The sequence below is a fragment of the Pedobacter soli genome, from assembly GCF_900101435.1.
Classification (GTDB): Bacteria; Bacteroidota; Bacteroidia; order Sphingobacteriales; family Sphingobacteriaceae; genus Pedobacter; species Pedobacter soli.
On sequence record NZ_FMZH01000003.1, the window covers coordinates 288,358 to 346,028 of the forward strand.

At 39.9% G+C, this 57,671-nt stretch carries 51 protein-coding genes (2 of these 51 only partly in view); 24 read left to right on the forward strand and 27 right to left on the reverse strand.

Annotation, left to right across the window (positions count from 1 at the left end; translation table 11 throughout):
• The 6 genes from BLR37_RS08580 to BLR37_RS08605 form a co-directional block, all read right to left on the reverse strand.
• Positions 1-1,701, reverse strand: the 5' portion of a protein-coding gene (locus BLR37_RS08580; RefSeq protein WP_244154624.1) for a SusC/RagA family TonB-linked outer membrane protein. It extends 1,446 nt beyond the left edge of the window; the window shows 1,701 of its 3,147 coding nt (coding positions 1-1,701); its start codon is at positions 1,699-1,701; its stop codon lies beyond the left edge, outside the window.
• Positions 1,702-2,044: 343 nt separating this feature from the next.
• A complete protein-coding gene (locus tag BLR37_RS08585) occupies positions 2,045-2,530 on the reverse strand; it encodes a lipid-binding protein (RefSeq protein WP_090767194.1) in 486 nt (161 codons plus the stop codon).
• 11 nt (positions 2,531-2,541) lie between these two features.
• Entirely contained in the window at positions 2,542-3,195 is a 654-nt protein-coding gene (locus BLR37_RS08590; protein ID WP_090767198.1) for an immunoglobulin-like domain-containing protein, read from the reverse strand.
• Between the two features lie 20 nt (positions 3,196-3,215).
• Complete coding sequence (locus BLR37_RS08595; protein ID WP_090767201.1) at positions 3,216-4,685, reverse strand: SusD/RagB family nutrient-binding outer membrane lipoprotein; 1,470 nt, start codon at positions 4,683-4,685, stop codon at positions 3,216-3,218.
• A gap of 11 nt (positions 4,686-4,696) precedes the next feature.
• On the reverse strand, positions 4,697-7,867 hold the full coding sequence (locus BLR37_RS08600; RefSeq protein ID WP_090767204.1) for a SusC/RagA family TonB-linked outer membrane protein: 3,171 nt from the start codon (positions 7,865-7,867) through the stop codon (positions 4,697-4,699).
• 186 nt (positions 7,868-8,053) lie between these two features.
• Positions 8,054-10,549: a M14 family metallopeptidase gene (locus BLR37_RS08605; protein WP_090767207.1), complete on the reverse strand. Its 2,496-nt coding sequence runs from the start codon at positions 10,547-10,549 to the stop codon at positions 8,054-8,056.
• 84 nt (positions 10,550-10,633) lie between these two features.
• On the opposite strand from BLR37_RS08605, the gene BLR37_RS08610 reads away from it, so the two are divergent.
• A complete protein-coding gene (locus BLR37_RS08610) occupies positions 10,634-11,935 on the forward strand; it encodes a UDP-N-acetylmuramoyl-tripeptide--D-alanyl-D-alanine ligase (protein WP_208599619.1) in 1,302 nt (433 codons plus the stop codon).
• Between the two features lie 120 nt (positions 11,936-12,055).
• Here BLR37_RS08610 and BLR37_RS08615 read toward each other — a convergent pair whose 3' ends face one another.
• Genes BLR37_RS08615 through BLR37_RS08625 form a run of 3 tightly spaced genes read right to left on the reverse strand, consistent with a single transcriptional unit; the run spans position 12,056 to position 15,213 of the window.
• The gene (locus tag BLR37_RS08615) at positions 12,056-12,550 is read right to left on the reverse strand and encodes a gliding motility lipoprotein GldH (RefSeq protein WP_039474214.1); all 495 of its coding nucleotides are present in this window, start codon (positions 12,548-12,550) and stop codon (positions 12,056-12,058) included.
• Entirely contained in the window at positions 12,519-14,063 is a 1,545-nt protein-coding gene (locus tag BLR37_RS08620; protein WP_090767210.1) for a PSP1 domain-containing protein, read from the reverse strand. Before BLR37_RS08620 ends, BLR37_RS08615 begins: the two co-directional genes overlap by 32 nt.
• Before the next feature lies 1 nt (position 14,064).
• Complete coding sequence (locus BLR37_RS08625; RefSeq protein WP_090767213.1) at positions 14,065-15,213, reverse strand: DNA polymerase III subunit; 1,149 nt, start codon at positions 15,211-15,213, stop codon at positions 14,065-14,067.
• Positions 15,214-15,374: 161 nt separating this feature from the next.
• Here BLR37_RS08625 and ruvX point away from each other — a divergent pair, with 161 nt between their 5' ends.
• The 7 genes from ruvX to BLR37_RS08660 all read left to right on the forward strand — a co-directional run bounded on the left by ruvX (position 15,375) and on the right by BLR37_RS08660 (position 20,409).
• Entirely contained in the window at positions 15,375-15,791 is a 417-nt protein-coding gene (gene ruvX / locus BLR37_RS08630; protein ID WP_090767216.1) for a Holliday junction resolvase RuvX, read from the forward strand.
• Between the two features lie 7 nt (positions 15,792-15,798).
• A complete protein-coding gene (locus BLR37_RS08635; RefSeq protein WP_090767220.1) occupies positions 15,799-16,437 on the forward strand; it encodes an O-methyltransferase in 639 nt (212 codons plus the stop codon).
• Between the two features lie 84 nt (positions 16,438-16,521).
• Positions 16,522-17,196, forward strand: coding sequence for a glucosaminidase domain and LysM peptidoglycan-binding domain-containing protein (locus BLR37_RS08640; protein WP_090767224.1), 675 nt, complete (start codon positions 16,522-16,524; stop codon positions 17,194-17,196).
• A 150-nt stretch (positions 17,197-17,346) separates the two neighbouring features.
• Positions 17,347-18,189, forward strand: a complete 843-nt coding sequence (locus BLR37_RS08645) for a glucosaminidase domain-containing protein (RefSeq protein ID WP_039474196.1) — start codon at positions 17,347-17,349, stop codon at positions 18,187-18,189.
• A gap of 48 nt (positions 18,190-18,237) precedes the next feature.
• Positions 18,238-18,990, forward strand: coding sequence for a hypothetical protein (locus BLR37_RS08650; RefSeq protein WP_090767227.1), 753 nt, complete (start codon positions 18,238-18,240; stop codon positions 18,988-18,990).
• On the forward strand, positions 18,987-19,310 hold the full coding sequence (locus tag BLR37_RS08655) for a hypothetical protein (protein ID WP_244154625.1): 324 nt from the start codon (positions 18,987-18,989) through the stop codon (positions 19,308-19,310). The genes BLR37_RS08650 and BLR37_RS08655 overlap by 4 nt, the downstream gene beginning before the upstream one ends.
• Positions 19,311-19,404: 94 nt before the next feature.
• The gene (locus BLR37_RS08660) at positions 19,405-20,409 is read left to right on the forward strand and encodes a DUF3078 domain-containing protein (protein ID WP_090767230.1); all 1,005 of its coding nucleotides are present in this window, start codon (positions 19,405-19,407) and stop codon (positions 20,407-20,409) included.
• Positions 20,410-20,474: 65 nt separating this feature from the next.
• On the opposite strand, the gene BLR37_RS08665 is transcribed toward BLR37_RS08660, so the two are convergent.
• A complete protein-coding gene (locus tag BLR37_RS08665) occupies positions 20,475-21,209 on the reverse strand; it encodes a siderophore-interacting protein (protein WP_090767233.1) in 735 nt (244 codons plus the stop codon).
• 96 nt (positions 21,210-21,305) lie between these two features.
• On the opposite strand from BLR37_RS08665, the gene BLR37_RS08670 reads away from it, so the two are divergent.
• Complete coding sequence (locus BLR37_RS08670) at positions 21,306-22,298, forward strand: helix-turn-helix transcriptional regulator (RefSeq protein WP_090767236.1); 993 nt, start codon at positions 21,306-21,308, stop codon at positions 22,296-22,298.
• 29 nt (positions 22,299-22,327) lie between these two features.
• Here BLR37_RS08670 and BLR37_RS08675 read toward each other — a convergent pair whose 3' ends face one another.
• Entirely contained in the window at positions 22,328-24,745 is a 2,418-nt protein-coding gene (locus tag BLR37_RS08675; RefSeq protein WP_090767239.1) for a DUF5916 domain-containing protein, read from the reverse strand.
• 190 nt (positions 24,746-24,935) lie between these two features.
• On the opposite strand from BLR37_RS08675, the gene ffh reads away from it, so the two are divergent.
• From ffh to BLR37_RS08705, 6 genes are all read left to right on the forward strand, one after another.
• The gene (gene ffh, locus BLR37_RS08680; protein ID WP_090767241.1) at positions 24,936-26,273 is read left to right on the forward strand and encodes a signal recognition particle protein; all 1,338 of its coding nucleotides are present in this window, start codon (positions 24,936-24,938) and stop codon (positions 26,271-26,273) included.
• Between the two features lie 179 nt (positions 26,274-26,452).
• Positions 26,453-27,991: a YifB family Mg chelatase-like AAA ATPase gene (locus BLR37_RS08685; RefSeq protein WP_090767243.1), complete on the forward strand. Its 1,539-nt coding sequence runs from the start codon at positions 26,453-26,455 to the stop codon at positions 27,989-27,991.
• A gap of 230 nt (positions 27,992-28,221) precedes the next feature.
• Positions 28,222-28,836, forward strand: coding sequence for an XAC2610-related protein (locus BLR37_RS08690; protein ID WP_090767246.1), 615 nt, complete (start codon positions 28,222-28,224; stop codon positions 28,834-28,836).
• A gap of 229 nt (positions 28,837-29,065) precedes the next feature.
• Complete coding sequence (locus BLR37_RS08695; protein WP_090767249.1) at positions 29,066-29,440, forward strand: hypothetical protein; 375 nt, start codon at positions 29,066-29,068, stop codon at positions 29,438-29,440.
• A 110-nt stretch (positions 29,441-29,550) separates the two neighbouring features.
• A complete protein-coding gene (locus BLR37_RS08700; RefSeq protein WP_090767255.1) occupies positions 29,551-30,120 on the forward strand; it encodes a Crp/Fnr family transcriptional regulator in 570 nt (189 codons plus the stop codon).
• 85 nt (positions 30,121-30,205) lie between these two features.
• Entirely contained in the window at positions 30,206-30,883 is a 678-nt protein-coding gene (locus BLR37_RS08705; RefSeq protein WP_090767259.1) for a type 1 glutamine amidotransferase domain-containing protein, read from the forward strand.
• 49 nt (positions 30,884-30,932) lie between these two features.
• Here BLR37_RS08705 and BLR37_RS08710 read toward each other — a convergent pair whose 3' ends face one another.
• On the reverse strand, positions 30,933-31,274 hold the full coding sequence (locus BLR37_RS08710; protein ID WP_244154626.1) for a hypothetical protein: 342 nt from the start codon (positions 31,272-31,274) through the stop codon (positions 30,933-30,935).
• A 94-nt stretch (positions 31,275-31,368) separates the two neighbouring features.
• Here BLR37_RS08710 and BLR37_RS08715 point away from each other — a divergent pair, with 94 nt between their 5' ends.
• Entirely contained in the window at positions 31,369-32,751 is a 1,383-nt protein-coding gene (locus BLR37_RS08715) for an MBL fold metallo-hydrolase RNA specificity domain-containing protein (RefSeq protein ID WP_090767262.1), read from the forward strand.
• A 115-nt stretch (positions 32,752-32,866) separates the two neighbouring features.
• On the opposite strand, the gene BLR37_RS08720 is transcribed toward BLR37_RS08715, so the two are convergent.
• Both BLR37_RS08720 and proB read right to left on the reverse strand, forming a co-directional pair.
• Positions 32,867-34,114 (reverse strand): glutamate-5-semialdehyde dehydrogenase, encoded by a 1,248-nt coding sequence (locus BLR37_RS08720; RefSeq protein WP_090767265.1) that lies wholly within the window; start codon positions 34,112-34,114, stop codon positions 32,867-32,869.
• 115 nt (positions 34,115-34,229) lie between these two features.
• Positions 34,230-35,309, reverse strand: a complete 1,080-nt coding sequence (proB, locus tag BLR37_RS08725; protein WP_090767268.1) for a glutamate 5-kinase — start codon at positions 35,307-35,309, stop codon at positions 34,230-34,232.
• A gap of 356 nt (positions 35,310-35,665) precedes the next feature.
• On the opposite strand from proB, the gene BLR37_RS08730 reads away from it, so the two are divergent.
• The 4 genes from BLR37_RS08730 to def all read left to right on the forward strand — a co-directional run bounded on the left by BLR37_RS08730 (position 35,666) and on the right by def (position 40,291).
• Positions 35,666-37,816, forward strand: a complete 2,151-nt coding sequence (locus BLR37_RS08730) for a S9 family peptidase (RefSeq protein WP_090767271.1) — start codon at positions 35,666-35,668, stop codon at positions 37,814-37,816.
• A gap of 99 nt (positions 37,817-37,915) precedes the next feature.
• Positions 37,916-38,368: a hypothetical protein gene (locus BLR37_RS08735; RefSeq protein ID WP_090767274.1), complete on the forward strand. Its 453-nt coding sequence runs from the start codon at positions 37,916-37,918 to the stop codon at positions 38,366-38,368.
• A 26-nt stretch (positions 38,369-38,394) separates the two neighbouring features.
• Positions 38,395-39,627 (forward strand): M16 family metallopeptidase, encoded by a 1,233-nt coding sequence (locus tag BLR37_RS08740; RefSeq protein ID WP_090767277.1) that lies wholly within the window; start codon positions 38,395-38,397, stop codon positions 39,625-39,627.
• 103 nt (positions 39,628-39,730) lie between these two features.
• A complete protein-coding gene (gene def, locus BLR37_RS08745) occupies positions 39,731-40,291 on the forward strand; it encodes a peptide deformylase (RefSeq protein WP_090767280.1) in 561 nt (186 codons plus the stop codon).
• A 234-nt stretch (positions 40,292-40,525) separates the two neighbouring features.
• Here the strand turns inward: def and BLR37_RS08750 are convergent, their stop codons facing one another.
• Genes BLR37_RS08750 through BLR37_RS08760 form a run of 3 tightly spaced genes read right to left on the reverse strand, consistent with a single transcriptional unit; the run spans position 40,526 to position 42,570 of the window.
• Positions 40,526-41,161, reverse strand: a complete 636-nt coding sequence (locus BLR37_RS08750) for a peptidase associated/transthyretin-like domain-containing protein (protein ID WP_090767283.1) — start codon at positions 41,159-41,161, stop codon at positions 40,526-40,528.
• A 52-nt stretch (positions 41,162-41,213) separates the two neighbouring features.
• Complete coding sequence (locus BLR37_RS08755; RefSeq protein WP_039474126.1) at positions 41,214-41,459, reverse strand: NifU family protein; 246 nt, start codon at positions 41,457-41,459, stop codon at positions 41,214-41,216.
• A 34-nt stretch (positions 41,460-41,493) separates the two neighbouring features.
• Positions 41,494-42,570 (reverse strand): Mrp/NBP35 family ATP-binding protein, encoded by a 1,077-nt coding sequence (locus tag BLR37_RS08760; RefSeq protein ID WP_090767286.1) that lies wholly within the window; start codon positions 42,568-42,570, stop codon positions 41,494-41,496.
• 131 nt (positions 42,571-42,701) lie between these two features.
• Here BLR37_RS08760 and BLR37_RS08765 point away from each other — a divergent pair, with 131 nt between their 5' ends.
• The 3 genes from BLR37_RS08765 to BLR37_RS08775 all read left to right on the forward strand — a co-directional run bounded on the left by BLR37_RS08765 (position 42,702) and on the right by BLR37_RS08775 (position 46,266).
• Positions 42,702-44,861, forward strand: a complete 2,160-nt coding sequence (locus BLR37_RS08765) for a transglycosylase domain-containing protein (RefSeq protein ID WP_090767289.1) — start codon at positions 42,702-42,704, stop codon at positions 44,859-44,861.
• Between the two features lie 148 nt (positions 44,862-45,009).
• On the forward strand, positions 45,010-45,552 hold the full coding sequence (hpt, locus tag BLR37_RS08770; protein ID WP_090767292.1) for a hypoxanthine phosphoribosyltransferase: 543 nt from the start codon (positions 45,010-45,012) through the stop codon (positions 45,550-45,552).
• Between the two features lie 54 nt (positions 45,553-45,606).
• Entirely contained in the window at positions 45,607-46,266 is a 660-nt protein-coding gene (locus BLR37_RS08775) for a phosphatidylserine decarboxylase family protein (RefSeq protein ID WP_090767296.1), read from the forward strand.
• Between the two features lie 324 nt (positions 46,267-46,590).
• Here BLR37_RS08775 and BLR37_RS08780 read toward each other — a convergent pair whose 3' ends face one another.
• The 9 genes from BLR37_RS08780 to BLR37_RS08820 form a co-directional block, all read right to left on the reverse strand.
• Positions 46,591-47,766 carry a mechanosensitive ion channel family protein gene (locus BLR37_RS08780; protein ID WP_090767299.1) on the reverse strand — a complete coding sequence of 392 codons (1,176 nt, stop codon included), beginning with the start codon at positions 47,764-47,766 and terminating at the stop codon, positions 46,591-46,593.
• 70 nt (positions 47,767-47,836) lie between these two features.
• The gene (gene rplS / locus BLR37_RS08785) at positions 47,837-48,184 is read right to left on the reverse strand and encodes a 50S ribosomal protein L19 (RefSeq protein ID WP_039474107.1); all 348 of its coding nucleotides are present in this window, start codon (positions 48,182-48,184) and stop codon (positions 47,837-47,839) included.
• Between the two features lie 261 nt (positions 48,185-48,445).
• On the reverse strand, positions 48,446-50,221 hold the full coding sequence (locus BLR37_RS08790) for a sensor histidine kinase (protein ID WP_090767302.1): 1,776 nt from the start codon (positions 50,219-50,221) through the stop codon (positions 48,446-48,448).
• The gene (locus tag BLR37_RS08795) at positions 50,199-50,834 is read right to left on the reverse strand and encodes a response regulator transcription factor (RefSeq protein WP_090767305.1); all 636 of its coding nucleotides are present in this window, start codon (positions 50,832-50,834) and stop codon (positions 50,199-50,201) included. The genes BLR37_RS08790 and BLR37_RS08795 overlap by 23 nt, the downstream gene beginning before the upstream one ends.
• 153 nt (positions 50,835-50,987) lie before the next feature.
• The gene (trmD, locus tag BLR37_RS08800) at positions 50,988-51,662 is read right to left on the reverse strand and encodes a tRNA (guanosine(37)-N1)-methyltransferase TrmD (protein WP_090767307.1); all 675 of its coding nucleotides are present in this window, start codon (positions 51,660-51,662) and stop codon (positions 50,988-50,990) included.
• 56 nt (positions 51,663-51,718) lie between these two features.
• Positions 51,719-53,050 carry a DUF4419 domain-containing protein gene (locus BLR37_RS08805; protein ID WP_090767309.1) on the reverse strand — a complete coding sequence of 444 codons (1,332 nt, stop codon included), beginning with the start codon at positions 53,048-53,050 and terminating at the stop codon, positions 51,719-51,721.
• A gap of 69 nt (positions 53,051-53,119) precedes the next feature.
• Positions 53,120-53,722 (reverse strand): hypothetical protein, encoded by a 603-nt coding sequence (locus tag BLR37_RS08810; protein WP_090767312.1) that lies wholly within the window; start codon positions 53,720-53,722, stop codon positions 53,120-53,122.
• 43 nt (positions 53,723-53,765) lie between these two features.
• Complete coding sequence (gene rimM, locus BLR37_RS08815) at positions 53,766-54,293, reverse strand: ribosome maturation factor RimM (protein ID WP_090767879.1); 528 nt, start codon at positions 54,291-54,293, stop codon at positions 53,766-53,768.
• 187 nt (positions 54,294-54,480) lie between these two features.
• Positions 54,481-55,041 carry a 30S ribosomal protein S16 gene (locus BLR37_RS08820; RefSeq protein ID WP_090767314.1) on the reverse strand — a complete coding sequence of 187 codons (561 nt, stop codon included), beginning with the start codon at positions 55,039-55,041 and terminating at the stop codon, positions 54,481-54,483.
• Between the two features lie 147 nt (positions 55,042-55,188).
• Here BLR37_RS08820 and BLR37_RS08825 point away from each other — a divergent pair, with 147 nt between their 5' ends.
• Positions 55,189-55,707, forward strand: a complete 519-nt coding sequence (locus BLR37_RS08825) for a 5' nucleotidase, NT5C type (protein WP_167356569.1) — start codon at positions 55,189-55,191, stop codon at positions 55,705-55,707.
• Between the two features lie 59 nt (positions 55,708-55,766).
• On the opposite strand, the gene BLR37_RS08830 is transcribed toward BLR37_RS08825, so the two are convergent.
• Positions 55,767-57,671: the 3' portion of a VIT domain-containing protein gene (locus tag BLR37_RS08830; protein ID WP_090767317.1), read on the reverse strand. Its footprint extends 1,155 nt past the window's final position; 1,905 of the gene's 3,060 nt are visible here — the last part of the coding sequence; its start codon lies beyond the right edge, outside the window — the gene reads right to left on this strand; the stop codon is at positions 55,767-55,769.

Consider the following 57,671-nt stretch of genomic DNA (forward strand, 5'->3'; position numbering starts at 1 on the left):
GTTAATGTTAAAGAAGCCGCCTTGAGCCAAACCTCCATTAGTATTAACATTCACAGTTTTATATGTATTCTGTCTGATTGTACCACCAGCAATTACATTTAATGTAAAATCTTTAGATAGTTTTTTAATGTATTGAGCAATGAACTCGGGGTTAATTTGAGTATTAAAACCTGAAGACTCACTTACCGAACCAACAACATTTGAGAAGTTTGGTGTTTCTGCTAATCTGTAATCCGAGTAAGTAAATTTATCGGTTGTAGATTTGTTGGCGAAACTACGGTTTGATAAACTCGCTCTAACCAATAAAGACAATTCTTTAATTGGGTACCACTTTAACTGCACGTTACCGGTTAAATAATCGTTACGGCTTAGACTTCTGTTATTGCCTAATGCAAAGTAAGGGTTTTGGTAGTATTCGTTATAATATCCATCAGGAGTAGAGAATGGATCGTTTTTATAATCACTATATCTGGTTAAAGGAATCTGACCAGGTGATTGTAAAACGTTATCAAAAACCGTAGCAATGGCGCTTGATTGGTTGTAACGGTTTTGAACGTAGTTGGCATTGAAACTAAAAGTAACATTGTTACCTAAATTGCGCTCACCATTAACACGCATAGTAAACCTGTTATATTTATCGCCTGGCACGGTACTTTTTTGATCAAAATACTGACCAGAAAAATAATAAGTTCCTTTATCGTCGCCAGAAGAAACATTAAAATCAGTTTGATTTGAATAACCTGTCTCCCAGAAAGCATTTTTGTTTTCATCTGCATTAAATGAATAAGGTACAGATTGAATCGAACCATCAGCTAAAGGCTTACCAATCGGGCGAACAACACCATCAAAAGCCGGACCATATTGCTGATTTTCGAACGGTGTATAGCTTGGCACATCATCGTTACCTGTACCAGAACCAAAACGCTCTTGTAATTGAGGTAAGAAGCTTACCTGCTCAACGTTTGTAGTGTGGCTCACATTAATTGTAGAAGATCCTCTTTTACCTTTTTTGGTTTGGATAATTAATGCACCGTTAGACGCGTCTGATCCGTAAAGAGCAGCAGCACCAGCACCATTTAATACCTCGATGTTTTCAATATCCTCTGGGTTTAAGTTCCCTAAGATATCACTAGGTACAATTACGTTATCAACAACAACCAAAGCCTGGTTGTTACCTAATAATGAGCGGTTACCACGTAAAACTAAACGTACACTTGGGTTAACACCACTACTTACAGCGTTTACCTGTAAACCAGCAACTTTACCGGTTAAGGCACTCGCTACGTTAAAAGCTTTACCCTGAGTTAACTCTTCAGCTTTTACCGTAGTAGATTGGTTACCTTGCTGACGACGCTGAATAGTAATACCCCCTGCTGTAACCACAACTTCATTTAAAGAAGTTACATCCGATTGTAAAACAGCATTTACAACATTACTTGCCGGGATAACGAACTCTTTCGATCCGTAACCTAAAAAGGTTACCACAATTGTTTTTCCATTAGCAGGAACTTTTAGCGAGAATTTTCCGCTTGCGCCGGTTTGAGCGCCTAAATTAGGGATTTCTTTTACCCTTACTGATGCTCCTGGTATGGGAAGTCCATCTTCTTGAGATGTCACTGTACCAGTTACTGTTCTTTCTTGAGCAAACGCAGAAAATGCGCAAAGCACAAGAATGAACAAACTTTGTAGAAGTTTTTTCATAATTTGAAAATAGGTTAGTTAATGATTATTTAATCGCTAAAATAGAGTTAGTTACGGTTAACACCAAATTTATTTTAACAATTTTTAACACTTTAAACAAAATAATGCTATAAAGTGGCTAAATGGCGTTTAAACGCACATAATAAACTATAAACTAGTGGTTTAGTTTGAAAAATTCGCATGATTAAGCATACATAATTTATAGTTATTGTTAAATAATACCTCTGTATTCTGCCCATTCTTCAATCTGCTTAACATCCTCTTTACAATGGTTTTTATCTTAAAACAAAACAGCCTCCTGAAAATAAATTCAGAAGGCTGTCTATTTAAATTACCGACCAGCTTAATGATCGTCATCTACAAATTTGGTTCTGTGATATCCTTTAAGGTGATAAACGGTTCCTGGATCATCAGAAAATTCAACATCCAGTGTAATTGCATCTGTTGGTGCCTTTGAAACCGGACCAGTAGTGCCATTAGGTGTTATTTTACCATTAGTTACCGTAAAAGTTATCCCTCCGGGATAGGTACCTGCATTGGCTATATTTTGCCCAGTAAGGGTCTTGTTATCTACATTTACGTTTACCTTTCCAAAAACAGTCTGGGTAGCCGAAGTAGACCAAAAATTAGTAAGATTCAACCACATTTGAGATGAAGAATTATCAGCAGTGTTATAGGTCGAAATCCCATAATAAGCACCAGTCCCATCAATCTGTACCCACCATTCACCAGATAGGTCCTGTACCGCAGTACCACCAACCGGCTCTTCTTTTTTACAAGCAGAGATGCTTAGTACAAAAAGTGTTAGTATATAAAAATATTTTTTCATCGTTTTATTATTTATTGTTTAACAAAGGTTCTTACTGCTGTACCATAACCAGGATTTTCAACTGCCCAAGAATAATTGCCAGTAATCAGATCTTTACTTTCCGTATTTGATCCCCATGGCCCGCTGTCTGTGTTCTGCTGAGGAATATCAATGGTACTACCTGTAGGGTTTATTGCAATAACGTTTACTGTAGTACCCGTTGCTGCACCGCCAGGATTATTAACCAAATAAGCGCCGGGAGCCAATTTTGTCCATTTAGTGATTGTTCCGGTAGCAGCCCGAAGGTAGTTGCCAGAAAAATCGTTAGCTACAGCATCAGCTTTGGTATCATAAACTACAACTGATCTGGTAGCAGTTGCAGAAAAGCCATCTGTATTAGTAGCCGAGTAGGTGATTAAATAAACACCTGCAGTTGCCGTATTGGGTAAACCTGTAGTTTTTACTTCGATAGTACTTGTTCCTGCTACTGCAGTAGCTCCGGCATCAGTATAAGTTGCACCTTTAGCTACTGCTACATACTTATCACCTTTCATTGTTAATGTCGGGAAAACAGTTATTTTAGAAATACCCACGTAGCCTTCCGGATAATCAAACGACTGCTTTTTGCAAGAGCTGTAAACTAAGCTTACAGCCCCCAATATGATTATTGTTAAATATCTTTTCATCTCTTTATCATTTATAAATGTTATTTACCCCACCAAACTTTAGTTGTAATTGGCACCTCTGCAGGCGTATTACTATTTCTATCCCTTGACGACGCCGGGTATACCAAACGCTTAGGAAACAAACCAGCAGTAACGCCATTTTTTGAGTAAACCCATTGTCCGGGTATATAACTTGCATCAGTTGAGTAAACTGTACTTGTTTTAGGGTATCCGGTACGCTCCTGCTCAAAAAAGCCCTCCAAACTATGTGAACCGGCAAATGAAGCCCATTTTTGAACGATAATCTTCTCTAATTTCTGATCAAAGGTTCCACTATACAGCAAATAAGCTGCAGGAACTGAAGTTGTAGCCAATCCAACTTGTGTAAAGGCTGCACGAACGCCATTTTGATACATGGCCAAAGCGCCTGTTCCACCATAATAACGCTCAAGTGCTTCTGCCTGCATCAGGTAAGATTCTGCTGCAGAAATGAACCATACCGGATCTTTTGCGGTTTGTGCAAAAACTGTAGCACTGGCATAAGTTGGCTGCTGTGTAGCTGTAGCTGTATAATCGCCCTGATTCATTGGGGTTGGATTAGCAGTTCCAAAGTAATAATTAACCCTTGGGTCGTTATTCGTGGTTAACCATGAAGTAAATGTTTTACTAGCCCTTAAATTGGTAGTTGTATTTAAACGACGGATATTATATTCGTAAAATGGATTGCTATTATCAGGCGTTCCGTCAAATGTAGCCAATCCAGCATTCGTAGTCAGAAAATTTGCTCCATCTGTATACAATTTTGTAATACCAGCCTGAGCTTCTGCAGGTTTTGCATTTACCATCCTTAAATACATTTTTAACTTTAACGTGTTGGCAAACTTGGTCCACAAGCTCATATCGCCACCGAAAAGAAAATCGGTTTTTTTCTGATCACTGCTCAATGCAATGCTGGTATAATCTTTAGCTAAAGCTGCATCAATTTCGGCAAGTAAGCCTACATAAATGGTATAACCATCATCAAATTTTGGTTGTAAATTGTCTACACCTTTCAAAGCTTCAGTATAAGGAACCTGGTCGTACAAATCAACCAACACCTGATAGGTGTAAGCTTTCATAACCGTAGCCATTAAATTATAGCGCCAGTCGCTTTTAGCCTGAGCAAGTTTTATTGCCAATTGATAATCAGCAAGGGCACCAGAAAAAAGCTCGTTATAACTGCCATTAAAATCATTACGGGTTAATGCATACGAATCAATTGTTTTATATTGATTTGAAGCATTTGCCTGGGTATAATATTGAGACCAAATTCCGCCCAGAATAGTTAAATCTCCACCAACGCGCCCTGCAGTAGAAGCTACAGCCGAAGGAAATAATACCTCAGGTGTAGTGGTTTCTATTAGGGGGTTATTTGGACTTATGTTTATATCTAGTGTTTTCTTACATCCAAAAGCAAGAAACACTACTGCTGAAAACATCAGCGCTTTATATTTTATATGATTATTTTTCATTGTGAGATAGATTAAAATGAAACTTTTAATGATGCACCAAAGAACCTTACCGGAGGCGCAGTTCTGAACTCACCAAATTCACTTCCTAAATCATTTCCGAAGTTAGAAACCTCAGGATCGATTGTATTGTTGTTTTTTGCCAGCCAGGTAACAAGATTTCTTCCAAAAACAGAAACACTTGCACGTTGTGCACCTATTTTACCAACAATAGATTTTGGCAGGTTATAACTTAAAGTAGCTTCTCTTAATTTTAAGAAAGATCTATCTAAAATACGGTTAGCATAAGCATCGGCCTTGTTTGAGGTGTGATAATAAAAATCATCAGTATTGGCTTCAGTAATTGGCGTAGTATTTTCTACATACGTACCGTTGGCCAGTTTTTGTACCGAGTTAGGAACAATAAATGGACGGCGATCATTATAAGTTGTTTTAGCATCAGCACCAACGAAGTTTAACAAATCGGCAGTTCCTGAATAAAACACCCCACCTTTATGCCAATCTAGGGTAAACGAAAGTGAAAAATCTTTGTAACGGAACTGGTTGGCTAAACCCATTACAAAATCCGGAACTGTAGAACCAAAGCTTACATTTTCAGAAGAATATACCGGATATCCGTTAGCATCAACAATAACCTGACCGCTTGGGCTATAGGTACGTGTTGGTGCTTCGATAATACCTAAGGGTTGGCCCACACGCGCAACAAACTGAGCATCGTATGCAGTGTTTAGGACTACCTTATCTAACCCTGCCGGCAATTCAGTAACCTTACTGTTTTCTTTAGTGAAGGTATAATTCAGGTTCCAGTCAATATCTGTAGTTTTAATTGGCTTTATGTTTACTGCAAGCTCCACTCCCTTATTACGAACAGAACCGAAGTTAACAATGTACGATGAGTAACCTGTAGATGGATCGATAGGCAAAGGAATAATCTGATCTTTTCTTAACTTATTGTAATAAGTTGCATCGATACCAATACGATCTTGTAAAAATCTGATCTCAGCACCTAACTCTACCTCTTTAACACGCTCTGGTTTAAAGTTGTTACTGTTTAACTGGTTAGAAATCGAATAACCCGGAACGCCAAAAATAGGGAAGGTTAATGTTCCGAAACCTAGTGGAACTGATGTTCTGGTTGCGCTGTTAAACACCCGATAAGGATCAGTATCACTACCTGTTTCACCATAACTTGCTCTGATTTTTAAGAAGCTGATCGGTGTTTTACTAAAATCGATTGCTTGTGAAGCAATGAAAGCTAAACTTGAAGCCGGATAAAAATAACTGTTGTTATCCTGAGGAAGCGTTGATGACCAATCATTTCTACCGGTAACAGTTAAATACAGGTATTTGTTATAACCAAAGGTTGCTGAGGCATAGGCACCAAATAAACGGCGGTGCGATTCTGCACTGGTTGAAGTTGGCTTGTTTGCAGAGTTATTGATCTGATAAAAGCCTGGTATAGCTAAATCTTCAATACCTGTAGTTAATACTCTTGAACCACGATCGTTATAGTTAACCCCAATTAAACCATCTAAATCAAAATGACTATTTAGTTCTTTGTTAAAAAGTGCATTTAATTTCGAATCATACTCAAAGGTTTTTACTGACCCGTCAATTACATCACCTGCATCGGCTGCTCTTGAAGATCCTTCGATGTTTCCTCCGGCATTATAACTGCCTGGGCTAGGTGCGTTTTTATTGTGCCAGATTTTACTAATCGCGTTGTCAATATCAGCTCCTTGCTGGAATTGGAAACTTAACCAGCCAGTTGCTTTATAGTTTAAATTAATATTTCCATACACACGATCACTTTTATACCGACTTCCATTTTCATAAATAGAATAATAAGGGTTTTCGGCATAAGGTGTAAAATAATTATCTACGTTAAAGAACTTGTTTTTATAATCCTGAAGGTCCTTAATCGGAATATCTCCCGGAATCTGAAGGATATCCTCATAAAACGACGAACCAATACCCGAATTTGCACCACCCTGATTGATAAACTTGGTTGTTTTACCCACATAGTTTAAAGAGGCGTCAGCAGAAAACTTTCCGTACTTGGTAGATCCTTTTAAGGTAAAGTTATTTCTTTTGTAAGAATCATTGTCGGATGGCAGATAACCATTGCTGTAAATATTACCGTAAGAAAAATAAGCAGTGCTATTTTCATTTCCACCACTTAAAGCTATGTTATTGTTTAACTCTATACCGGTAGTTAAAGCATCTCTAACATTGTTTTTAATGAAAGAGTAAGGCTTTAGTAATTGGGAATTGTCTACAATAGCACCCCATGGCCGTAATTGACCATCGTATTTTGGGCCCCAGTTACCATTTTCTGAAGGAATGTAAGTACCATCCCAACCTTGGCCAAACTGATCCTGAAGCTTATAAACAGAAGCAACGTTGGTTAATGTGGTAGCTGTAGAAAGATCTACCTTTAGTTTTCCAGCAGCACCTTTTTTAGTGGTAACGATTAAAACACCATTCGAACCACGCGAACCATATAAGGCTGTTGCTGCCGATCCTTTTAAAATACTGATACTTTCGATATTGTTTGGATCGATGTCGTTTGCATTGTTACCAAAGTCATAGTTGTTATCAGACCCTGCGGTTGAGTTATCCAAAGGCACACCATCAACAACGTACAGGGGCTGATTGCTACCTGTTATTGATGAATAACCCCTTAAAATAACTTTAGTTGAACCACCTGGCGCACCAGAAGTATTGGAAATGTTTACCCCGGCAACCTTTCCTTGCAAACCACCAAATAAACTTGCGGGCGCAGAAGCATTAACCTCCGCCGACTTTAAGGTACTTTGAGAGTAACCCAATGTTTTCGTAGCCTTGTTAACACCCAATGCTGTTACCACAACCTCGCCTAAAGCCTTCGAATCGGTATTTAAAACAACATTAATTACATTTGAGCTGCTGATTGGCCTTGTTTGAGCGGCAAATCCAATTGAAGAGAACTCAAGTACTTTGGCTGATGAGGAGACTTTGATGGAGAATTTTCCATTCGAATCGGTAGAGGTACCACCAGCGGCACCCTGGATTTTTACGCTTACTCCAGGAATTGGCAGTTTATCGTCAGCAGACGTAACTGTCCCTGTGATTGTTCGATCCTGTGCCATTGCGTTTACCGCAAAAAACAGGACAATGAACAAACTCTGTAGAAGTTTTTTCATAGTAGAAATAGGTTAGTTAATGTGTAAAATAATACTCTAAATTAGAGTTAGTTAGCTCCACAAGCAAATTAATTTTAACTTTTTTTAACTAATCCTGTCCTAAATACACCCCAAGGCCTATTTTATAAGCGTAACTTTTTTGTTAACTAACAATTTAGGAATTTCTTTTGAAGAAATAACCGTAGGTTAATAACTACAGAAAATGATGTTACCGTAAAGGGTTTTGCCTCCTTCCCAAAAGTTCCTGAAAAGTGGGTCGTTTGCCAGGTAAACAACCTGCCCCCGGCCAAAATCCTGCACCCCAATCAGCAAACCTGTTTTCAGTTCTTCTCTTGCTTTTTTGCCAACAATCCCCGCCATTAAACTTTTTTCGTTAACCAGACCTACATTCCAGCCTTTAGCAAAGGGTTCGTATATTTTCCGGTCTGTTTTTAAGCTGTAATATGTTTTTCCGATACCGTACGAAAAAGGGTGAGAAGCATCGAGGTTAATTTTATAAATGGCACCCGGTATGGTGGTTTCAAAATCATCGCGGTCTTTATCCTTAAAAAGCAGTTTATTGGCATCTGGTTTTTCATCTTTCTTCACTGCAGCTTCTTTCTTTTTAATGTCAAAACCTTTTTTATCGAAAACACTTTCGATAGCATCTTCCATCAAAATCAATTTTCCTCCCTTGTTTAACCATGCCGTTAAGCCATCACCTATAAAAGGTGCGTAGCTACCATCTGGTAGAATCAGTATATTAACCTTGTTGATATCTAGATTGTTGATATCTCTGGCATTAATAATACTGGGCGAGAGATTTAAATCATGCTCCAGGTAGAACCAGGCTTCACCAAATGCGAGAGAGGAAACCTCCATACCCGATACTATAGCAATTTTAGGTTGTCTTAATAATGGATAAACATTGGAACCAAAATCTTTGCCTTTCTCTACAAAGCCACTCGAAACCGCCTGGATGGGCTTATCTAATTTCTTTGCAATTGCAGCTATCTTATCTTTTACCCCTCTGGCCAGTTTTTCATTCTCAGCCCTGAGTACAATCAGCGTACCGGCAGGGTAATCTTTTCCGTTTACCGAAAAGGGCTGATCGGCCTGCCTCACTTTAATATTTTCCTTTTGCAAAGCAATCAACACCTGCGCATCCTCGCTTGTTCCCCAGTTAAACAGCCAGGCCAATGGCTTATCTACCTCGTTACTGGCTATTTTAGGTTCTTCGAGGGTAGCAAATTTACCTTTTATGTTTTCTTTACTGGCGTAAGCTTTTAATCCATAGATATAAGGAAGCGCCCAGGCGGTAATATCGTAGGTATTAGAGTCGGTTACAACGGTATGCGGCTCTAACAGTACATTCGCCAAAACGGCCCGCGATTGCAGCACACTCACAATTAAATCATTCCGCCCAACTGAAAAATTTTCCTCCTTTTGGCTGTCGTAATCGTAACCACGACCTTGTTTATCTCCTCCAAAAGCAAATTCGATCTTGTTTTTACTTAGCAATTCGGCTAGCTTTTTTAAGCGCGACAAGTTGCTTGCCTTTATAATATAGCTTTTATAAATACCTGGCGCATTGCTCAACCCTTGCTGAAAATATTTTTTATACTCTTCCAAAAGTTTATTGTGGCTTAAAGCGGTTACTTCGAGAGTTGAAATACCCGTTGTAAAGTGATGGGCAATACGATCTTTTAAGGTTAATGTATCACCATCGTTGGTTACCACCGATAAACCTGCCCTGATACCCCCTTGCTCATACGTCATCCCGATTGATCCATTATACAGCGGATAGGTATCACCGTAAGAAGGGTAGAGCAGATCGAAACGCTCTTTAGTAAAATATTGCCAGCCTTCGGCGTCGAAATATTTAGCATTATTTTTCCCTACAACCACCTGAAAACTTTTTTGCCAGGGTGTAATATCCTGATGTACAGGCTCTGCTGCCGGCGCAAAATAATAAGGTTCGTTATAGCTTTGCTCGTGAAAGTCGACGTGCACCTGAGGCATCCATTGGCTGTATAAAGCCAGCCTTTGCTGACTTTCTATCTGTGTTTGCCAGGCCCAATCGCGGTTTAAATCAAAATAATAATGATTGGGTCGACCGCCTGGCCAGGGCTCCATGTGCTCGCGTGATGAAGGATCGGAATTAGGTGTTTTGCCCACTACGCTATTAAAATAATTCACATAGCGGTCGCGCCCATCAGGATTTAAGCAGGGATCAATCACTACCACAGTATTTTTTAGCCACTCATTAGCAGGCTTATAAGTATCTGATGCCAAGGTGTACAGCATCTTCAAAGCTGTTTCGGTAGAGCTGGCCTCGTTTCCATGCACATTATAACTCAGCCAAAGGATTGCTGGTTGCCGGGCTAAATCAACATTGGTATTGGTTCCGGTACTCAGTTTAAGGTTATTATTTCTAATTTGTTCTAACTGGCTGATATTTTCAGGTGCCGAAACAATGGCTACCAGTAATGGCCTGCCTTCGTTAGTTTTGCCATATTCAATTAATTTTACATTTTTTGGAGAAGCCGCAGCAATCTGCCTGAAATAATCGGCCACTTTGTGGTGCGGGGTAAAGCGTGTGCCAAGTTCGTAGCCCAGAAAATCATCAGGAGTTTTCAGCTGGGCCTGTACTAAAAAAATAGAGCTCAGCAAGATCAGGCAGAACGTTAGCAGTCTTTTCATGCGAAAATAATTTTACCTAATGTACTAATTTTGTTTTTTGTTGTTGCTAAAGCTTAATTTTACATCACATTTTTTTACGACCACATGATTACAACCGAAAAACTATACGACCACTATCTGCAAAATCCCGTTATTTCTACCGATACAAGAAACATTACACCCGGTTGTATATTTTTTGCGTTGAAAGGTGATCTTTTTAATGCGAACGAATTTGCCCATCAGGCCATTGAAAAAGGAGCAGCTTACGCGGTAATTGATGAAGAAAAGTATGCAGAAAATACACAATGCTTACTGGTAGATGATGTATTAGCCACTTTGCAGGATCTGGCTCGCTACCACCGCAAACAGTTAAATATTCCAGTTATAGGTTTAACTGGCAGCAACGGCAAAACCACCAGTAAAGAATTGGTAAACGCTGTACTGGCCGAACGTTACAAAACCTTTGCCACTTTTGGCAACCTGAATAACCACATTGGTGTTCCTTTATCCATATTAGCCATTACCGCTGATGTGCAGATTGCAGTGATAGAGATGGGAGCCAACCACCAGAAAGAAATTGAACTGCTTTGCACTATTGCCCAGCCTACACATGGTATTATTACCAATGTTGGTATGGCCCATTTAGATGGTTTTGGTGGCTTTGAAGGGGTAAAAAAAGGAAAAGCAGAGCTTTATGCTTACCTGAAAGCAACCAATGGCTATACTTTTATTAACCGGAACAATGCTTATCTGCTCGAAATGAGTGCTAACGCAGGCTTAAATAAACTGATATATTACGGAACAGAAAATGGCAACACCATTAAAGGCACGCTAAAGAGCAGCGATCCTTTTATTGAGGTAACATGGACTAACCATGAGGCTGAATCGACTGTTAAAACCAATTTAACAGGCAGTTACAATTTCGAAAACATACTTGCAGCCATCTGCATTGGCGATTTCTTCGACATGAATCCCGAAGAAATTAATGCCGGTTTAGCCAACTATCAACCCAAAAATAACCGGTCGCAATTAACCAAAACCGAAAAAAACACGGTAATCTGCGATTTTTACAATGCCAATCCCAGCAGTATGACTGCCGCTTTAAACAATATTTCAGTTTTATCGGCCGGAAAAAAGACAGCTATTTTGGGTGACATGTTTGAGCTTGGCCCCGAATCGCCAACCCAGCACGAGCTGATTGTTAACCAGGCACAGGAAAGCGGATTAGATCAACTGATTTTTATCGGCAAATATTTCTATGCCTTTAAAGACCAGGTTAATGGTCTGTTTTTTGAAACACCTGCTGAAGCGGCAGATTACTTGCAACAAAATCCAATTCAGGATCATCTGGTATTGTTAAAAGGATCGAGGGGGATGAAGCTGGAGAATTTGTTGCAGTATATTTAGCCGTGAATATGAATAGCGAACATATAACTTAGAGAGCTAACCGATGGCTGTTTCATTAAGTACTTAAAAGAGGTGCTGAAATAAATTCAGCATGACGAAAAAATTAGCCTATACCTCGCGTTATTGCACCTGCTCAATCGCAAGCCCTACATCGCTCACTTCTAACAACGGGTTATCGCGCATATTCTGCTCAATTTCGATGTCAAACTTCCCGTTGCGGGGAAAATGGTAATTGGTGAGCATAGGTAAGGTATAGCTGAATATATTGCCTGAACCACTTCCCAGCCATTCGCCATCATTTTTGGCCAGTTTGTATTGGTAACGCTTGGTTACCACCTGTTTCCCGTCTTTAAAGTGCGCCAAAATGAAAATATTGGCATACTTGTAATCGGCAGTATGCCTTAGTTTGAAATAAATATTATAACCTTTGGTGTAATCCTTAATTTCAAACGGTGTTGAAATATGGTTACGATAGGTCCAGCGTCGGTCCGCCAGCTCAACATTGCTATCGATAACAGTACCGCTGGTACAACTCGCCAATAACGATACCATTGCACAAAAACCGAATACCAGGAAGTTTATTTTATTCGGCAGCAGGTTTATTTTCTGAACCATTGTTATTGTTTCGGCGGTTATTGTTTTTCCTACGATTATTTCTGTTCTTGTTTTTGCTCGCTTCAGGCTTTTCTCCCTGCACTGCATTTCCTTCTGCTTTAACAACTGGTTTTTGCCCCTGGGGCTGTTGCTGCTGTTGCTTAGGTTTGTTGTTTTGAGGCTTTGGTCCGTTAACATGTGCTGGTTTTGGCACAGCCTGCTGTGGGCTTTGACCTTTTGGTGCAGCATTTTGTTGCTGTTTCTGGTTTTGCTGCTGCTTTCCGCCTTGTTGCTGCTTTTGTCCACCTTGCTGTTGAGGCCTGTTATTATTAGGCTGAGGGCTTTTCTCGCCAGCAGGTACTCTATCGCGATTATTCTTTTGGTTGTTACGGTTGTTCTTCTGATTATTGTTGCGATTGTTTTTACCACGCGAACGTTCATCCAAGCGCGTTAAACTATCCTGACCAACCACGTTTTCGTAGTCGAACGATTTTTCTACCACAACCGGAGCTGCAATCTGGATGGCATCCTCTTTCAGATTCGGCACCTTTTTACCAGCTTTGTTTAAAGCCATGATTTCTTTTACGCGCGCCGCCTTAACCGGAATCCAGTTTTCATCGCCCTGGTAGCTAAACCACATTATTTTTTTAAAAATATCGGTTTTCTGGTGGCGTGCATAACCGGCTTCGGTATCTAAATTTTCGATTTTATCCGGAATATCTTTCAAGGCATCCAGATAGGTATCGAGCTCGTAGTTTAAGCAACATTTTAATTTACCACACTGGCCCGCCAGTTTTAAGGTATTAAGCGACAGATTTTGATAACGTGCCGCTGCTGTAGAAACGGTTTTAAAATTGGTTAACCAGGTAGAGCAGCACAATTCGCGGCCGCAAGACCCAATCCCACCTAAACGGCCGGCTTCCTGGCGCATCCCAATCTGGCGCATTTCAATCCTGATCCGGAAACTTTCAGCCATTTTTTTAATCAGCTCACGAAAATCCACACGGCCATCGGCAGTATAAAAAAACGTAGCTTTGGTTTTATCGGCCTGATAGTCTACATCGCTTATTTTCATCTGCAAACGGAGGTCGAGCGCCAGTTTACGGGCCTTGTGCATGGTTTCCCATTCCATCCCTTTTGCAGCATTCCATTTTTCTACATCGGCATCGGTAGCTTTTCGGTAAATTTTCTTTACTACCTGATCAACGCTGGTTTTACGGCGCTTCATTTGTATGCGCACCAATTCGCCTGTAAGCGAAACATGGCCTACATCAAAGCCTCCTGTTGGGCCTTCAACGGCTACCAATTCGCCTATTTCGAGGTAAATGTTATCGCTGTTTAAGAAAAACTCTTTACGTGAACCTTTAAATTTGATTTCGGTAACCTGAAAAGGTTTATAATTAGCTGGCATATCCAGGTTGGATAGCCAATCGTGTACTTCCATTGTCTGGCAACCACCGGTGCCGCATGAGCCATTACTCTTGCATCCATTAGGGGTGCAACCACCACCTGTTGAACAACTTCCACATCCCATATTAATTGTATATATATTGAGTCCCCGCAGGGAGCGTTTTAAACTTGATAATTTTTACCAGTTGTAAAGATACATCTAAAAACAGAATTTTCGGATTTGCGTTTCTTTCAATGTGGTAATGTGCTTTTTCCAGCTCGCCAATTATGGCCTCAGCCATCGGTAGCGTAAGCACGTGCATACTTAATTTTTTAGCCGTTTCGAAGGTTAATGGCGGTAATTTTACCAGTTCTTCGGCTCCGCTTAAAATCAAACAGCATTCGCGCAAATAATTTACGCCATACTTTAAAAAATTCTTTTGGTTTTCCCGTCCCCACTTGGCCGCCTCATCGGTAAAGTTAATCAGGTCGGGCACTTTATTGCCAAATCCCATTCTTAACCAGGCCGTAAATGTACCTGAGCTATCGTTTTGGGTATCGGCCGCCAGTGCCTTGGCTTCAATTAAATTACCATCCGCCAGAAAAGCATAATCGGTGGCCTGGTGTTCGGTTAAACCACTGCTATGTAATAAATATCCGGTAACCTCTTCTGCAGTAAGTTTCGGTATTTTAACAATCTGTGTTCTGGATAAAATGGTAGTTAAAATCTGATCCTGACTTTGAGCAATGAGAATAAAAAGTGTATTGGCTGGTGGTTCTTCAATCAGTTTTAACAAAGCGTTGCCAGCCTTATCCAAATATTCGGGCAGCCACATAATTAAAACTTTGGTTTCGGCCTCGAAGGCTTTAAAGCTTAGTTTTTTAATAATATCGTGGCATTCGGCAATGTTGATATTGGCCTGTTTATTGGCTGCATCCAGCTTAGAGCGCCAGATATCCATATCGAAATAAGGATCGCCCAATACCATATTGCGCCATTCATCCAGCACATCAACAGCTGTTTTTACACTAGCAGAAGCAAAGAAAGGATAAGAAAAATGCAGATCGGGGTGAATTAACCGCTCGTACTTCCTACAGCTTGAGCATTCGCCACAGCTATCTGTTTCGCCTCTATCCAAACAATTAATGTATTGCGCATAGGCAATGGCCAGAGGCACAGCACCAGAACCCGCAGGCGACAAAAACAACTGCGCATGGCTAATGCGGTTTTCCTTAACCGTTTGCACCAATTGTTGCTTCACTCTTTCCTGTCCTATGATTTCTTTAAACTGCATTTGGTGCAAAATAAGAAATAGATATGAGATTCGCACATTCGTAATTACGATCTTACCTTAGAAGTACATACTTTGCCCAAAAACCACGCGATTATCGATTATTTCAAAAACCTTACCTTTGGACTTTATTTTTTTAAACGGCGCAAAACGCATAACAACTTATGGCCCGAATTTTAGCTTTTGATTATGGTACCAAGCGCATCGGCATAGCCGTAACAGATCCTTTGCAGATTATTGCAACCGGTTTGGATACCGTTCACCCCAAAGATGTGATTGAATACCTCAAAAAATACCTGCTTACTGAACAGGTAGAAGCTTTTGTAATCGGCGACCCTAAGCAAATGGATGGCACGCCTTCTGATTCGGCACAATATGTAAAAGGCTTTGCCACGCTTTTGAAAAAGTCGTTCCCAGATATTCCAAGGCACTGGGTTGATGAACGTTTTACCTCTAAAATGGCGCACCAGGCCATTATGCAAAGTGGGCTAAAAAAACAAGACCGCCGCGACAAAGAAAGGGTAGATACCATTGCCGCTACTATTATTTTACAATATTTTATGGAAACCAACCGTTTATAACCAACACATGAGCCTGATAAACGACGATTTACAAGATTTACTATTGGCCTATTGCGAGCCTGAAAACGAGTTGCTACAGCATATAGACCGTGAAACCAATTTGAAAGTTTTAATGCCACGAATGATTTCCGGCCACTACCAGGGCAGGGTTTTGAGTATGCTCAGTAAAATGGTTTCGCCAAGAAGGATTTTGGAAATCGGCACATTTACCGGCTACGCCACCCTTTGTCTGGCTGAAGGTTTAACCCCCGACGGAATTTTATACACATTGGATATTAATCTGGAACTGGAGGATATGGTGCGCAGCAATTTTGCGAAATCGAAATATAACGATCAGATTAACTACATTTTGGGCGATGCCAATGCCACTATAAATGATTTAGACGAAGTTTTCGACATTGTTTTTATCGATGCCGATAAGAAAAATAATGGCACCTACTACGACCTTATTTTTGACCGCGTACGCCCTGGCGGAATAATCATTGTGGATAACGTGCTGTGGAGTGGAAAAGTACTTCAGGAGAAACAAGACAAGGACACCAGAAATATTACTAGTTTTAATGATAAAATAGCTGATGATAAGCGGGTTGAGAAATTAATATTACCCGTTAGAGATGGTTTGTTTGTGATCAGGAAATTAGTTTAATTGTATAAACTGTTTAAATCGGTTAATTGATTTGGCAACTCCGGTTAACCAATTAAACGATTAACCGCTTAACCAAAAAAGAAAATGAAAAGAGTTTTTACTTTCTGTTTGCTTCTTTTAATAGCAATTATTTCCAGGGCTCAAGATACAGACGAGTATATTGCAGAGCATGTAGAATATGCACAGGATTTAATGCGCGACCATAAAATTCCGGCCAGCATTATCTTAGCAGTTGCCATACACGAATCGGCTTCGGGGAACAGTAAAATTGCACAACACCTCAACAATCACTTTGGTGTAAAAGGCCCTAACAACAATGCCGAAATCCGTTCTTCATACCGCGATTATTTAAATGCCGATGAATCTTACAGTCATTTTGTTGAGATTATGGAAACCCGGGAGCCTTTTAACAACCTTTTTGCCAAATACGATCAGTACGATTACAAAGGCTGGGCATACGGAATCAGAAGCTGTGGTTATGCCCGCAGCCGGAGCTGGGCTTCACAGGTGATCGGGCTGATTAAAAAATATGAACTTTACCAGTACGATGAGCGGCCTGAAGGTTATGAAGAACCCGTTTATGCCAGCCCGGTACGTCACCGCAAAAGAACCGCAGCCCGATCTAAAATCTATACTGTTAAAGCAGGTGATAACCTAAGTGTAATTGCGAAAAAGAAAGGCACCACCGTTAAAGCGCTGATGCAGAAAAACGGCATGAAAAAAGTAAACTTAAAACCAGGACAGAAGCTCAAGTTTTGAGTTGGCAATTAATAAGCAATAACCAAAATACAATGACCAGGCTTGAGCAACCGGTCAAACAATTCAACAATGGCCAATTAGTGTATGGCGTTTGCTATAACAATTTAACAATACAATTAACCGATTTAAACAATAAACATTACCATCCCTATGCGTTCAGCCAACCATCTTCTCATTATAGCGGCAATCCTTGTTTTTTTTAGCTCGTGTGGCACCAGAAAATTTTCGAAAAACAATAAACAAATCGAAAAAGAGGCCAATAAAGCGAACAACAACAATTACAAAAGCTATAACACGCTAAGTTACATCGACGAATTTAAAGGAGTTGCCATAGAGGAAATGAATGCGGCGGGTATTCCGGCCAGTATTACGCTGGCGCAGGGCATCCTGGAGTCGGGTAGTGGAAACAGCGATCTGGCCAAATATGCCAATAACCACTTCGGTATTAAATGTACATCAGAATGGAAAGGCAAGAACTATTTCCGCGATGATGACCAGAAAAACGACTGTTTCAGGGTTTATAAAGATGCCCGCGAATCTTTTAGGGACCATTCGGAATTTTTAAAGCGCAAGCGGTACAGCTTTCTTTTTCAACTGGATAAAAATGACTATAAAAGTTGGGCGCAAGGTTTAAAAACAGCTGGTTATGCCACGAATCCCCGCTATCCTGATTTATTAATCAACACCATCGAAAAGTATCAGTTATACCAATACGATCAATCGGAAACCGAAAAGCAGAAAATTGCCCGTGAAGATCGGGTATTTACCGAAATCAATAAAAATATTCCACAGGAAAAAGCCAAATTTACACCAGTTGAAACGCCTCCTGCTGGTGCCAAGCCTGTTTTAGCCGATGGAACTTATACTGTTGTAAAAGGCGATACTTTGTATAATATTGCAAAACGTTTTAACTTAACCGTCGATCAGCTAAAAATGCTGAACGAAATGAGTACCGATGGCATTAAACTGGGCCAGGTACTTAAGGTTAAATAATGTTAAGTACAAGCCTGGCCTGCCAGATATTTGTAGTTTTGTAATCTGATGAAATTTTTTGTTATCCTTCTTCTGGCTTTTGGCTTCAGTAACGCGCTTTATGCACAAACCAAACCTGTGCAGGGCATTGTTATTGATAAAGAAACCAAACAACGATTAGCAAAGGTGTACATTTACAACATCCGCACGGGCGATGGCCTGTACAACAATACCAAAGGAGAGTTTAGCACCTTTGCCATTCCTGGCGATACCCTTGTTGCAGCTTTATCGGGTTACGGCGTAGATACTATGGTTTTTAAAGGCCAAACGGCAGCCTATTTTCAGCTTAAATCGCTGGGAATACGTTTACGTGATGTGGTTATCCAGCAGAAACGCCTGAGCCCGCAGCAACTGTACGAAAAAAATGTGCAGGAGTACCGTTATCAAACCATGAAAGGCAGCAGCAAAGATCTGCTTAATTTAGGAAACGGTGGGGTAGGTTTAGGTATTGATGCCATTTATAACCTTTTAAGCAGGCAGGGTAGGAATGCCCGTCACCTGCAAAAAATCCTCGAAAAAGATTACCGCGAAGATTTGATCGATTTCCGTTTTAATGCCAATCTGGTACAGCAGGTACTGGGTATTAAAGCCGACGAACTTACCGATTTCATGCAGCAGTACCGCCCAACCTATCAGTTTGTGCTCGATGCAGATGATTATGCCTTTAATATGTTTATCCGCAATGCCTACCGCAGTTATCGCTTAAACCCTAAGGCCCTGCAGTTACCTCCGCTGCCCAAAATAACCATCGAGAAGCTGTGAAAGCGCCCATCTTCATCGTTAAAAAGCTGCCGGCTGCCGGCATGGCCCTGTTTCCATTCATACTGGTAAAATCGGCTGGGCTTAAAAACGATGCCATCATCATTAACCACGAAAAAATCCATCTGCGCCAGCAACTCGAATTACTTATTCTGCCTTTTTACATCCTCTACCTGCTCAACTATTTCGCAAACCTGTTTAAATACCGAAACCACCATTTGGCCTACCGTAACATCATTTTTGAAAAAGAAGCTTACAACCATGAGCACAATCTGCATTACCTTAAAAAAGGCAGCTGGTATGGCTGGTTAAAAAAAATATGAAACGGCTGTTTTAGTGGCAAATACACTTGTCATCCTGACAATCATTTTGTTAAATGCTTTTTATCTCTAAAAATTTTGTTTTTCTTTGTAGGTAATGAAGAACTTTTTAGCTGCCATAGCCCTTATTCTAAGTCTCTGCTCTACACAATTATATGCTCAGGAAATTGACACGATTCCGATCAATACCAAAGACCTGAACATAAAATTAAAACGCAGTCCGCTGCCAAGCAGACAAGGGCCGCTAAACTTCGAACCCGTAAAAATTAAACCCCTTATTGTTAACGCCAAAATAAGTTACTGGAAAACCAGAACCAACATTGGTATTAACCTTAACCAGGCGCAGTTTAGCGATAACTGGAAGGGTGGGGGTACGAACTCTATTGCAGTGGGCGGTTTATTGAACTGGAAAGCTGAGTATAACAAAAACAGCTATAGTTATGTGAGCGAAGTAGTTTTGCAATACGGTAAGATTAAAAACAAAGATCAGCTGCAAAAGAAAACCAACGACCGTATTTTCTGGGATAATAAAGCATCGTTTCAATTGTCGAAAAGCTGGTATTTCTTCGGATCAATCAGTTTTGAATCTCAATTTGACAGAGGCTTCCGCTATTACAGAGACGGTCAGGGAGAAGAGCAAAAAGTTTTGATTTCGAGATTCATGGCTCCAGGTTATTTAACAGAATCAGTCGGTTTTGAATACAAACCGGTAAAGTATTTTTCTACCCGTATTGGTACAGGTACCGCCCGTCAAACTTTTGTTCTTGACTCAATGGTATACGATGGTAAAAAAGAAGTGTATGCAGTAGAAAAAGGTAAAAAATTTAAAAATGAACTGGCTTTCCAGATTGTAAGTGCATTTGATAAAGATATTTTCACCAATACCAATTTGAAAGCCAGATACGCCATGTTTATTCCTTATAAGGATTTTAAGGCAAGTAAAATTGATCATAGGCTGGATGTTGCTTTAACAGCAAAAATAAACCGCTTTATGAACACCAGTTTAACTGGCGTATTGTTATTTGACGATGATACCGGTACCAATAAAATCCAGGCCAGTCAAACCCTGGCACTTGGCTTTGCCTTTACCTTTCCGAGGTAATTGGATATAAAATAAGAAGACCACAGTTTGCGCCGTGGTCTTTTTACATTTCCCTCAATAATTTTTTAAGCTCCGCCGCCAACCTTACCTATTTCCCAATAGGGCATGGTAATGATCTGGCTAAAGCGCACACCACGTTGTTTAAGGTATTTTTTAAACTGCTGTACGGATTTTGCTCTTCCGGTGAGGTAAAAAGTAGCATTTTGCCACATTTCCCAGCACAGTGGATGCATATTGTCCATCCAGGTAATGGCATTTTTAGCCGGAGCATTCAAATCGGAGGGTACAACATCGATTAACAGGTTAATTTGATCAACCGAATCGAAGTTTTCTTCCTGCAATTCCAATACCCCGAAATATTCTACATCCTCATCTACAGCTTTTTTTCCCAGCGATTCGTATAGCCCCATGCTTGTTTCATCGCCAAAAAAGAAATGCTGATTAGACGCTTCATTATATTTTACCCTTGCGCGGTCGGCAATTAGTTTTAAATGATCGCCTTTTTGGATATTTGCCGCAAAATTATAGCCCGGTCCTTGCTGGTTTAAATAAAAAATAACCTCGCAGGTATCTGCTTCCCGATCGAAAGCCGATAAAGTATAGTGGCGGTACTCGTTGGCATTTACCCTAAAAAGCACCTCGTTGCCCGGTATAAATTTCGCGTCGAAAAAATCGCCTTTAAAGCTGATACATTTCAGGTTGCTGCTGAGCATTTTCGTTTCTACAACTTCAACAGCGTATATTTTGTTGCTGATCACCTTTTCCATTGTGTTGACCAGCCATGATGGTAACTTAGGCATCGTATTAATTTGTTTAGTAACTTTGAGCAAAAATAGTTGTCCAATAAATAGGTCTTTTTATATCAAAAGGATTAAAATTTATACCAAAAGGATTTTATGGCCTTAAATATTTACGATGACGACAATATCCATTACATTGTTGGCAACAAATTCGACGATATTGCATTTAACCAGGCGCTGGTAACCGAAAAAAGGGAGAAATATAGCTTCCCTTTTGGCGATGCCGAGATTGTGCAGGTATCTTTTGCCGGAATTTACATTGTTTATGGCGATATGGTAGTTAAAAAGAACCGCTTGCGGATTAAATCTTTTGACGAACCCGAATTGGTAGAGCTACATTTTTCGCTTACCGGTGGAGGAATTATGGAAAACTACCTCACCAATAAACGACTGGATATTAAAGCCAACCAACACAATATTATTTACAGTCCCGATTTTGATGGTATGGCCGAATTCCCAACTTATGGGCCGTTCAAATTCTTTGAAGTTCATTTCCAGCGCGAGCAGTTTGTTAATTTAACCAGCGAAAGTGGCACACTGCTTAAAAGTTTTGCAGAGAACATCATGAACAATCATTCGGTAGAAATATCAGCCGAAAACCTCCCCATCAGTTTGGCCATGCATAGCTGCATTAACGATATTATGGCTTGTGAGTTTACTGGTGGCTTAAAATTACTTTTCCTGCAATCGAAATGCCTTGAACTTTTGGCTTTACAGGCTCAGGCTTTCGAACTGGCGGCTAAGAAAGTCGAAAAAACAGGCTTAAAATCGGCCTACGATAAGGAACGGATTTACTATGCACGCGAATACTTACTGGCCAATGCCTGTACGCCTCCATCTTTAACAGAACTGGCAAAAGCGGCAGGAATAAATGAGTTTAAGTTAAAGCAGGGATTTAAGGAAACTTTTGGCAATACGGTTTTCGGCTACCTGAGCGATTATAGGCTGATGAAAGCCAAAGAGCTTTTGGCCGATAAACAGGTGGACATCAAAAACATTTCAAACGATTTGGGCTACTCGTCTGTACAGCATTTTAACAAGGCTTTCAGCAAAAAATTTGGTATCAGCCCGGGTAAGGCGAGGCTATAATATTTGCGATGGGTTTAAACCTATGGCAACTAGTTTTTCCGTTTTTTCTTCAGATCTAAATAATCAACGTAATACAAAACCTTAACCGACAGGCTATTATTTTGTGGAGCATCTAAAATCTTGCCCAGATTTTTATTGTAACGCTGCGTATAAAAAGTATCGTAAGTTTCGGCGGCATCTTTATACGAAACAGAAAGTGTACTACCCGGAGCAAACTGCCAGGTATAAATTAAATCGATATTAAAAACATTATAATTCCGATCCATGCCAGTTAATGGCGCACCCTGGTAATCGGTCAGGTTACCATCGGGCTTAAGCAGGTAAAATTCCTTGTTCCTTCTATCACTCCAATAATGCCGCAACACCACCGTAATTCCCATCAGGTTGGTAAAAGTGTATTTAGCATCGAAAGAGTTTTCAACCGTCCTGCGGTCGTATTTCGAAAAAATAGCCTGGTTGCCCTGTGCAGTTACCCAATTTACATAATTGTAATTGGGATTAAAGTTTAAATCAAGCCCAAATGCAACTTTATCATTCAGCCTCAGGTTTTGGAAAAAGTAAAAATTGTACATTTTTCCCTTAAAAAGCTCCTGCTCAAAAAAGCGGATATTTCCGCCAAAATTATAGGCTTTGGCACGGTTGGGATTGATATATAAACTTACGCCATAATTTTCGGGGGCGTGGTAAAGCTGTCCGTTCCGGGCTTCGTAAAAGTCGTTGCTTTTTCTATCCCAGCTTACATCCAGCTCTGCCGACCATTGATTTTTAAACTGCACCCAATAACCACCGTTAAAGCCTATTTTTTGGTAAGCTGCCGGAATGGCCCTGCGCGAATAATTTAAGTTAAGCCAGCTTTCAAATTGGTTATACCATTTACTGGGTTTGTATATGTTGTAGCCAATACCAATCCGCTGATCTAAAAAGTTGTTATTGGTAAAGAACCCCATATCTGAGGGGTCGAATTTGTTGTCGGCATATACCTGGTTGTAACTCCAGGTAAAATTGCCGCTCTGTTTCCCAAACCGCAGGGTATAACTGTAGCCCGTGCTACTTTCTTCACCTCGTAAATAGCTCATTTTAGCACCGCCATTTATAAAGTATTTATTGCTTTTGTTATTTAAATTAAAAAGCAACGCACTTACATTGGCATCGTAGGCAGAGCCCTGTCGCAGCACATTGGTATTGATAAAAGTAGCCGAACTGTTGTTTTTTAAAGATTGGTCGAAAACCAGAATGTTATAATTGGTCAGCGGTTGCGTTTCTACCAGCCTGAGGTTACCTTGTGCATCTTCTACTTCCGTTTCCATGCTGTTGGTGATGGCATTAAAAATACCAATGCCCAATCCCTTAGCTGTACGCCCCGAAATTTTAGTTGCATTTAACACTTTCGCCTCGGTTTGGTCTTTCACAATTTTATCCTTACCAATCCCACTGTAATCGTAATAGGCAGGTATAGAGCCAATCCGTTTCGAATAAAATAAATCACCTTTGTTAAACAACTCGGTCCCTTCGGTAAAAAACTGCCTGTTTTCGTTAAACTTTACTTCAAAAGGCGTAAGGTTAAGAATGCGGTTATCTGATTGGACCTGACCAAAATCGGGCACAAGGGTCATATCCAGGGTAAAACTGTTATTAATCCCGTATTTTACATCCATACCACCATTAAAACGCGAAGTCGTGTTTTTAACCCCGGGCTGATTAATCGGGTAATGATTTACATAGGCAGAAAGGTATGGCGAAAAAGAAAGTCTCAGGGGCGGTTTAATATCTTTTATCCCAGTCCAAAGGCCTTCCTGATTGATAAAACCATTTACCTTAGGGTCAACAAAATTCCAGAAAGTTTGGGTATTGCTCCGTTGTATCCTTCTGCTAAAGTTAAGCCCCCAGTTTTGCACCTCCTTCCCCGAAAAACGTAATGCCGAATATGGAATTTTCATCTCACAGGTCCATCCTTTATCATCGAGCTTAACTGCGCTTTCCCATACCGCATTCCAATTCTCATCTTCATTGCCCACCTGCGAGTATTTGGCATCGAATTGCACCCCTGCTGCAGTAACGAAAAAACCATTGCCGTTCATTTTATCATAAAAGGGATCGACAATGATGGAAATAAAATCGGCATTCCCAATATTATCTCTCGAAACCAACTCATGCGATACACTATCCGGACTATCATACATGCGCGCATATACATAAATGGCTACATCATCATAAAGCACTTTCATCTCGGTACGGCGATCGGGAGTTTCCACTTTTCCGGGATGTGGCCTGATCTGAAAAAAATCGGTAGCGAGCGGAACATCTTTCCAGCATTCATCATCTAAAACACCATCAATTTTAGGGCTTTGCAGGGTTCTTCTGGCTTCTAAATGCTTTTGTTTGGTAATATCCTGAGCTTTGCAAAAAGCGCATATCAGGAGTAAAACCGGGAGGATGCAGCGTTTCATTCGTTTAAGTTAATCGGGTATAAGACTCCCTTTCAGACAAAATGTTGCATCAAAACATAAATATAATCACCAAGCCTAAAGTTTTGACTTTGAGTTGCTAAGATTTACAATCAAAATTTGATACATTTGCCTTTTATTAAAAACAAGTAGCTTTTTACCATCCGGTATAAAGCCTTTAGCTTAAAAAAAGATGTTTGATAATTTACAGGACAAGCTAGACAGAGCGTTTAAAGTATTAAAAGGGCAGGGTAGTATTACGGAAATCAACGTGGCAGAAACCATGAAAGAAATTCGTAAAGCATTATTAGATGCCGACGTTAACTATAAAACAGCAAAAGCATTTACTGATGAAGTAAGACAAAAAGCTTTAGGGCAGAATGTACTTACTGCCGTTTCACCGGGTCAGTTGCTTACCAAAATCATGAACGATGAGCTTGCAGCCTTAATGGGCGGCGAAGCTACCGAATTAGATACAAAAGCCAACCCAACCATTATTTTAATTGCAGGTTTAAACGGAGCGGGTAAAACCACTTTTGCAGGTAAACTTGCCCTGTATTTAAAAGGTAAAGGGAAAAAACCTTTATTGGTTGCCGGCGATATGTACCGCCCTGCTGCTGTTGATCAGTTAGAGGTTTTAGGTACTACTGTGGGCGTTTCTGTGTATGCAAACCGGGCATCGAATGATCCGGTGGGTATTGCCTTAGAGGGTATTGCGCATGGTAAACAAAATGGAAATAATGTAATCATCATCGATACCGCCGGTCGTTTGGCAATCGACGAATCGCTGATGAACGAAATATCTGAGGTTAAAGCTAAAACCAATCCGAACGAGATTTTATTCGTAGTGGATGCCATGACTGGTCAGGATGCGGTAAATACTGCCAAAGTATTTAACGACAGATTAGACTTTACAGGTGTTGTTTTAACCAAATTAGATGGTGATACCCGCGGTGGTGCTGCCCTTTCAATTAAATCGGTAGTAAATAAGCCGATTAAATTTATTGGTACCGGTGAGAAAATGGAAGCACTTGATGTTTTCTATCCTGATCGTATGGCTTCACGTATTTTGGGTATGGGTGATGTGGTTTCGCTTGTTGAACGTGCACAAATGCAGTTTGACGAGAAAGAGGCTGCTGAACTTCAGAAAAAAATCCGCAAGAACAAATTCGATTTCAACGATTTCTATAACCAGATTCAGCAAATCAAGAAAATGGGTAACATGAAAGACTTGATGGGCATGATTCCGGGTGTAGGTAAAATGATGAAAAATGTAGACATCCAGGATGATGCATTTAAATCAATTGAAGCCATTATTAACTCAATGACTCCATTCGAAAAAGAAAATCCTGATGCCATTCAGCAAAGCCGCCGTTTACGCATTGCTAAAGGCTCGGGCAGTAAAGTAGAGGAAGTAAGTAAGCTGATTAAACAGTTTGAAGATATGCGTAAAATGATGAAGCAGTTTTCGAACCCTGCCGCAGCAGCAGCTATGATGAAAGGCATGCCTAAAATGCCATTCGGCAGATAAGCTTAAAACTTAAATATTTAAATCCCAATCAGCAATGGTTGGGATTTTTTGTTTTACAGATTTTAAAAATTTGATAGCAGGGTATTTTCTTTTACGCAAACAATTACTATCTTAGTTACCATTGATTATCCATTTCTGGATAAACAACACATCCCGATTTATTTTATTAAAAAAATTGAATGCTTGTAAAAACATACGGGAGTGCTGTTTATGGTGTAAATGCACTCACCATTACCATCGAAGTGAATATCAGTGCCGGAGCCAAATATTACATGGTAGGCCTGCCCGATAATGCAGTAAAAGAAAGTTTACGGCGTGTGGCCAGTGCCATTACGGTTTCGGGCCTGCGCATGCCCAAACAAAAAATTGTAGTTAACCTGGCACCTGCCGACCTTAAAAAAGAAGGCTCTTCTTACGATTTGCCCATCGCCATTGGCATTCTGGCTGCTTCAGGTCAGATTCCACATGACGAGCTCAACCAGTATTTTATCATGGGCGAACTTTCTTTAGATGGCTCTATTCAACCCATAAGAGGCGCGTTGCCCATTGCGATACAAGCACAGCAAGATGGTTTTGCGGGTTTTATCCTGCCCAAACAAAATGTACGCGAAGCTGGTATTGTTAACGATCTAATTGCCTACGGTGTAGATAACCTGGCACAAGTGGTGGCTTTCTTCAATAAAACAGAAGCGTTGGAGCAGGTAAGAATTGATACGCGGGATGAATTTGTAAAAAACATTAATAAATACGAACACGATTTTGCCGATGTTAAAGGACAGGAAAACATTAAGAGGGCACTCGAAATTGCAGCGGCAGGCGGGCATAATGTTATTTTAATTGGTCCGCCGGGCGCGGGGAAAACAATGCTCGCCAAACGCTTACCCACTATTTTGCCCCCCTTAAACTTATACGAAGCTTTAGAAACCACCAAAATACATTCGGTTGCTGGGAAACTTTCAGCTGCCGATGCATTAATGACCATCCGCCCGTACCGCTCGCCACATCATACCATTAGCGATGTAGCCCTGGTAGGAGGTGGAATAAACCCGCAACCCGGAGAAATCTCATTGGCACATAACGGTGTACTTTTTCTGGATGAACTGCCAGAATTTAAACGCACTGTTTTAGAAGTAATGCGTCAACCTTTGGAAGACCGGAAAGTAGCCATTTCGAGGGCGCGGTTTTCTGTAGAGTATCCCGCTAGTTTTATGCTGGTTGCTTCGATGAATCCTTGTCCATGCGGCTTTTATAACCATCCAGAAAAAGATTGTGTATGCGCTCCCGGAGTGGTTCAAAAATACCTGAGCAAAATTTCGGGCCCGCTTTTAGATCGTATCGACCTCCATGTTGAAGTGACTCCTGTAAATTTTACCGAGCTGGCTTCAAAAGAAGAGACCGAAAAAAGCGATGAGATCAGAGCACGGGTAATCCGTGCACGCGAAATACAGGATCGCCGTTTTGCAGATAAGGAAGACCTGCATTACAACGCACAAATGAGCCCGAAAATGGTACGTAAAGTATGCCAGATTAGTGATGAGGGAAATATCCTTTTAAAATCGGCCATGGAAAAACTAGGCCTTTCGGCCCGGGCCTACGACAGGATTTTAAAAGTAGCCCGTACCATTGCCGATTTAGATGGAAGTGAAAACGTAGAAATGGAGCACCTGGCCGAATCAATTAACTATCGCAGTTTGGATAGAGAGGGCTGGGCGGGTTAAAGCATATAAATTGCTGGCGCCTATATTTAGCCATATAAAATATAGGGCTTATAGTTGAAATCTTTAACTCCTAATAAAACAAGACTATATATTCTATATATCTACACGGCTTAATCATAAACTTTAACTGTATAAACATTTTTAACGACGGACAAAAAACATTCGTCAATGATTTTTATCGATATTTAGACGAATAACTTCCACGAAACATAACACTCATTTTTTAAACCATGAATAAGATCATTTTTTTATTCCTGATCCTTATTACCAATAATTTGTATGCACAAAAAATCCATCTAAACAAGGCGAAAGGAGAGTGGCAGTACATCTACCCTTTTAAAGATAAGAGCTATGTGCTGGCAATACAATACGGGCTTGATGAAAAAGGTACAAACATGGGAGTGAGAAAATCTAATATCCATTTTGTAAAAACCGGCAAAAAAACTGACATAGTATTTTGGAAGGAGCAAATTGATCTGCGTTTTATTAAAGAGAATATCACCTACGAAGATTATAATAATGATAACGTCAAAGACCTACTTATTTTTTCAGATACAGGAGGTAGGGGAGGAAATTCTTTTTATTATTTATTTTTAATTGACCCCAAAAACAAAAAAATAAGCCAGGTCAAAAATTTTGAGATTGTTGTAAATCCTGAATACAATAATAAATATCGCGTTATCGTATCCTACGGCTTGTCTGGCTCCAATTACTACAGCATTTATAAAATCGCTAAAAACAAAACGATATATAAAATAGGTCAGGATTTTGAAGATACTTTTGAAAGTAATCCAATTGAATTAGACAGGAGAATTCGAAAGATTTTAAACAAAACTGTCCACTAATCTCAATCTGAAAAAATCCAATATATCAAATCGCATTCCCAAAAGCGCTAAAAACAAAAAGCCGTTCTTAATAACGACAAGCAATCAAATCACTTAATAACAGTCGATTAAATTTCAAACACCCCATCTAAATTGCACGACTGAAAGTGCTTAGGTGCCTCCTTTGGCATAGTCATTGTCATAGCACTGTTACATTTATTACCTATTTAAAAACTAAAAAGTGAAAGAGATGAAAAAGACAGTTCAGATTTTCAGCATGCTTTTGATAGCATTAACAGTGATGGTTTCGTGTAAAAAAGATACCGATCCGGCCGATCGCGATTTCTTTGTAGGCACTTATAAAGGTTCTGTTTCGTACAGAAATGGCGAATCTACCATCACCAGCTCCGATGGCAAAGTAACTGTGAGTAAAGTGGGCGAAACCTATAATTTTTACTTCGGCAACAACATTCCGGATATTACAGGCGTAAAATTCGAAAAGAAAGGCGATAACAGCTATGTGAGTATCGGTTCAGGTTTAACAGGTATCAGTATCGATGCCAGCAACCTCACCATCAGGGTAGCTAAAGACAGCCAGATTTGGACGGCAGATTGTACCAGATAATATTTCAAAGAAACAGGGCCCGGTTAATTATCGGGCCTTTTCTTTTATCCTTGCTTTTTGTGAAAGCAAAAAATAAAACGTTTTTAATGCTATTTAGCTAATTTTATAGCATGAGTTTTGAATTAAAAACACACCTCGAAGAAATTATTTCGCTCACAGATCAGGAGTTTGAACACATCGCCGCGCATTTCAAATCTAAAAACCTTAAAAAGCATCAATACCTCATCCAGGAAGATGAGTTTGTACACAACATCTATTTCGTGGTTAAGGGCCTGTTAAAAGCAGCATTTACCGATGCTAACGGTAAAGAATATATTATCCAGTTTGCCATGGAAAACTGGTGGCTTTCAGATTTTCGCGCTTTTTATGGCAATGTTAAATCCATTACCAATATCAGCTGTCTCGAAAATTCCGAATTGCTTTATATCTCGAAAGAAAATTTGGGTAAATTATGTCAGGAAAGCCATAAAATGGAGCACTTTTTCAGGGTTAAGGGCAATTTTGGTTACGTAGCTTTACAACAAAGAATTTTATCGCTGCTCAGCTCTAGTCCTAAAGAACGCTTCGAACAACTGGCATTGCAGTACCCGCAACTTATGCAACGCGTTTCTAAAACAATACTCGCAGCCTATCTGGGTATTTCCAGAGAAACACTGAGCAGACTCGCGGCAAAAGTGTGATTTAACGCACACGAAATCTGTGACTGAAGTCCTTTGCCACAGAAAAGCATAGGCCTAATTTTGTGATACACTTAGCATAAAAAATATGAATAAGAAAGTTTTATTCGTGCTTACGAGCCACGACGAATTAGGAAACACTGGTTTAAAAACAGGCTTTTGGTCAGAAGAATTAGCTGCGCCATATTATGCCTTAGCCGATAAAGGTATTGATATTGTATTGGCCTCACCAAAGGGCGGTCAGCCGCCAATTGACCCAAAAAGTGAGGATCCATCTTTCCAAACCGATACCACGCGAAGAATGGATAAAGACACTGTTCTTTTAGATAAATTAAAAAATACGATCCCTTTGGCCAATGTAAAAATGGATGATTATGACGCTGTATTTTATCCCGGTGGACATGGCCCGCTTTGGGATTTAGCAGAAAGCGCAACCTCTCAGCAGCTCATCACAGCATTTTATACTGCCAATAAGCCTGTTGCATTTGTATGCCATGCACCTGGGGTGCTAAAAGATGTTAAAGTAAATGGCGAGTACCTGGTAAAAGGAAAAAATGTAACAGGTTTTACCAATACCGAAGAAGAGGCTGTTCAATTAACTTCAGTGGTGCCTTTCCTTGTAGAAGATATGCTGGTTAAAAATGGAGGAAACTATAGCAAAACTGCAGATTGGAATCCTTATGCGGTAGTAGATGGTTTATTAATTACCGGACAAAACCCGGCATCATCAGAAAAAGTTGCGGAAGAACTTTTAAAGCTCATTTAATGTTTTTCACACTGGCTCGCCATAAAGTTAGCCAGTGTGAAATTATTTGTTAATCGACAATAAATTCGTTACTGTCGTCCTCATCTTCTTCAGGAACATATTTTTCAATCGCCTGGCCAATGGCATTCACTTCTTCATCTTCTTCAAAAATGGGCAACTCGGTTTTATAATCCATTTTTAACCAGATAGATGAAGTATCCTTTTGAATCTGGATGTACTCCTTGCCTTCTTTAAAAATGGTGTACGAATCGTTTCCTTCAGGAAAAACTGAATAGTTGATGGGGCCAATTTCTATATCAAAAGGTTCTTGCATGTTTTCTTTTTTGTGTAAAGATAAAAACATTTGTTTGGGATACAGAACACCAGAAGCGATAGTGGGTAAACACTTCATGAAATTACAATTAACCAAAAAATTACCTCTTATTGTTTAAAATTTGGGGTAATTATACTACTTTACGCCAAACTAACATAGTACGGATTAGAAGATGAAGTTAACGTTTTGGGGTGCAGCACAACAGGTAACCGGCAGCATGCACCTGCTCGAAGTTGGGCATTATAAAATACTGATAGATTGTGGATTGGATTATGAGAAGGAAACCTACCAGGAAGAAAACCAACAATTTCCTTTCGATCCGGCCAGTATAAACCTGGTTATTTTAACCCATGCCCATATCGACCATTCCGGTAATTTACCTACTTTAGTTCGCCTGGGTTTTGATGGTCAGGTACTTTGCACTTCGCCAACAGCCGATTTAACTGCCATCTTATTGTTCGATTCGGTTGAGCTCTTTTTACGCAAGCAGAGCCGTAAACCACGCACCAAAAGAGGCAATTTTAGTGGCCCCAAACCTTTATATCTGCATAAACATGTAATGGATACTATTGATCGCTTTGTAACCATTGCTTTCAATAAACCTTTTAAAATAAATGGCGATATCAGCCTTACTTTTATCCCTGTTGGGCATTTATTGGGTGCAGCTGCAGCCGTTTTAACCATTAATGAGAATGGAGAGGAAAAGAAAATAGCTTTTACTGGCGATATCGGCCGCGAAAACTATCCTGTGCTTGTAAACCCTGAACCACTGCCAGAGGTTGATTATTTAGTGAGTGAAGCTACTTATGGTGGGCGTTTGCATACCAAAGATCAAACCCTCGAAGAAAGGCTGGTACAGGAAATTACCGAAGCCTGCATTAAAAGTCCCGGCAGGTTAATTATTCCTGCTTTTAGTATTGGACGTACTCAGTCGCTGGTTTTTGCGCTGAACCAGATCTTTACCAAAAAGCTGTTGCCACCTGTCCAGATTTTTGTAGATAGCCCCATGGCCATCCAGGCAACCGATGTTTACCGTAAGCACCACAATCTGGTTAATCAGGAAGCAAAAGACTTTTACCAAACCATGGGTGACGAGTTCGAATTTGAGCACCTGGCTTATGTGCAAACCATGAAAGAGAGTAAAGATGTTTCCAATTATTTCGATCCCTGCATTATCATTTCTTCAGCCGGGATGCTTGAAGGAGGGAGGATACAAGACCACTTGTATTACAACATCCAGAATTATTATTGTACTATTCTTTTTATCGGATATTGCGCTAAAGGTACTTTGGGCTATAAATTATTAAGCGGGGCACCAATTGTACGCATTAAAGACCGCGAAATGATGGTTTACGCCACTATTCGCCAAACCGATTTACTAAGTGGCCACGGCGACCACAACGATCTGGTAAAAACAGTTAAACAAACAGGCCACCCCAAAAAGGTATTTTTGGTACACGGCGAAGATAAAAGCCTGCAAAGTTTAGCAACAGCTTTAAGCGAAGATGGATTTAATGTAGCAATCCCTGAAAGAGGAGAGGCATTTGAATTATAGTTGATCGTGTATGGTCTTATAGCTTATGGCCTAGTGCACAATACGGTTTGATTGGCATTCACTAATTGGTCATTGAAAATTGATAATTGGTTATTCCATTTTACATCATCCATTATTACCCTCTTATTTGTCCATTTCCCCTTACCACCCACTTGTAGCTGGTTAACTCCTCTAAACCCATAGGTCCACGGGCATGAAGTTTTTGAGTACTGATGCCTATTTCAGCACCAAGTCCAAATTGTGCACCATCGGTAAAACCTGTTGAGGCATTGGCATACACCGCAGCAGCATCTACCTCATTTAAAAAACGGGCAATATTAGCTGCATCCTCCGAAATAATCGCTTCGCTATGTTTTGAACTATAAGTAGCAATATGGTTCAGTGCATCGTTCAGGTTATTTACGACCTTAACCGCCAGTTTTAATGATAAAAATTCGGTGCCGAAATGTTCAGGTTTGGCCTGGTTTAACAATGAATCCGGGTAAGTTCCTTGCAATGCAGCATAGCTTTTTTCATCGGCATACAATTCTACATTTCCATCCGCCAGGGGCGATAAAAGTGCAGGCAAATCGTCCAGTCTATTTTCATTAATTAACACACAATCTAAAGCATTACATACGCTTACCCTTCTGGTTTTGGCATTAAAAATAATGGCTTTGCCTTTCTCCAAATTTCCCGATTCGTCGAAATAAGTATGTACAATGCCTGCTCCGGTTTCAATTACGGGTATTTTACTGTTTTCGCGCACATAATTAATCAGCGATTGGCTCCCCCGCGGAATCAACACATCAACAAAACCGCGTGCATTTAATAAAGCTTCGGTTGCAGCGCGTTCTGCGGGTAGCAAGGTGAGCACATCCCTGTTAATGGTATGTCGGTCTAATACCTCATGAATGACTTTAGTAATAGCCAGATTTGAAAATTCCGCGTCGCTACCGCCTTTTAACACGGCCACATTACCGGTTTTAAAACACAATGAAAATACATCGGCGGTTACATTCGGGCGGGCTTCATAAATTACACCAACAACCCCCAATGGCACACTAACTTTTTGGATATGTAATTGATTATCCAGCGTTTTATCAGAAAGTACCTTCCCCAATGGGCTGTTTAAGCCGGCAACATTTTTAAGATCATTGGCAATATCTTCAATACGCGCTGTAGTTAGTTTCAAACGATCGTATTTGGGGTCTTCGATTGGCATTCTAACTAAATCCTTAGCGTTCTCAGTAAGAATTTCAGCGGCGTTTGCCACCAAAGCAGCAGCCACCTCTGTCAAAACAGTATTGATGGTTTCCTTAGTCAAGCTAACCATGGTCCGGCTGGCTTGCTGTGCCTTTTCGAAGTATTGTTTATAATCCATTGTTCTTTTGTTACCACAGAGACTACCGAGTTTTCACAGAGAAAAAGAGGATACAATTACTTCCCTGTAATAAAACCACTGAGTTGCTTTGGTCTTTATGCTTTAGTCTTTCAGCTTAAATAGCCGAATAAAAATAATCGTAATGTACCAGCGCTTTTTGTTTTTTCTGCCCAATTCGCTCCCGGGCCTTATCCGATCCGTATTCTGCTATACCTAAACCAATTAAATTATTTTGTTCATCAATAATTTTAATAATATCGCCTTTTAAAAAGTCGCTTTGTATTTCAATAATCCCTACGGGCAATAAACTGGTAGCTTTGCCCGATGTTAATACCGTTTTAGCACCATCATTCAATTTTACAATACCGGTTGCGGCCGTTTCTGAATGGGCAATCCATTTTTTCTTACCCGATTTACTTTTTTCGGGCACAAAACGGGTATGCACCAATTCGTTATTTAATAAAGAAGTAAGCACATTATCTTTCGTTCCATTAGCAATATGAACCGTGATACCCAGTTTGGCAACCTTTTGCGCCATGGTCGATTTGGTAATCATGCCTCCACGACCAAATTGCGATTTACCGGTTTGGATAAAAGAGGCCAGGTTAGCTACCGAACCGTTAATTTCCTGAATAACCTCTGACCCTTCAATTTTGGGATCGCCATTATAAATCCCATTCACATTCGACAAAATAATTAAAGCATCGGCATTGAGCATCGAGGCAATTAAACCCGCCAGCTCATCGTTATCGGTAAACATCAGCTCCGTAACCGATACCACATCATTTTCATTCACCACCGGAATCACTTCGTTCTGAAGTAAAATCTGCAGGCAGTTTTTCATATTCAAATAGTGGGCGCGATCGCGAAAATCTTCTTTCGTTACCAGCACCTGCGCGCATTTTATGGCATGTTCCGCAAAGAAATTAGCGTAGGTATTAATTAATTTCACCTGACCAATAGCAGCCAGTAATTGCCTTGTGGTTACAGCATCTTGCTTTTCAGAAACCTTGATTAAGCTTCTTCCCGAAGCAACCGCTCCTGAAGACACCAAAATAACCTCGATACCCTGTTTTTTAATTTCAGCAAGCTGGTTTACCAGATGCTGAATCCGGTTCTCATCGGGCAGTCCGTTTTCCTGAGTAATGACATTCGAACCTACTTTGACAACAATTTTTTTATACCCGGATTTCATTTTATGCTTAAAACTATTTGATGTGGCAATTTAGCACGTTTTTTCATAATAAAGGGCAATATCTATAGGCTTAATGGATTTTTACGAAAATGATAATGAGTTTGGCGTTGAGCGGCTTGCTCACTGTGTTGATTAATCAGTTTTCGGTTATCCGTTTTCAATTGGCAGTTGCCATGAACAGTTAACCACCATGCCACTAATGAACAAATGACAAATGAACCACTGAACGATTGAGTTTGTAACCGATTAACCAGTTTAAACCATTAAACAGCTAAGCGCCACGCTACTAATGAACTAATGACAAATGAACTATTAAACTAAATTATTAAATTGCATTAAACCTAAATCGAATCATAATGAAACGTATCTTACCGGGGCTAATATTGCTCAGTGCAATTACGGCATGTAACAACCCTCAAAAAAAAGAAATGAAAGCGATTAAATGGCCTGATGCCAAAGCTCCAGTTGCCGAAATTATACCTCACACAAGAGCCATACATGGCGATACCGTGGTAGATAACTACTACTGGATGATTGACTACTTTAAAAAAGGTCCTGACAGCACCAAAGTTGTTGATTATCTGAAAGCCGAAAACGCCTATCTGGATACGATGATGAAAAGTACTGATGCCTTTCAAGCCGATTTGTTTAAAGAAATGAAAGGCCGGATTAAAGAAAAAGATGAATCCGTACCAGTTTTCAAAAATGGCTATTTCTATTACTCACGTACCGAAGATGGCCAGCAATACTATAAATATTGCCGTAAAAAAGGAAGCTTATCTGCTGCCGAAGAAATATTACTGGATGTAGATCAGTTGGCCAAAGGGCACGCCTACTACAGCGCAACGGGTTTTAGCGTAAGTCCTGATAATAAATTACTGGCCTTTGGGGTAGACCAGGTTTCGCGCCGCCAGTACACGATTAATATCAAAAACTTAGAAACAGGCGAAATTTTAAAAGATGCCATTCCAAACACAGAAGGTGGCGTAGCCTGGGCCAACGATAATAAAACATTCTTTTATACGGCTAAAAACGCAGTTACTTTACTTAGCGAGAAAATTAAAAAACATACGCTCGGTACCGATGCCAAAGCCGATGCAGTGGTTTACGATGAGAAAGACAACACCAATTACATCGGGGTTGGCAAATCGAAAAACGGCAGGTACATCTTCATTGTTTCACAAGGAACATTAACTGCCGAATATAAGATGATTGATGCCGATCATCCTGAAACACCCTTTAAAGTATTTGCTGCCCGCTCAAAAGATGTTTTGTACGATGTAATGCCTGTTGATGATAAATTTTTGATTCTAACCAATTGGAACGCCAAAAACTTCCGCTTAATGGAATGCCCTTTGGATAAAACTGCGAAGGAGAACTGGAAAGAAGTAATTCCGCACCGTGCCGATGTGCTGCTGGAAGGAGCGGATGAGTTTAAAGATTATACCGTTTTAAGCGAGCGTAAAAATGGCCTGACCGAACTGCGTGTATTAAAAAAAGATGGGAGCGATTACTACATCAAATTTGATGAGCCGGTTTATGATGCCGGAGTAGGCTCAAACCCCGAATACAACAGTACCACACTCCGTTATAACTATACTTCCTTAACCACCCCGAATTCGGTTTACGACTATAATCTGATCAAAAAAGACCAAAAACTGATGAAACAGCAGGAGGTTGTAGGTGGCTATAACCCCAAAGACTATGTAACAGAGCGTGTTTTTGCTACAGCTAAAGATGGCACAAAAGTTCCGGTGGCACTGGTTTATAAAAAAGGTTTTGAGAAAAACGGCAAATCGCCTTTGTTACTTTATGGTTATGGATCTTATGGCTCAAATTCCGATGTATACTTTTCATCACCACGTTTAAGTTTGCTTAACCGGGGCTTCGTATTTGCCATTGCCAACATCCGCGGCGGACAGGAAATGGGGCGCCAGTGGTACGAAGACGGTAAACTGATGAAGAAGAAAAACACCTTTACCGATTTCATTGCAGCCGGCGAGTACCTGATTGAACAGAAATACACCTCAAAAGGCCATTTGTATGCGCATGGCGGAAGTGCAGGCGGTCTGCTAATGGGTGCTGTGGTGAATATGGCTCCCGATTTATGGAATGGTGTAATTGCCGATGTACCTTTTGTTGATGTTGTTAATACCATGCTGGATGAAAGCATCCCGCTTACTACCAACGAGTTCGATGAGTGGGGTAACCCTAAACAAAAGGCTGCTTACGATTACATGAAAAGCTATTCGCCTTATGAGAATGTTGAGAAAAAAGCCTATCCAAACATTCTGGTTACTACCGGGCTGCACGACAGTCAGGTGCAATATTTTGAACCTGCCAAATGGGTAGCCAAGTTAAGGGCAACCAAAACCGATAAAAATGTTTTATTGCTTAAAACCAATATGGAATTTGGACATGGCGGTGCTTCCGGCCGTTTCGATTACCTTAAAGATGTTTCCTTAAGATGGGCATTTTTATTTGCTCTGGAGGGAATCGATAAATAGTTTTTTCTTATTACTTTATCATGCGAGCTTGTCGAAGAACTTTCCAATCGTGTTTCGACAGGCTCAACATGACACCCTTTATTTTTACCAATAACCTACATGAACACCAAACTAAAAACACTCCAAATCATTCACACGGCCTTATGCTCGGGCGTTTTCCTTTTTGCACTGGTAACCATTTTCCTTAACCGCGAAATCATGTTTTTTGACGCCAACCCTAAAACCACTTCGCCCTTTAACCCCATCTTTCCAATTATGGGGCTAATCACCATCTCTGCAAGTATTTTCTTTTTCAGAAACTTAATAGCCAAAATAGATAAAACTGCCTCTGCCGACACTAAAATCAACATGTACCAAAGTGCATTCATTATTAGCTCTGCACTTTTAGAAGGCGGTGCGTTGTTTAATATTGTGGGCTTTTTCATGACCCACAATTCATTCTTTCTCATTTTCGGTGCGGCTAATTTTATTTTTTTAGTGCTTAAAAGGCCAACCAAAGATAAATTGATTTCCGCCTTACAATTGCAATACCCGGATACAGAGGCTTTGTAAGCAATTAGCCTTATCTTTGCCGATCAATGGAATACAATGTTCATACTTTACCCAATGGCATACGCTTACTGCATGTGCCATCGGCTTCAGCCATATCGCATGCCTGCATCATTATCAATACCGGTTCGCGCGATGAACCTGATCAAAAAGCAGGTTTGGCCCATTTTATCGAGCACTTAATTTTTAAGCGTACCGAAAAACGCAGTACCAACCAAATTTTAAACCGTTTGGAAAGCATTGGTGCCGATTTAAATGCCTATACCACCAAAGAATATACCTGTGTTCATGCTTCTTTTCTAAATCCTTATTTAGATCGCACTTTAGAGCTCTTTAATGATATTATTTTCCATTCTACTTTCCCCGAAGAGGAGATGGATAAAGAAAAAAGTGTGATTCTGGATGAAATTGCCTCTTACTTGGATCAACCTGAAGAAGCCATTAACGATGATTTTGAAGACATGCTCTTTGCTGGTCATCCAATGGGTAACAATATTTTAGGTACAACCGAATCCGTACAGGCTTTTACCCGCGAGGATGTAATCAATTTCAGAAAAGCCAATTATCGCACCAATGAAATTGTGGTGGCAGTTTTGGGCAACTATACCTTAAACCAGGTTGTAAATAAAGGAAGTAAACATTTTGCCAATGTAGAGCAGAATACACCCAACCAACAAAGGGTAAAGCCTTCCATTTTGCCACAAAGCAATACCACCATTTACAAACCCATTATGCAAGCGCATTGTATTTTGGGTACACAAGCCTACACTACACACCAGACAGAAAAAGTGCCTTTAATGCTATTAAACAATTACTTTGGCGGTAATGGCATGAGTTCGGTGTTAAACCTGCAAATCAGAGAGAAATACGGCATTGCCTACACCATCGAATCAAATTTTTCGCCCTTAAGCGATACTGGTATCTTTTCGATCTACTTTGGTACCGACAAAGAAAAACAGGCTAAAGCACTTTCGCTGATCTTTAAAGAGATTAAAAAATTAAAAGATAATCCCTTAAATGAGCTGCAACTGCAAAAGGCCAAAAACAAATTTATTGGTCAGATTGCACTGGGCGAAGAAAACCGGATTGGTTTAATTATATCAATGGCCAAAAGCCTTATCGACCATAATAAAATTGATTCGCTCGAAACCGTTTTCGGGAAAATTAATGCCGTTACCACCAAACAGATGGCACAGGTAGTAAACGAAGTGCTCGATATCGATAAGTTGAATATCTTTACTTTCTCGCCAATAGCGGAATAATTGTTAAATTTGCATTAAATTAACCACAGGTAACAGGATGAACATAGATAGGAGCAAGAACCTATCCTTACCTGATCGATCCGTGGAAAAAAAATAGAATACAATGAAATTACCAATAGTAGCTTACGGCGATCCTGTTCTAAAAAAAATAGGAACCGAAATAGATAAAGATTACCCCGAATTAAAACAATTGATTAGCGACATGTTCGACACCATGTATTATGCAAACGGGGTGGGACTGGCGGCGCCACAAATTGGCTTACCAATCCGCTTATTCATTGTAGATACTGGTGATGATGAAGATGGCACAAAAGGCTACAAAAGGGTATTTATTAACGCCGAAATTTTAGAAGAAACCGGCGAGCCCTGGAGCTTTAACGAAGGCTGTTTAAGCATTCCTGACATCAGAGAGAACATTTTGCGCAAACCGAACATCAAGGTTAATTATTTCGACGAAAACTGGGTAGAGCATACCGAAGATGTTGATGGGTTAGCCGCCCGCGTAATTCAGCATGAATACGACCACATTGAAGGAAAATTATTTACCGACAAAGTAAGTGTATTGCGTAAAACCATGCTTAAAAGTAAACTCGATGCCATTTCAAAAGGAAATATCAAAACTGATTACAAAATGAAGTTTCCTAACAAAAGTAAAAAGAGATAAGTTTTAATTGTAAGATGTTAAAGGGAAAATGGAAACGTTTTCCCTTTTTTTTTGTTGCCTAAATACTAAGTGATCGTCATTTCGAATGGCCCCGATAGCTATCGGGGGCATTCGAAGTCGAGAAATCTCTCCCGATAGATTTCTTACTATGCCTATTACAATATAAATAAAGATACTTGGTGATTAAATCTGGTTGGAGCCAAAGACTAAGAACTCCTAGCTGAAGACTCCAAACTAATTCGTCCGGCTCTTATCTCCGTCAAAAATCTGCTGCATTAACTTACCCCAGGCAAAAGGATTTAACAACGGATTGGTTTGAACCATATTTTTGTTAATCATCCTGTCGAAGTTATAGCGATAATTCTGGCTGCCAATTTCCTGGCCATCACGAGGCAGCGTTTGGATTAAACCGTTAATGGATGATCGTGAAAGATTCTTTTTAGCAATAGCCATATCATCATCGGCTAATTTCATGGATAGAAACTCACGGGTAAATTCCTCAGTGGTTGCCCACGGAAACACCCTCACCGATGGCAAATCGACCACGTTTGATTTCAACTTAACCATAATGGTATATTTACTATCGGGTGTCCCTTCTGGTATTACAGTCGAAAATTTCTTATAACCTATGGCGGTAAATAAAATGGTATCACCAGGGTTAACAATAAAAGTAAAGTACCCCCTGTAATCGGCAGCAACCCTTTTGCTTCTGGCCGAAAGGTTGGTTATGGTAACATAGGGGATCACATTTGAGCTATCGATATCGGTAATAATACCCGAAAACTGGATAAGTTTATCCTGTGCCGGCTTTTGTTGCGCAAAAGCGGTAATAGAAAAAAACAGGCAGATTAGGGTAACACAATATCTCATTAACACAAATGTAATTTTATTAATAAAACTTCCTTGTTAAATAGTGTTAAAGCTATTCTTGCTCGGCCATGTTTACGGCAACTACCGAAGTGATTTGTGGAACAGCTTTCATAATAGCCTGCTCAATACCCGATTTCATGGTCATGAAACTCATTGGGCAAGAACCGCAGTTACCTAAAAGCTTAAGCTTTACCGTTCCTTCAGCTGTAATTTCTTCAACAGAAACATCACCTCCGTCGGCCTTTAAATAAGGTCTGATCGTTTCCAATGCCTGTTCTACTTGTTCTGTTAAATTCATTATATAGATTTTAATTTATAAAAATAGTAATTTTTTAGCAATTCACCATTTGTGCATTGTTGATAGAGATTTGCTGTGCAATTTTACTTGCAATATCGCCAAATATACCATCAAGCAGTGGGTTTTGGTTTAACGCTACCGGTTTACCGTTATCTCCTGCCTCAGCAATACCCTGAACAATTGGAATTTCACCCAAAAACGGTACATCAAAACGCTCGGCCAGCTTGGTTCCGCCGCCTTTTCCAAAAATATAATATTTGTTTTCAGGCAGTTCTTCAGGCGTAAAATACGACATGTTTTCTATAACTCCCAAAATCGGAATATTAATTCCCGGCATTCTGAACATGGCCAAACCTTTATGTGTATCGGCCAATGCTACCTGTTGTGGCGTAGTTACCACCACTGCACCCGAAATCGGGAAACTTTGGGTAATGGTAATATGGATATCGCCCGTACCCGGAGGAAGATCGACAATTAGATAATCAAGCTCACCCCAGTTGGTATCGTTGAACAATTGTTTTACCGCATTGGAGGCCATTGGCCCACGCCATGGCACCGGTTGACCAGGATCGGCAAAAAAGCCAAGTGATAACAATTTAATACCATACTTTTCGATTGGTAAAATTTTAGTCTTCCCATCGGCAGTTTCTTCAGCACCGGGTTTAGCATCTACCAAATCGAACATCGTTGGTACTGATGGACCATAAATATCGGCATCAATTAGCCCTACTTTAGCGCCATCTTTAGCCAAAACAACAGCAAGATTGCTCGATACGGTCGATTTTCCAACTCCACCTTTACCAGATGAAACCAAAATGATATTCTTGATGTTATCTAACGAGGTTGAGTTGGTGGGTTGGGTAACTCTCGAAGTTACATTGATTGTAACTTCGGCCGATGGCGATACAAAATGCTTAACAGCATTGGTACAGGCATTTTTCAGCATATCCTTCATCGGGCATGCCGGTGTGGTAAGCTCTAAGGTAAAACTAACCTGGTTATCGGTAATTTGTAAATCCTTAATCATGTTTAAGGTTACCAGATCTTTTTTAAGATCGGGGTCTTCTACATTTTTAAGCGCATCTAAAACTTGTTGCGGGCTAATCTGCATTGTATTAATTTAAATTCAAAATTAACAAAACATAGCTATAAATACTTTTATTTAGCCTTTTAAACTGTAATTTTAACACGAAATAAACATTTAATTGTTACGTTTAAGCAATTAACCATTTTAACGACTATATGCGCCTACCAAAAATTAAGATCCCTAAAAAATATTTAAAAATCGGAGCCTGGGTTTTAGGTGTATTTTTGGTCGTTTGTATTGCATTAGGTGCTGTAGCTTACAGCAAAAGAGAGGCTTTGCTTAAAAAAATGGTAGCCAAGGCCATTGCCAAAGCCGATAAAGATTACGGCCTGGAGGTGAAAATTGGCTCTGCCGGCTTTACCGGCCTGAGTACCGTAAAAATGACAGCCATTTCTGTTGTTCCAAAAGAACGGGATACCCTCTCTAACATTGGCGAACTGAGCGTATCGGTAAAACTTTTTCCACTTATATTCGGCCACGTTAAACTTTCTGAAGTAAAATTAAACCAGGGTTTTGTAAGCGTGGTGCTAAAAGATTCGACCACCAACATCGATTTTATTTTAAAAAGAAAGAAAAAAGACAGTACAGCCACTAAAAACAAAGTAAACTTATCAGAAATAGCCAGTAATATTTTAAATCAGGTTTTATACAAAATACCTGATGATATGGATATGAAAAACATGGTTTTTAAACTAAATGATCATGATACGGCTAAATTAATTTTTGAAACTGAAGCGACTATTGACGGGGGAGACCTGAAATCGAGTATCAATGTAAACAATAACGAATCCATTTGGCATGTTAACGGCTATGTAAACCCGGGGAGTAAAGAGTTGAGTTTTATGGCTTATGCCGATGGAAAAAAACTGGAGTTGCCGTACCTGAACAATAAACTGCATGCTAAACTTAGTTTCGACACCCTGCAAACCGAGCTTAAAAATGCCAGATATAGTGGCGACGATTATAAAATTTCTGGCTCATGGTCGGTTAAGAACATGCTGGTTAACCAGCCACGAATTGCCTCGAACGATATTGTGGTGCAAAGTGCCAAACTGGATGCCGATATTTTGGTTGGGCCAAACTACATTGCGCTGGACAGCACTTCGACAGCCTATTTAAAAAATGCGCAAATCCACCCCTACGTTAAATACACACTGGGCAAAAACAAAATCTACGAACTCAAATTAAATGCAGAGGAACAAGATGCACAGGCAGTCCTGGATGCTTTTCCACAAGGCTTGTTCGAATCGCTGGAGGGGTTAAAAGTACAAGGCAAGGTAAAATACAACCTCAATTTTTATCTCGACACGAAGGTTCCGGATAGTGTTCGTTTTAGCTCGACACTTACCCCGGTTGATTTTAAAATTGTGCAATGGGGTAAAACCAATCTGCAAAAAATTAATAGTCCATTCGTTTATACACCTTACGAATACGGAAAACCAATGCGCGACATTACCATCGGTCCCGCTAACCCTAATTTTACTCCACTATCGGCCATTTCTAAAAACTTTATCAATGCCGTTTTAACTGCCGAAGATCCATCCTTTTATACCCACAATGGTTTTGTTGAAGAATCTATTCGTAAATCAATTGCGGTAAATTTTAAGGAAAAGAAATTTAAACGTGGTGGAAGTACAATTAGCATGCAGCTGGTTAAAAATGTGTATTTGAGTCGCCAAAAAACATTGGCCCGTAAAGCCGAAGAAATTTTAATTGTTTGGTTAATTGAGCACAACCATTTAGTGAGCAAGCAACGCATGCTGGAAGTTTATTTCAACATCATGGAGCTTGGCCAGAATATTTACGGCATAGGCGAGGCCTCGCGCTATTATTTTGGTAAACAACCTGCCGATTTAACTATTGGTGATGGCCTGTTCCTGGCCAGTATTGTACCTAAACCAAAAGCCTCGATGTATAAATTCATGGCAGATGGAAGCCTTAAGCCTTACATGTTTAACTATTTCAGGTTTATGGGTAACATAATGGCCAGAAGGGGTTTAACCGCAAGCGACACCTCTGGTTATGGTTTCTACAACGTTCGCTTGAGAGAAGGTTTACGCCAATACCTCGCTCCTGATACTGCCGTAATCGACACCACAGCGTTTGATGATGACGAAGATGGATTACCTCCTGTAATTACGCACGACAAAAACAAGAGCTTGTTCGATCGCATTTTTGGTGGTGGCACTAAAAAAGATACTGCAACCGTTAAGCCAGTTGCTGCCCCGGATACGGCCAAATCAAAAAAACAATTAAGACAGGAACGTAGGGAAGAACGAAGAAGACAAAAGGAACTGGAAAAGACTCAGCAGTAATCAGTTGACAGTTAGCCGTTTTCAATTGACAGTTGCTCAAAACAATTAAACAGTTAACCAATTTATACGATTAATCATTTCAGCTAACAATCGAACAATAAAGCAATAACATTACAACTTTCCAACATTTCAACCATTTAACAGCAACATGCACAAAATAAAAGTAGAGGATAAAGAGTTCGAGATTTTTTTAGAGAATGATACCATAAACAAAAGGATTCGCCTGCTGGGCATCCAGATGAATGTAGATTACGAAGGAAAATGCCCGTTATTTATTGGGGTGTTAAACGGTAGTTTTTTATTTATGGCCGATTTAATTAAAGAAATTACCGTTCCCTGCGAAATTGCTTTTATGCGTGTAGCTTCGTATGAAGGCCAATCTAGCTCTGGTAAAGTAAAAGAACTGATTGGATTGCCAGAAAACATTGAGGGCCGCGATGTGATTATTGTTGAGGATATTGTAGATACCGGCCTGACTTTAACGCACATTTTAAAAACCATTAAAGAAAAGAAACCTGCATCAGTAAGCGTAAGTACGCTTTTACTTAAACCAAGTGCTTTAAAACATAAAATAGAAGACCTTGAATATGTGGGCTTTGAAATACCCAACGAGTTTGTGGTGGGTTATGGATTAGATTACAACGGCCTTGGCAGAAACCTGAACGATATTTACCGGGCCACTGAGATATAATTTTATATTGTATTAATTTATTTTTCGCACCTTTGCGCAATAATTCTCACTACAATGACCATACATAAAGAAGGCTACACCACCATTGCCTTAAGCATATTGTTTATTTTTGTTATCAACGCAATTGTTGATTATAAATATCATGATATAACCTGGTTGCGCTGGTTTATTTACATTTTTTCGGCGGCCTTGTTTATCATCGTACTACAGTTTTTCCGCAACCCAAGCCGCAGCTTTTCATCAGGTGAAAACCTGGTTATTTGTCCTGCAGATGGTAAAGTTGTGGTAATTGAAGAAACAGAAGAAGGCGAATATTTTAAAGATAAACGTTTACAGGTGTCTATTTTTATGTCGCCAATTAACGTGCACATTAACCGTAACCCGATTTCGGGTGTGGTAAAATTCTTTAAATACCACCCGGGTAAATACCTTGCAGCCTGGAATCCAAAATCTTCTACCGAGAACGAGCGCACCACTACTGTTGTAGAACATAAAAACGGTACGCCGGTATTGTTCCGTCAAATTGCCGGAGCTTTAGCCCGCCGGATTGTATGGTACGTTAAAGAAGGCGACCAGGTAGTACAAACAGAACAATTTGGCTTTATTAAATTTGGCTCACGGGTTGATGTATTTCTTCCGGTTGGCACCAAAGTTAATGTTGAGCTTAACCAGGTGGTTAAAGGTGGAATAACAACCCTGGCTACTTTAAGCTAAGCCACAAAATATATTGCGTGAAAAAGCCGGCTCAGTTAATCCTGAACCGGCTTTTTTTTGTGTCACTTGGGCTTTGCTTAGTGGTTTGAAACCGAGGTTTTGCCATTTAAACCTGATAGGAGCAGATAGCCCGCATCCCGATTTTTCATCGGGAGAGGACTTGGAGCGGATAGCAGGAGGAAACGCTAATAGCTGCCATTGTCCTTGCTTTTCGAAAAAAAATTAATCCTAAATATGGGCCGTGAAGACACGAGCCATGACAAAGGGTTACGTTGGTCGCGGTTGGTAATCGCGACCTGATGAACTGAGGATTTTTAACCCTTACTAATCCGTCGTATCGTTACCCACTTCTGTATTATCGCCTTGTGCAATCGTCCGGTCGCTAATTAAACGCTGGGTAGGGTAGGCGAAATCAGATTTATTGCGCATTACAATATCCATGATTTCGAGGTTAATTTCCTGCCTGATTTGAAGGAATTGGGTGTAATTGAGCTCTGTTACAAAGTAATTTACCTCAACATTTAAACCCGAATCGCCAAAGCTTTTAAAAGAGGCATTACCATCATCGCTGGTACCTTTATGGTTGTTAATATAACTTTCTATTTCGGTAATGATTTTACGCAGCGAGGTTGAATTGGTTTCGTAGGTAAGGCCAATAATAAAGGATACCTTACGCGAATTACGCAGTGATAAGTTTTCCAGAACGCCATCAATCATCCCGCGATTGGGAATAGTGGCCATCGTTTTTTCGGAAGTCCTGATCCTGGTACTTCTAAAACCTACTTTTTCTACTGTTCCCTCTACACCATCAACTTTTACCAGATCGCCAACGGTAAAAGGCTTATCTAAAAAGATAGTAAACGAACCAATGAGGTTCTCTAAACTCTCTTTTGCAGCCAGAGCAATGGCAATACCACCAATACCTAAACCGGTAATCAGCGTAAGCACATTTACTTCGAAAACGAAACCCAAAAGCGTAAAAAAACCGATAAAAATAACAATGGTTTTAAAAAGCTCTTTCAGAAAGGGCACCAGCTGATCGTCGGCTTTATCATCGGTTAGCGATGCTTTATACAGCAATACGTGACTAATGAAATCAATTATCCTTAAAATGATCCAGAAAATGGAGAGGATAATCATAAAAAGGAATATCCTGTCGATACAATCACCAATAGTTACCGGAATCTGTTCTTTAACCTTGCCAACGAGCTTACTGTAATGGAATACAGCCACCTCTAAAGGATGTTTTAGCTGGTTTATAGAAAGGTAAAGTGTGGTTAAGAGGATAAATATCTCGATAGGCCTGATGAGCAGGGCCACAAAAGCATCGTTGTGCGATTGGTTGGAGAAGCTGCTGAAAAGCTTAAACAGGAGGCGGCTTAAAAGCCTTGAAACGATTCTTTTAAATATTAAGCCTAAAAAAAGTATGCCTCCAAAAAGGAAGTAGGCCTTTACGGTATTACCCCAAAAAATCTGGTCGAAAAAAGCTGAATCTAACATTTAACAAAGGTATAAACAAAAAAACCTCCACGAAATTAATCGTGAAGGCTATATCTTATAATAAAGAATATTATTTTCTCAAAGATTTGATACGAGCAGCTTTACCAGTTAAAGCACGTAAATAGAACAATTTAGCTCTACGCACTTTACCATAGCTATTCACTTCTACTTTCTCGATGTTTGGAGAATTAAAAGGGAAAATACGCTCAACGCCAACGCCGTTGCTCATTTTACGCACGGTGAAGGTTTCGTTAGCACCTGCACTGTTACGTTGTATAACAACACCTTGGTAAATTTGAACACGTTCTTTATTACCTTCGCGAATTTTATAGTGTACGCTCACTGTATCGCCAGACTTGAACGCAGGAAAATCTTTTTTCGCGATGGCCTGCTCTTCAACAAATTTTACTAAATCCATGATTTTAAGCTATTAAACCAAATTCTTTGTGTTAAATTTGGGATTGCAATATTAGGGATTTTTTTTGATATAAAAAAACCTATTTTAATTTTTTCCACAATCTTTATGAATTCCACATTCGATTGTGTTAAATGCTTCTATTCCAAAAGGTCTGATAAGCACTTATTAGCATGCCTTTTACAAAATCAGGCTACAAAACATTCTGAAGAAATTGATATTTTCTGTACTGTTTACAAACCGTAAAATTAAGATCTTTCTACATTAAACAGGAATATTAATCTGAATAATGGTACCCTCGTTTTTAACGCTATTGATTTCAAAGTTCCCATCGTAATAGTGAATCCGTTTTTCGATATTATCTAAGCCAAAACCCTTGCTGATTTGCTGCATATCAAAACCAATCCCATCATCAACAAACTGAAAGTGATAGTGCTTGCTGTACTGATAAAACTCGAGGGTAATTAAGCCCGATTGACCGTGTTTGATGGCGTTATTAATGATTTCGAGCGAAATCAGGTACAAATCGTACACCCAGGGTTCATTTACCTTCTCTGGAAAATCGTAACAAAAAAGCTCGATATTAGTATCGGTTAAGCCTGCATTTAAGGTCTTGAGCTGGCTTTGCAGGCTGGCCACCAAGGCGCCATCATCAAGTGCTTTTGGAAGTATTTTATGCGAAATATCCCTGATCTCTTCTGCCAGCTCACCAATAGTTTCTTTGGCCAGGTTAGCGTGCTCCATATCAAAAAGATGCATGATGTAGGCAATTTTACTACCAACTCTATCATGTATAACATTGGCAATATTTCTGCGTTCGCGCAATTGCACTTCGTTAATCGTCTTCAACGAACTTTCTTTTTCAAAAATAATCTCCTGCATCAACTCATTATTCTTCAAAAAGATATCGATATAATTCCGGGATAAAACATAGCCGAACAAAAACACCTCGTACATGCTAATGAACAGCATCCAGTTACTCCCAAGTGCGAACGGTATAATTTCGAAAGTTTTTAAAATTAGGCAGGCGCCCCAAACCAACTGTGGCAAAAAGGCAAATAAAGCATAAATACCCTGCGTTTTTTCGATTTTTACATGTGATAATGCCGACACAAAGAGCAAAACAATTGAAGCCAGAAAGATGATATAGCCCAGGATAAAAAAGTAGCGAAACTCAACATCCGGATAAAATACCAACAGAGACATGGAAATCACAACCAGCGAAAAATTAATGTAGTTGAAAACAAGCACAATTTTATGCTTGATGGGTTGATTTTCCTTCAGCTTTAGGAAATGATCGAGAAAAAAGCTGAGTGCGATGTACCAGACTGCCCCGACATAAACCCTGCCTTCGCTAAAAAACCTGAACTCCGGAAACAAGATGTGTTTGGCAAAATTGGTGGTAATGGCCACATAACAGGCCGTGAGTATAGAGTAAGCGATATAGTAAAGGTACGATCGGTTCTTGGTCATGAAAAACAATATGCCGTTAATCATGAGCAGCAAAAAAACAACCCCCAGGAAAAAAGAGGTCAGGGTTATTTTCTGCGACGAGCGGGCTTCCAGTTCACTCTGGTTCTCTAAACTGTAATTGAAATCCAAATATGAAGTCAGTTTTTTTACCCTAACCCAAACTGTTTTCTCCTGATTGGGTTGCAAATTAAGCTCAAATGCCAGGGTTTCGATAAATGGACTCCGATTAGCCGTTCTGTCTCCAATGGTTTTAGTTAGCCCTGCATCGTAAAGCGTAAGGCTATCGATATGGTTGTTGTTGAAACACAACCAGGTTTTAATCGGCTGCGATAGACTATTGTTCTTAAGGATAAACCTGCACCACACAGCTGCATTTTTATTGTAGCCAATATTAACGGTATTTTGCGGGTTAAATGCAGCTAGCATGCTCGATGGAAGACCTTCCTGCCTCCAGGTAGAATTCGTATCTATGGCGTAGCCGGATGAAATAGAAAGTTGTTTATTGATATTTTGTGCAAATGAGCAATAGGAGCATAGCAGCAGGCTAAAGAAGTAGATTATTCTCATGAGCAAATTTGATGAGCGAACTGCTGTTGCTGATTTCCAGTTTCCGGTGGATGTTTTTCCGGTGGGTGGTAACAGTTGTTATACTGATAAACAGCACATCAGCAATTTCTTTACTAGTAAGTCCTTTTATAATTAATTTAATAATTTCCTTTTCCTGTTTAGAAATCCTGAATTTATTGATAATCGGGTTATCCATAGTGCTGTACACACTATTGCCCTGTTTATAATTTTTGTTGGTATAAAATTCCTTGCTTTTACCCGCTTCTATAACCTCAATCAGCTCTTCGGCCGGGGTTTCTTTTTTCAGGAAAGCATCAACACCCAGTTTCTTAGCCTTCTGGATCAGAAAATCTTCGTAATAAGCAGTAAGGATAATCGTTTTTGTATTTTTTAATTGAGATTTGAGTTCTTCGAGCAGTAAAAAGCCATCGTTATGGTTAATATTTAAATCACAAATAAAAACATCGGCTGTGTGTTGTATTAAATGTTGCCTGCACGAGTGCACATCGCTAAATTTAAAAATGCAATAGTTGTTTCCGGTGTTTTTAAGCAATTCTGAAATACCATTTAAAAAAAGTAAATGGTCATCACAAATAACGATCTGTTTTGGCATAAAAGGAGGTTGAACGCAAGTCTCCTAAAATAGCACAATGCCCGATTATTTACAACAAATTCTCTATTTTCCTATTTGCTAAAATAGTAGGGCACAGGGAAGTACGCAATACCCATTAAAGGGTATTTTTATCAGGTATAAACCGCATGCGACTTATTCAAGCAAATCAGGACGACGTGTTTTGGTACGCTCGAGCGCCTGTTCGTGCCTCCATTCGTTTACTTTGGCTTCGTGGCCACTTAATAAAACATCGGGCACTTTATGTCCGCGCCAATCGGCTGGCCGCGTGTATACAGGAGCATCAAGTAATTCTCCCTGAAAACTATCGGATAGCGCCGAGGTTTCATCATTTAACACGCCAGGAATTAAGCGTACTACGGCATCAACAACAATAGCCGCAGGGAGCTCGCCACCGCTTAAAACATAATCGCCAACAGAGATCTCTCTGGTTACAAATATATCTCTGATGCGTTGATCTATACCCTTGTAATGGCCGCAAAGGATAATGATGTTCTTTTTAATAGAAAGCTCGTTGGCCGTGCTCTGATTTAGCGTAACACCATCAGGGCTCATAAAAATAATTTCATCGTACTCCCTTTCAGACTGAAGTTTTTCAATACAGGCAGCAAAAGGTTCGATACTCATCACCATACCACTGCCACCACCATACTGATAGTCATCTACACTTTTTTGTTTGTTGGTAGCATAATCACGCAAATTATGCACTACAATTTCGGCGATCCCTTTTTTCTGCGCACGATGCAAAATAGAGTGAGCAAAAGGACTTTCCAGCAAGGCAGGTAAAACAGTTATAATATCGAAACGCATAGCGCAAAGGTAAGTCTTTAGTCTGATTCTTTAAACCAAAGTAGGTTTTTACCTTATCACTTCAGCTCTGGCCCTTTATCGTTGATAATAATCTGCGTTTTGGGAAAAAGCTTAGAAATCCGTTTTTCTTCTTCTTCGGTTATCCTGCCGTATAATTTCAAGGTTAAAATGCTCACCTCAGCCAATTGATCGGGTATTTTAATCTGATTTTTAAAGCTAAGCTCGAGCACGCGCAGGTTTTTAGCGTTATACACTTCACTGGGTATCTCGGTAATATTATAAACACTCAATGCATCAGATTTACTCATGGGGCCACCACCTATTACTGGTGCACTAATGGCCCATCCAATTTCTGGCTTTAATGAAAAATCATTTTTATTTTGTTTTAAACCAACAAAACCAGCCCAAAACTCCATGTTGTAGGTCTTGCCATCTTCTTTATTCTCCAACACAAACGGAACCTTTACCAGCTCAGAAGCCAACCCGCCGATATCAGAAACAGGTTTAAAATTGGTTTTAAGCCCTTTTTTATTGTATGGAAAAAGCTTGGTAATCCAGCCATCAATGGTGTTAATGGTGCCGTAAGCTTTGGTGGTATGTACTTTAATCATATTCATCCAAAACTCGTTATTTGGCTTACCCTTTTTAGCCTGGATAATTTCCTTTACAATTGGCTCAAGTTCCGTTGTCCACCAGCTTAAATCGTATTGTTTAATAAATTTTATTTTTTGGAGTACCTTTTCCCAGTCATCCACCGTTCCTTCTAAGGTTACCTTTGGGATACCACAGCCAATTAAAATAACCTGGTAAACAAAGTAAGATTTCATACCGTCCATCAGTGTAATTTCCGATGCGATTTTGGTAGTAGGGGTGGTTGTACTGAAATCAGCTGTTAAATTTTTAACAAATTTCTTCCCGGCAAACACGCTTATCTGCTGATTAAACTGAGGAAAAAGCGCTTCCCAATTGCTATTGGGGTTACCAAGTTTGATGTCGTTAGCGATCACGGTCAGCACTTTTTTACCTTCAAAATCAACCAGCTTAGACCTTAAAGCCTCCCTGTTCTGATCAATATGCCGCGCAAAACCCTGACTGATGAGCAACCAAATCATATCAGGCGATAAAACCACCGGCCTGTGATCTTTATAGGCATTAAATAAACCGGTTAAAAAAGGATGATCCTGATAAAACACCAGGCTATCGGGCAGGGGAGAAGTTTTTTCAAAAATACTGCGGTAAAAATCCGGGAGGTTTTTAGTTGCTGTTTCGGGAAGTAATTTTTCGGGAAGGGATAGTTTTTCAATTTCTACAACAGTGGCTTGCTGAGCATGTGTGGCTGCACCAAATGCGGCAAAAAAGATAGTTGAGAGGTATAATTTTCTGATCATAACATCGGGGTTTAAGTTATGATGCAGATTAATGCAATTTCCATAATGAGCGCGCCCGTTTTTCTCCTTTTAAACTGTCCACTGGTCGTGAATAACGGCAACGAGGTAATAGGCATTGTTGTATTTTTTAAACACAAACCTCAGACTGGTCCAATCTAAGCCCCTGTACTTTTCGTCAAAACCTTTAAAATGATATTCGGTAAAATGAAGTTGCGGGTAGGTGTCTTTCAGATTATCGATCGAATTGCCTTTACCTATAATGCTATCATAGCTTTTTTGCGGGGCATGCAAATAATCGGCGTTGTAAATAAACTTATCGACATAGGCTTTTACCCTGATCTTGATGGCTTCACCGCTACCATCTACATGGCCCCAGGTTAAAATCCAGTTCCGGGTTATGGCTTCAAGAAAGTCTTTGGCTAATACTTGTTTATGCGTAGGGTCGATAAAGCCATAAGGCGAGAACCGAACGCCCTCTGTGGGATGAAACAGCGCAGCAAAAGCTTCGTAATCTTTGGCCTGCAAAGCCGTTAATGCTTTTAAGCCCACGGCTTCAATTGAATCCTGCTGAGTTGCCTGCCGTATTTTTACAGCCTGTACAGTTTTATTTTCTTTACGGTTACAGCCTACAGTTAGTAGTAAGGCAATAATTAAAATAGATAAGCACCTCATAAGAGGTAAAACGGAAATCAGGCTTAAAAAGTTTCTGCGGGGTCTATTTCTCTAAATAAACGTCCAACAATCCTTCCGGCAAATCAAGCGTTAAAATCTTTTCTTCATCATCGATTTCAACAATAAAATCTTCATTTAAAGGGAAAAGAATTTCAGTTTCCTGATAAAACACAGTAGCCACAAACTGTTGGGGGTATTCGTTAACCTCTAAAATTTCGCCCAGTTCGCCAAGCGATTCATCAACAGCCATAAAGCCTTTCAAATCGGTATAGAAGAATTCGTTTTCATCGCGCTCAGGCATTTGCGCTATGGGCAGGTATAATTTCTTTTTTAGCAAAGGCTGGGCTTTGTCAATATGATCTACATCATCGAAGTTAAAATAACCCGTTTTATTGGCTTGGAGCTTGGCCGACGCCACGAAGTAAGGTACCAGTTTACCGTTCATATCTGCAAAAACCACATCAAAATCGAGTTGTTCATAATCGTCGTATTCGAAAAATACCTGAACTTCTCCTTTTAAACCTCTTGTTTTTGTAACGTAACCAACGTAAAATGCTTCTTCGTGTTTCATGTCTTTTTTATTGTCATCCCTGAGATCAATCAATCACATCTTCAAAAAAGAAGATCGTCATTCCCACGAAAGTGGGAATCTTAATACTTATTGCTTAAAAAGAAATTATGCTCTGGATGGTAATTTTAGTTAAAAAAATAGCGTTCCGGATTTCGGAACGCTATTTTTTTGAAACGGAATAATTTAATTATTCTGCTCCTTCTTCTTTAGTAGCTTCTGCTGCAGGAGCTTCTTCAATTGCTTCAGCTTCAACAGCTGGAGCTTCTTCTTCAACAACCTCTTCTACAACCGGTGCATTTTTAGCTGCGATTGCTGCTGCTTTTTCTTCTTTTTTCTTAGCCTCTGCTGCTAATGCTGCTTTACGCGCATCTGCTTTAGAAGTAGCTAAACCTGCTGTTTTACCAGAGATTTTGTCTGCTTTAGCTTCTAACCATGCTGCAAATTTAGCGTCAGCTTGTTCTTGAGTTAAAGCACCTTTTTTAACACCACCTTCTAAGTGTTTTTTGTATAAAACACCTTTGTAAGAAAGAATTGCACGGGCAGTATCAGTTGGCTCAGCACCATTGTTTACCCAGGCAAGTGTTTTTTCGAAGTTAATTTCGATAGTAGCAGGATTGGTGTTTGGGTTGTAAGAACCTAAACGCTCAATAAATTTACCATCACGTGGAGCACGAGAATCTGCTACCACTACGTGGAAAAAAGGTTTTCCTTTTTTCCCGAATCTTTGCAATCTGATTTTAGTTGCCATTTCTTTTTGTATTTATGTATTCAACATAGTTCCCGGAGCTACATGCTGCGGGGCTGCAAAGATAAGTAAAATACTGTAAATTAAAAACATACTTTAATTTCTTTGTTTTCTGGATATTTACGACCAAAATATTTGCTGCTACAAAAAATGAAAAGAATTGCGATTGACATGGACGAGGTAATTGCCGACGCCCTCGGAAAATTTATTAAACTCTATAACCGCGACTACAGCGTTCCACTAGATTTAAAAATAGAAGCCGGGAACGAAATTTACCACCACGTTCCGCAAGAAGTTAATCAAAAATGGTTCGAATACATTAACGAGCCTGGCTTCTTTCGTGACATGGAGGTAATTCCTGATAGTCAGCGCGTTATTAAAGCCCTTCAGGAAAAGTACGATGTGTATATTGTTTCGGCAGCTATGGAATTCCGCAATTCGCTGGTTGATAAATATGATTGGATGGCCGAACATTTCCCTTTCATTGATTGGCAGCACATTATGTTCTGTGGCAATAAAATTGTTGAGGTAGACATCCTGATCGACCGCATTAAAAATTTTGTTGGATTTAAAGGCCGGCCGCTATTATTTACCTCTCCCCACAACTTACTCATTACCCAATACGAACGCGTAAACACCTGGGAAGAAGTAGCAGGCTTGCTGCTTTAATTTAATAAAGCAACAAGCTAGTCTTGTCTGTGTAATTTCATTAACCGGTGCAATTTCAGTTAAAAATTAAATTCTCCAACAAAATTCCCTTTTCCTCCATTCGCAATTAGCGGCATTACAATTACCTTACGCTGCTGTTTGCCGGTTGCATATTGGGTATAAATTTCTGCAGTTACAGTGGTTGGGCCGCTAATGTTGATCTGTCTGTCGCCGTAGTAATTTACCTCAATTTTATATTTTCCCTTCGGTGCTTTTTTAAGCATAAACTGTTCAGGCCCATAACCGGCAGTAAAATCGTTACTTATTCTACCCCCAATTTTTGTTCTCGAATTGCCGTAATAGCCTTTTTCACCCATTGGGTCGGTAAGCCATAAATCAATATCGGTATCGTTTTTATTCCAGTTCAATACCACGCGAACATCTACCGGCAAAGGCTGAATTAATCTTTTGTCGATATCTTTTATGCTTAATTTGTTTCCATGCCGGGCAATTAAATTGTTTATTTCAGCAATTACAATTTCTTCGATTCCCTGGTCTCTTCTGGCAATCTGACTGTTATAACTTTGCGTAATCACTTTGTATAAATTATCCAAAGCTTTTTGATATTGACCAACATCAGCCAGGGCCAACGCATAATCGCGGTAACTTTGGGCATCCATGGGGCGCCATTGTAAAACTTTTTGGGTAACAAATACTTCATCGTTATAATTACCGGTTTGCTTGAGTTTATAAGCCAGTGTTTTATACAGATCGGCATTTTCAAGATCTAAATCGGCAATGTTGCTTAAAATAGTTAAAGCCCTAACACTATCCTTTTGCTGATAAAACCAGTTGGCTACATCAAAATAAAACATGGGTGTACTGATGTAATCGGAACGCATTTTTAAATAAGACTGATAAGCACTGTCTGGTTTGCCTGTCAGATTTTTCATGTAGGCTTTATCGCTTTTAAATTCACGCGTAATAATATCGGGCTGCCTATTTATCGGAAGAGCCTTTGTTTCTTGTGCATTTGACCCTGTAACCCTATTTCGTTGCACACTTAAACCTGCAACCCTTCCCTGGAGCGGGGCTAAAACTTCTTCCGCTTTTAACCGTGTTAAAGCAGCACCGGTTACGGCTTGTTTTGCCTGCGATCCATATCCAACTACTACAACTTCATTTAATTCATTTGTTTGTTCAGCGGCTTTTCTTGCTGCACCAACCGGAGGGGTCATACGCATCTCTTGCGTCCTCATTACCTCATCCCGCCTTGCTGCAGCCTGTTCATTCGCGCTGACATCACCTTGTATAGCTACCAGCCCCGGATCGGGGTAGCCTTCGTTTTTCTTTTCAAGATCCTGCTTAAATTCCGTGTTCCACCAGGTTTTTAATTCTTTGGTCATGGCTACAGCAGCGTTAAGCAAATCGGTTTTACGCTCCAGAATTGCTGTGCTGCGTTGCTTTAAAATCCTTTCATATTCTTGCCGCAGTTCAAGTGGCGGCACAATTTCGTAACGCAGGTAATCGTCAAGGTTTTCGAGCACAATTAAACTGGTATTCCGGGTAACAATGCCAAACTGTTTACTTAAAACGCTAATATCATCTTTGTTTGCCTCGTATTGAATATCCATTTCGGCAATTTTCTTCTGCGCCCAAACCCGGCTAACATTAATGCTGTTAAAAGTATGCTCTGTGCCATTAAGGCGAACCTCGTGCTCAGACACTACGGCATTGCCATAACCAAATTGCAGTATAAATGTGGTATTGATGCCATTTAATATTCCTGCCAAAGAAAAATTGCCGTTTATATTAACATGCACCGATGGATAGGTCTGGCGTACGTCGGATCCGTTTTTAATCCCTAAAAACTTTAAATTCTGTTCGTTTAGCTGCTTAAAGCCATCGTTAACAGCAACTGCATTCAGGTTAATAAATTCTCCACCCGTTTTTTGACTGATGTATTTTAAGGTACTGTAATCAGC

What these genes read in the sequence shown, in the direction of transcription:
- BLR37_RS08690 (WP_090767246.1), top strand. Translation starts at nt 28,222, where the DNA reads ATGAATAAGATCATTTTTTTATTCCTGATCCTTATTACCAATAATTTG.
- ffh (WP_090767241.1), top strand. Translation starts at nt 24,936, where the DNA reads ATGTTTGATAATTTACAGGACAAGCTAGACAGAGCGTTTAAAGTATTA.
- rimM (WP_090767879.1), bottom strand. Translation starts at nt 54,293, where the DNA reads ATGAAACACGAAGAAGCATTTTACGTTGGTTACGTTACAAAAACAAGA.
- hpt (WP_090767292.1), top strand. Translation starts at nt 45,010, where the DNA reads ATGCACAAAATAAAAGTAGAGGATAAAGAGTTCGAGATTTTTTTAGAG.
- BLR37_RS08700 (WP_090767255.1), top strand. Translation starts at nt 29,551, where the DNA reads ATGAGTTTTGAATTAAAAACACACCTCGAAGAAATTATTTCGCTCACA.
- BLR37_RS08810 (WP_090767312.1), bottom strand. Translation starts at nt 53,722, where the DNA reads ATGAGGTGCTTATCTATTTTAATTATTGCCTTACTACTAACTGTAGGC.
- rplS (WP_039474107.1), bottom strand. Translation starts at nt 48,184, where the DNA reads ATGGATTTAGTAAAATTTGTTGAAGAGCAGGCCATCGCGAAAAAAGAT.
- BLR37_RS08750 (WP_090767283.1), bottom strand. Translation starts at nt 41,161, where the DNA reads ATGAGATATTGTGTTACCCTAATCTGCCTGTTTTTTTCTATTACCGCT.
- BLR37_RS08610 (WP_208599619.1), top strand. Translation starts at nt 10,634, where the DNA reads ATGATTACAACCGAAAAACTATACGACCACTATCTGCAAAATCCCGTT.
- BLR37_RS08705 (WP_090767259.1), top strand. Translation starts at nt 30,206, where the DNA reads ATGAATAAGAAAGTTTTATTCGTGCTTACGAGCCACGACGAATTAGGA.
- BLR37_RS08715 (WP_090767262.1), top strand. Translation starts at nt 31,369, where the DNA reads ATGAAGTTAACGTTTTGGGGTGCAGCACAACAGGTAACCGGCAGCATG.
- def (WP_090767280.1), top strand. Translation starts at nt 39,731, where the DNA reads ATGAAATTACCAATAGTAGCTTACGGCGATCCTGTTCTAAAAAAAATA.
- BLR37_RS08665 (WP_090767233.1), bottom strand. Translation starts at nt 21,209, where the DNA reads ATGCCTAAGTTACCATCATGGCTGGTCAACACAATGGAAAAGGTGATC.
- BLR37_RS08730 (WP_090767271.1), top strand. Translation starts at nt 35,666, where the DNA reads ATGAAACGTATCTTACCGGGGCTAATATTGCTCAGTGCAATTACGGCA.
- BLR37_RS08805 (WP_090767309.1), bottom strand. Translation starts at nt 53,050, where the DNA reads ATGATCAGAAAATTATACCTCTCAACTATCTTTTTTGCCGCATTTGGT.
- BLR37_RS08640 (WP_090767224.1), top strand. Translation starts at nt 16,522, where the DNA reads ATGAAAAGAGTTTTTACTTTCTGTTTGCTTCTTTTAATAGCAATTATT.
- ruvX (WP_090767216.1), top strand. Translation starts at nt 15,375, where the DNA reads ATGGCCCGAATTTTAGCTTTTGATTATGGTACCAAGCGCATCGGCATA.
- BLR37_RS08660 (WP_090767230.1), top strand. Translation starts at nt 19,405, where the DNA reads ATGAAGAACTTTTTAGCTGCCATAGCCCTTATTCTAAGTCTCTGCTCT.
- BLR37_RS08825 (WP_167356569.1), top strand. Translation starts at nt 55,189, where the DNA reads ATGAAAAGAATTGCGATTGACATGGACGAGGTAATTGCCGACGCCCTC.
- trmD (WP_090767307.1), bottom strand. Translation starts at nt 51,662, where the DNA reads ATGCGTTTCGATATTATAACTGTTTTACCTGCCTTGCTGGAAAGTCCT.
- BLR37_RS08710 (WP_244154626.1), bottom strand. Translation starts at nt 31,274, where the DNA reads ATGAAGTGTTTACCCACTATCGCTTCTGGTGTTCTGTATCCCAAACAA.
- BLR37_RS08735 (WP_090767274.1), top strand. Translation starts at nt 37,916, where the DNA reads ATGAACACCAAACTAAAAACACTCCAAATCATTCACACGGCCTTATGC.
- BLR37_RS08625 (WP_090767213.1), bottom strand. Translation starts at nt 15,213, where the DNA reads ATGCAGTTTAAAGAAATCATAGGACAGGAAAGAGTGAAGCAACAATTG.
- BLR37_RS08820 (WP_090767314.1), bottom strand. Translation starts at nt 55,041, where the DNA reads ATGGCAACTAAAATCAGATTGCAAAGATTCGGGAAAAAAGGAAAACCT.
- BLR37_RS08620 (WP_090767210.1), bottom strand. Translation starts at nt 14,063, where the DNA reads ATGGGATGTGGAAGTTGTTCAACAGGTGGTGGTTGCACCCCTAATGGA.
- BLR37_RS08595 (WP_090767201.1), bottom strand. Translation starts at nt 4,685, where the DNA reads ATGAAAAATAATCATATAAAATATAAAGCGCTGATGTTTTCAGCAGTA.
- BLR37_RS08645 (WP_039474196.1), top strand. Translation starts at nt 17,347, where the DNA reads ATGCGTTCAGCCAACCATCTTCTCATTATAGCGGCAATCCTTGTTTTT.
- BLR37_RS08795 (WP_090767305.1), bottom strand. Translation starts at nt 50,834, where the DNA reads ATGCCAAAACAGATCGTTATTTGTGATGACCATTTACTTTTTTTAAAT.
- BLR37_RS08695 (WP_090767249.1), top strand. Translation starts at nt 29,066, where the DNA reads ATGAAAAAGACAGTTCAGATTTTCAGCATGCTTTTGATAGCATTAACA.
- BLR37_RS08765 (WP_090767289.1), top strand. Translation starts at nt 42,702, where the DNA reads ATGCGCCTACCAAAAATTAAGATCCCTAAAAAATATTTAAAAATCGGA.
- BLR37_RS08585 (WP_090767194.1), bottom strand. Translation starts at nt 2,530, where the DNA reads ATGAAAAAATATTTTTATATACTAACACTTTTTGTACTAAGCATCTCT.
- BLR37_RS08685 (WP_090767243.1), top strand. Translation starts at nt 26,453, where the DNA reads ATGCTTGTAAAAACATACGGGAGTGCTGTTTATGGTGTAAATGCACTC.
- BLR37_RS08720 (WP_090767265.1), bottom strand. Translation starts at nt 34,114, where the DNA reads ATGGATTATAAACAATACTTCGAAAAGGCACAGCAAGCCAGCCGGACC.
- BLR37_RS08775 (WP_090767296.1), top strand. Translation starts at nt 45,607, where the DNA reads ATGACCATACATAAAGAAGGCTACACCACCATTGCCTTAAGCATATTG.
- BLR37_RS08780 (WP_090767299.1), bottom strand. Translation starts at nt 47,766, where the DNA reads ATGTTAGATTCAGCTTTTTTCGACCAGATTTTTTGGGGTAATACCGTA.
- BLR37_RS08760 (WP_090767286.1), bottom strand. Translation starts at nt 42,570, where the DNA reads ATGCAGATTAGCCCGCAACAAGTTTTAGATGCGCTTAAAAATGTAGAA.
- BLR37_RS08755 (WP_039474126.1), bottom strand. Translation starts at nt 41,459, where the DNA reads ATGAATTTAACAGAACAAGTAGAACAGGCATTGGAAACGATCAGACCT.
- BLR37_RS08600 (WP_090767204.1), bottom strand. Translation starts at nt 7,867, where the DNA reads ATGAAAAAACTTCTACAGAGTTTGTTCATTGTCCTGTTTTTTGCGGTA.
- BLR37_RS08650 (WP_090767227.1), top strand. Translation starts at nt 18,238, where the DNA reads ATGAAATTTTTTGTTATCCTTCTTCTGGCTTTTGGCTTCAGTAACGCG.
- proB (WP_090767268.1), bottom strand. Translation starts at nt 35,309, where the DNA reads ATGAAATCCGGGTATAAAAAAATTGTTGTCAAAGTAGGTTCGAATGTC.
- BLR37_RS08615 (WP_039474214.1), bottom strand. Translation starts at nt 12,550, where the DNA reads ATGGTTCAGAAAATAAACCTGCTGCCGAATAAAATAAACTTCCTGGTA.
- BLR37_RS08605 (WP_090767207.1), bottom strand. Translation starts at nt 10,549, where the DNA reads ATGAAAAGACTGCTAACGTTCTGCCTGATCTTGCTGAGCTCTATTTTT.
- BLR37_RS08670 (WP_090767236.1), top strand. Translation starts at nt 21,306, where the DNA reads ATGGCCTTAAATATTTACGATGACGACAATATCCATTACATTGTTGGC.
- BLR37_RS08635 (WP_090767220.1), top strand. Translation starts at nt 15,799, where the DNA reads ATGAGCCTGATAAACGACGATTTACAAGATTTACTATTGGCCTATTGC.
- BLR37_RS08675 (WP_090767239.1), bottom strand. Translation starts at nt 24,745, where the DNA reads ATGAAACGCTGCATCCTCCCGGTTTTACTCCTGATATGCGCTTTTTGC.
- BLR37_RS08740 (WP_090767277.1), top strand. Translation starts at nt 38,395, where the DNA reads ATGGAATACAATGTTCATACTTTACCCAATGGCATACGCTTACTGCAT.
- BLR37_RS08590 (WP_090767198.1), bottom strand. Translation starts at nt 3,195, where the DNA reads ATGAAAAGATATTTAACAATAATCATATTGGGGGCTGTAAGCTTAGTT.
- BLR37_RS08790 (WP_090767302.1), bottom strand. Translation starts at nt 50,221, where the DNA reads ATGAGAATAATCTACTTCTTTAGCCTGCTGCTATGCTCCTATTGCTCA.